47 protein-coding genes (1 of these 47 only partly in view) are annotated in these 57671 nt (G+C 71.9%); 25 read left to right on the top strand and 22 right to left on the bottom strand.

Features of this window, described 5'->3' with window-relative positions:
• Both ACH5A8_RS09005 and ACH5A8_RS09000 read left to right on the top strand, forming a co-directional pair.
• On the top strand, window positions 1-385 hold the final stretch of the coding sequence (locus ACH5A8_RS09005; RefSeq protein WP_398999534.1) for a ferrochelatase. 743 nt of this gene lie to the left of the window's left edge; 385 of the gene's 1128 nt are visible here — the last part of the coding sequence; the start codon falls outside the window, past its left edge; it ends in the stop codon at window positions 383-385.
• 7 nt (window positions 386-392) lie between these two features.
• A complete protein-coding gene (locus tag ACH5A8_RS09000) occupies window positions 393-1208 on the top strand; it encodes an inositol monophosphatase family protein (RefSeq protein WP_398999532.1) in 816 nt (271 codons plus the stop codon).
• A gap of 96 nt (window positions 1209-1304) precedes the next feature.
• On the opposite strand, the gene ACH5A8_RS08995 is transcribed toward ACH5A8_RS09000, so the two are convergent.
• Entirely contained in the window at window positions 1305-1478 is a 174-nt protein-coding gene (locus ACH5A8_RS08995; protein ID WP_019981855.1) for a hypothetical protein, read from the bottom strand.
• Between the two features lie 502 nt (window positions 1479-1980).
• Here ACH5A8_RS08995 and ACH5A8_RS08990 point away from each other — a divergent pair.
• The 4 genes from ACH5A8_RS08990 (at window position 1981) to ACH5A8_RS08975 (ending at window position 5599) form a co-directional block, all read left to right on the top strand.
• Window positions 1981-2634, top strand: coding sequence for a response regulator transcription factor (locus ACH5A8_RS08990; protein ID WP_009191109.1), 654 nt, complete (start codon window positions 1981-1983; stop codon window positions 2632-2634).
• 6 nt (window positions 2635-2640) lie between these two features.
• Complete coding sequence (locus tag ACH5A8_RS08985) at window positions 2641-3942, top strand: sensor histidine kinase (RefSeq protein ID WP_398999530.1); 1302 nt, start codon at window positions 2641-2643, stop codon at window positions 3940-3942.
• Window positions 3943-4335: 393 nt separating this feature from the next.
• On the top strand, window positions 4336-4632 hold the full coding sequence (locus ACH5A8_RS08980; RefSeq protein ID WP_005481602.1) for a DUF4193 domain-containing protein: 297 nt from the start codon (window positions 4336-4338) through the stop codon (window positions 4630-4632).
• 13 nt (window positions 4633-4645) lie between these two features.
• Window positions 4646-5599, top strand: coding sequence for a hypothetical protein (locus ACH5A8_RS08975; protein ID WP_398999528.1), 954 nt, complete (start codon window positions 4646-4648; stop codon window positions 5597-5599).
• Between the two features lie 234 nt (window positions 5600-5833).
• Here ACH5A8_RS08975 and ACH5A8_RS08970 read toward each other — a convergent pair whose 3' ends face one another.
• The gene (locus ACH5A8_RS08970; protein WP_398999526.1) at window positions 5834-6322 is read right to left on the bottom strand and encodes a DUF3093 domain-containing protein; all 489 of its coding nucleotides are present in this window, start codon (window positions 6320-6322) and stop codon (window positions 5834-5836) included.
• A 57-nt stretch (window positions 6323-6379) separates the two neighbouring features.
• Between ACH5A8_RS08970 and ACH5A8_RS08965 the strand changes: the two genes are divergently transcribed.
• The 8 genes from ACH5A8_RS08965 to ACH5A8_RS08930 all read left to right on the top strand — a co-directional run bounded on the left by ACH5A8_RS08965 (window position 6380) and on the right by ACH5A8_RS08930 (window position 14087).
• Window positions 6380-6964: a PaaI family thioesterase gene (locus tag ACH5A8_RS08965; RefSeq protein ID WP_398999524.1), complete on the top strand. Its 585-nt coding sequence runs from the start codon at window positions 6380-6382 to the stop codon at window positions 6962-6964.
• Window positions 6961-7521: a dUTP diphosphatase gene (gene dut / locus ACH5A8_RS08960; protein ID WP_398999522.1), complete on the top strand. Its 561-nt coding sequence runs from the start codon at window positions 6961-6963 to the stop codon at window positions 7519-7521. The genes ACH5A8_RS08965 and dut overlap by 4 nt, the downstream gene beginning before the upstream one ends.
• A gap of 1 nt (window position 7522) precedes the next feature.
• Entirely contained in the window at window positions 7523-8287 is a 765-nt protein-coding gene (locus ACH5A8_RS08955; RefSeq protein ID WP_398999520.1) for a DUF3710 domain-containing protein, read from the top strand.
• Window positions 8288-8532: 245 nt separating this feature from the next.
• Window positions 8533-9225: an ABC transporter ATP-binding protein gene (locus ACH5A8_RS08950; RefSeq protein ID WP_398999517.1), complete on the top strand. Its 693-nt coding sequence runs from the start codon at window positions 8533-8535 to the stop codon at window positions 9223-9225.
• A 278-nt stretch (window positions 9226-9503) separates the two neighbouring features.
• Window positions 9504-12155, top strand: coding sequence for an ATP-binding protein (locus ACH5A8_RS08945; RefSeq protein ID WP_398999515.1), 2652 nt, complete (start codon window positions 9504-9506; stop codon window positions 12153-12155).
• The gene (locus ACH5A8_RS08940) at window positions 12152-12838 is read left to right on the top strand and encodes a response regulator (RefSeq protein WP_398999512.1); all 687 of its coding nucleotides are present in this window, start codon (window positions 12152-12154) and stop codon (window positions 12836-12838) included. The genes ACH5A8_RS08945 and ACH5A8_RS08940 overlap by 4 nt, the downstream gene beginning before the upstream one ends.
• A 43-nt stretch (window positions 12839-12881) precedes the next feature.
• The gene (locus ACH5A8_RS08935) at window positions 12882-13280 is read left to right on the top strand and encodes an OB-fold nucleic acid binding domain-containing protein (RefSeq protein ID WP_398999510.1); all 399 of its coding nucleotides are present in this window, start codon (window positions 12882-12884) and stop codon (window positions 13278-13280) included.
• A 3-nt stretch (window positions 13281-13283) separates the two neighbouring features.
• Window positions 13284-14087 carry a DUF3159 domain-containing protein gene (locus ACH5A8_RS08930; RefSeq protein WP_398999508.1) on the top strand — a complete coding sequence of 268 codons (804 nt, stop codon included), beginning with the start codon at window positions 13284-13286 and terminating at the stop codon, window positions 14085-14087.
• Window positions 14088-14197: 110 nt separating this feature from the next.
• On the opposite strand, the gene ACH5A8_RS08925 is transcribed toward ACH5A8_RS08930, so the two are convergent.
• Both ACH5A8_RS08925 and ACH5A8_RS08920 read right to left on the bottom strand, forming a co-directional pair.
• The gene (locus ACH5A8_RS08925) at window positions 14198-14875 is read right to left on the bottom strand and encodes a potassium channel family protein (RefSeq protein WP_398999506.1); all 678 of its coding nucleotides are present in this window, start codon (window positions 14873-14875) and stop codon (window positions 14198-14200) included.
• Window positions 14875-15546, bottom strand: coding sequence for a potassium channel family protein (locus ACH5A8_RS08920; RefSeq protein WP_398999504.1), 672 nt, complete (start codon window positions 15544-15546; stop codon window positions 14875-14877). The genes ACH5A8_RS08925 and ACH5A8_RS08920 overlap by 1 nt, the downstream gene beginning before the upstream one ends.
• Before the next feature lie 703 nt (window positions 15547-16249).
• Here ACH5A8_RS08920 and ACH5A8_RS08915 point away from each other — a divergent pair.
• Together ACH5A8_RS08915 and ACH5A8_RS08910 are read left to right on the top strand one after the other, a co-directional pair.
• Window positions 16250-18301: an APC family permease gene (locus ACH5A8_RS08915; protein WP_398999502.1), complete on the top strand. Its 2052-nt coding sequence runs from the start codon at window positions 16250-16252 to the stop codon at window positions 18299-18301.
• Between the two features lie 264 nt (window positions 18302-18565).
• The gene (locus ACH5A8_RS08910) at window positions 18566-19921 is read left to right on the top strand and encodes a class I SAM-dependent RNA methyltransferase (protein ID WP_398999500.1); all 1356 of its coding nucleotides are present in this window, start codon (window positions 18566-18568) and stop codon (window positions 19919-19921) included.
• Between the two features lie 666 nt (window positions 19922-20587).
• Here ACH5A8_RS08910 and ACH5A8_RS08905 read toward each other — a convergent pair.
• The 9 genes from ACH5A8_RS08905 to ACH5A8_RS08865 all read right to left on the bottom strand — a co-directional run bounded on the left by ACH5A8_RS08905 (window position 20588) and on the right by ACH5A8_RS08865 (window position 34398).
• Complete coding sequence (locus ACH5A8_RS08905; protein ID WP_398999498.1) at window positions 20588-21826, bottom strand: serine hydrolase domain-containing protein; 1239 nt, start codon at window positions 21824-21826, stop codon at window positions 20588-20590.
• A gap of 270 nt (window positions 21827-22096) precedes the next feature.
• Window positions 22097-22768 carry a response regulator gene (locus ACH5A8_RS08900; protein WP_398999496.1) on the bottom strand — a complete coding sequence of 224 codons (672 nt, stop codon included), beginning with the start codon at window positions 22766-22768 and terminating at the stop codon, window positions 22097-22099.
• Entirely contained in the window at window positions 22755-23936 is a 1182-nt protein-coding gene (locus tag ACH5A8_RS08895) for a sensor histidine kinase (protein WP_398999816.1), read from the bottom strand. Before ACH5A8_RS08895 ends, ACH5A8_RS08900 begins: the two co-directional genes overlap by 14 nt.
• Window positions 23937-24066: 130 nt before the next feature.
• Window positions 24067-26475, bottom strand: a complete 2409-nt coding sequence (locus tag ACH5A8_RS08890; protein WP_398999494.1) for a ricin-type beta-trefoil lectin domain protein — start codon at window positions 26473-26475, stop codon at window positions 24067-24069.
• 103 nt (window positions 26476-26578) lie between these two features.
• Window positions 26579-28015, bottom strand: coding sequence for a lectin (locus ACH5A8_RS08885; RefSeq protein ID WP_398999814.1), 1437 nt, complete (start codon window positions 28013-28015; stop codon window positions 26579-26581).
• Between the two features lie 179 nt (window positions 28016-28194).
• Window positions 28195-28374, bottom strand: coding sequence for a ricin-type beta-trefoil lectin domain protein (locus ACH5A8_RS08880; protein WP_398999812.1), 180 nt, complete (start codon window positions 28372-28374; stop codon window positions 28195-28197).
• An 82-nt stretch (window positions 28375-28456) separates the two neighbouring features.
• On the bottom strand, window positions 28457-30058 hold the full coding sequence (locus tag ACH5A8_RS08875) for a glycoside hydrolase family 27 protein (protein WP_398999492.1): 1602 nt from the start codon (window positions 30056-30058) through the stop codon (window positions 28457-28459).
• Window positions 30059-30752: 694 nt separating this feature from the next.
• Window positions 30753-32249, bottom strand: coding sequence for a cryptochrome/photolyase family protein (locus tag ACH5A8_RS08870; RefSeq protein WP_398999490.1), 1497 nt, complete (start codon window positions 32247-32249; stop codon window positions 30753-30755).
• Between the two features lie 715 nt (window positions 32250-32964).
• On the bottom strand, window positions 32965-34398 hold the full coding sequence (locus ACH5A8_RS08865) for an endo-1,4-beta-xylanase (RefSeq protein ID WP_398999488.1): 1434 nt from the start codon (window positions 34396-34398) through the stop codon (window positions 32965-32967).
• A 997-nt stretch (window positions 34399-35395) separates the two neighbouring features.
• Here ACH5A8_RS08865 and ACH5A8_RS08860 point away from each other — a divergent pair.
• Window positions 35396-36820: a non-reducing end alpha-L-arabinofuranosidase family hydrolase gene (locus tag ACH5A8_RS08860; RefSeq protein WP_398999486.1), complete on the top strand. Its 1425-nt coding sequence runs from the start codon at window positions 35396-35398 to the stop codon at window positions 36818-36820.
• 249 nt (window positions 36821-37069) lie between these two features.
• Here the strand turns inward: ACH5A8_RS08860 and ACH5A8_RS08855 are convergent, their stop codons facing one another.
• From ACH5A8_RS08855 to ACH5A8_RS08835, 5 genes are all read right to left on the bottom strand, one after another.
• On the bottom strand, window positions 37070-38266 hold the full coding sequence (locus tag ACH5A8_RS08855) for a cysteine desulfurase family protein (protein WP_398999484.1): 1197 nt from the start codon (window positions 38264-38266) through the stop codon (window positions 37070-37072).
• A complete protein-coding gene (locus ACH5A8_RS08850) occupies window positions 38263-38952 on the bottom strand; it encodes a rhodanese-like domain-containing protein (RefSeq protein ID WP_398999482.1) in 690 nt (229 codons plus the stop codon). Before ACH5A8_RS08850 ends, ACH5A8_RS08855 begins: the two co-directional genes overlap by 4 nt.
• 245 nt (window positions 38953-39197) lie before the next feature.
• Window positions 39198-39428 carry a hypothetical protein gene (locus tag ACH5A8_RS08845; protein WP_398999480.1) on the bottom strand — a complete coding sequence of 77 codons (231 nt, stop codon included), beginning with the start codon at window positions 39426-39428 and terminating at the stop codon, window positions 39198-39200.
• A gap of 184 nt (window positions 39429-39612) precedes the next feature.
• Entirely contained in the window at window positions 39613-40908 is a 1296-nt protein-coding gene (locus ACH5A8_RS08840) for an amidohydrolase (RefSeq protein ID WP_398999479.1), read from the bottom strand.
• Complete coding sequence (locus ACH5A8_RS08835; RefSeq protein ID WP_398999477.1) at window positions 40880-42142, bottom strand: MFS transporter; 1263 nt, start codon at window positions 42140-42142, stop codon at window positions 40880-40882. The genes ACH5A8_RS08840 and ACH5A8_RS08835 overlap by 29 nt, the downstream gene beginning before the upstream one ends.
• Before the next feature lie 210 nt (window positions 42143-42352).
• On the opposite strand from ACH5A8_RS08835, the gene ACH5A8_RS08830 reads away from it, so the two are divergent.
• On the top strand, window positions 42353-43456 hold the full coding sequence (locus ACH5A8_RS08830) for an Lrp/AsnC family transcriptional regulator (RefSeq protein ID WP_398999475.1): 1104 nt from the start codon (window positions 42353-42355) through the stop codon (window positions 43454-43456).
• A gap of 333 nt (window positions 43457-43789) precedes the next feature.
• On the top strand, window positions 43790-44524 hold the full coding sequence (locus ACH5A8_RS08825; RefSeq protein ID WP_398999473.1) for a lytic polysaccharide monooxygenase: 735 nt from the start codon (window positions 43790-43792) through the stop codon (window positions 44522-44524).
• A 219-nt stretch (window positions 44525-44743) separates the two neighbouring features.
• On the opposite strand, the gene ACH5A8_RS08820 is transcribed toward ACH5A8_RS08825, so the two are convergent.
• The 4 genes from ACH5A8_RS08820 to ACH5A8_RS08805 all read right to left on the bottom strand — a co-directional run bounded on the left by ACH5A8_RS08820 (window position 44744) and on the right by ACH5A8_RS08805 (window position 49440).
• Window positions 44744-45712: a dihydrodipicolinate synthase family protein gene (locus ACH5A8_RS08820; RefSeq protein ID WP_398999471.1), complete on the bottom strand. Its 969-nt coding sequence runs from the start codon at window positions 45710-45712 to the stop codon at window positions 44744-44746.
• Between the two features lie 89 nt (window positions 45713-45801).
• On the bottom strand, window positions 45802-47262 hold the full coding sequence (locus ACH5A8_RS08815) for an exo-alpha-sialidase (protein ID WP_398999469.1): 1461 nt from the start codon (window positions 47260-47262) through the stop codon (window positions 45802-45804).
• A 26-nt stretch (window positions 47263-47288) separates the two neighbouring features.
• Window positions 47289-48305 (bottom strand): acetylxylan esterase, encoded by a 1017-nt coding sequence (locus tag ACH5A8_RS08810; RefSeq protein WP_398999467.1) that lies wholly within the window; start codon window positions 48303-48305, stop codon window positions 47289-47291.
• Between the two features lie 382 nt (window positions 48306-48687).
• On the bottom strand, window positions 48688-49440 hold the full coding sequence (locus ACH5A8_RS08805; RefSeq protein WP_398999810.1) for a FadR/GntR family transcriptional regulator: 753 nt from the start codon (window positions 49438-49440) through the stop codon (window positions 48688-48690).
• 146 nt (window positions 49441-49586) lie between these two features.
• Here ACH5A8_RS08805 and ACH5A8_RS08800 point away from each other — a divergent pair, with 146 nt between their 5' ends.
• From ACH5A8_RS08800 to ACH5A8_RS08775, 6 genes are all read left to right on the top strand, one after another.
• Window positions 49587-51182, top strand: a complete 1596-nt coding sequence (locus ACH5A8_RS08800) for an ABC transporter substrate-binding protein (RefSeq protein WP_398999464.1) — start codon at window positions 49587-49589, stop codon at window positions 51180-51182.
• A gap of 76 nt (window positions 51183-51258) precedes the next feature.
• A complete protein-coding gene (locus ACH5A8_RS08795; RefSeq protein WP_398999462.1) occupies window positions 51259-52209 on the top strand; it encodes an ABC transporter permease in 951 nt (316 codons plus the stop codon).
• Entirely contained in the window at window positions 52209-54182 is a 1974-nt protein-coding gene (locus tag ACH5A8_RS08790) for a dipeptide/oligopeptide/nickel ABC transporter permease/ATP-binding protein (RefSeq protein ID WP_398999460.1), read from the top strand. Before ACH5A8_RS08795 ends, ACH5A8_RS08790 begins: the two co-directional genes overlap by 1 nt.
• Window positions 54183-54265: 83 nt before the next feature.
• Window positions 54266-55270, top strand: a complete 1005-nt coding sequence (locus tag ACH5A8_RS08785; RefSeq protein WP_398999808.1) for an oligopeptide/dipeptide ABC transporter ATP-binding protein — start codon at window positions 54266-54268, stop codon at window positions 55268-55270.
• Between the two features lie 460 nt (window positions 55271-55730).
• Window positions 55731-56768, top strand: coding sequence for a glycoside hydrolase family 11 protein (locus ACH5A8_RS08780; protein ID WP_398999459.1), 1038 nt, complete (start codon window positions 55731-55733; stop codon window positions 56766-56768).
• A gap of 30 nt (window positions 56769-56798) precedes the next feature.
• The coding region (locus ACH5A8_RS08775; RefSeq protein ID WP_398999457.1) for a polysaccharide deacetylase family protein at window positions 56799-57671 on the top strand (873 nt) is incomplete at its 3' end.

Genomic DNA, 57671 nt, shown 5'->3' with positions numbered 1-57671 from the left:
CCCGCACATCCCGTGGCTGGAACCGGACATCTGCGACCACCTGGAGGAGCGGCACGCGGCCGGCGTCCCGGCCGTCGTCATGGCGCCCGTCGGCTTCGTCTCCGACCACATGGAGGTCCTCTACGACCTCGACACCGAGGCCACGGCCAAGGCCGCGGAACTGGGCCTTGCGGTGCGCCGCTCGGCCACCGTCGGCGCCGACCCGCGCTTCGCCGCGGGGATCCGCGACCTGATCCTGGAGCGCGCCGCCGCCGAGCGCGGACAGCGTGTCACGCCGTGCGCCCTGGGCCCGCTCGGCGCCAGTCACGACCTCTGCCCGGTGGGCTGCTGCCCGGCCCGCACCGCCCGGCCCGCCGCCGCGGGCGCCGACAGCCCCTACGCGTGAGGACACCGTGACCGACGCCCTGCACACGGAACTGCTCCAGCTCGCCCTCCAGGCCGCCGGCCGCGCCGGCGAACTGCTGCGCGACGGCCGCCCGGCCGACCTGGCGGTCGCCGCCACCAAGTCCAGCCCGATCGACGTCGTCACCGAGATGGACCTCGCGGCCGAGAAGCTGATCACCGACCTGATCGCCGACCGGAGGCCCGCCGACGGCATCCTCGGCGAGGAGGGCGCCGCCACCGAGGGCACCAGCGGCATCCGCTGGGTGATCGACCCCCTCGACGGCACGGTGAACTACCTCTACGGGCTGCCCACCTGGGCGGTCTCCGTCGCGGCCGAACAGGACGGCGAGAGCGTCGTCGCGGTCGTGACGGCCCCGATGCGGGGCGAGACGTTCCACGCCGTGCGCGGCCGCGGCGCCTGGGCCACCGGCGTCTGGGCCGGCGAGCGCAAGCTGGCCTGCCGCCCCGCGCCGCCGCTGGACCAGGCCCTCGTCTCCACCGGCTTCAACTACGTCGCAGAGGTCCGCGCCCACCAGGCCGCGGTCGCCCAGCGGCTGATCCCGCTGGTGCGCGACATCCGGCGCGGCGGCTCCGCCGCGATCGACCTGTGCGACGTGGCCGCGGGCCGCCTCGACGGCTACTACGAACGCGGTCTGCACGCGTGGGACTACGCCGCCGGGGACCTGATCGCCCGGGAGGCCGGCGCGGTGACCGGTGGCCGCCCCGGAGAGCGCCCCTCGGGCGGTCTGACGGTCGCCGCCTCTCCCGGCGTCTTCGAGCCCCTCCAGGGCCTTCTGGAGGACTTCGGCGCCTGGCACGACTGACCGGGCACGGACGGGCGAGAAGAAGAGCGGGACCCCGGCGCTGGATTCGCCGGGGTCCCGCTCGTGTTCTCGTGTCGCCGATCGGGTACAGGCTGGTCAGACGCCGGACACGCCGACCTCCACACCGTGTTCGGCGGCGAGGCGGCGCAGGTCGTCGAGTTCGGCCAGCTCCACCTCGACGAGGAAGTCGTCGCCCTCGTCGCGAGCCCGCGTCAGGTCGGACTCGGTCGCCTTTATGCGCTGCAGAAGTCCTGCGGTGAATGCGTCCATGCTGCGCCCCCTCGTCCTGGGTCGTGGGTCGGTGGCACGGGGGTGTGCCGTCGGGAAGGGACGATCACGTCTGCTGCGGGTGCCCGGCGCAGCCCTGCCGGGCGGCCACGGTGCCGGACACCCGCGCCCGCTCCGCGGAAGCGGATCGCCATGTACCGCATGGTGCTGCGGCACATGCAGAGCGTGATCGCGGGGTGTAAAGCCGTCCTCCCCCGCTCCCCTTGCGGCAAAACCTCGGCCGCACGAGAAAATTCCGGCGTTCCCGCCCGCTTCATCCGCCGTTCGACCCGTCCTCGAGGAGCCGTCGAGCAGTCTGCGGTGGGCGTCGAGGACACGGCGAGGGGCGTCGATGGCACGGCGGGCCGTCGCAGGGCCGACGTCCTCGGTTTACAGCCGACTTATGGCCGAAAAGGGCAGGATGGAGGCACACACCCATGAAGACCCCCTGCCCGCGCGTGCCCGGACCGGCGCCGCGCGGGCGGCCACAGGAAGGACAAGCGACGTGCGCGTACTCGTCGTCGAGGACGAGCAGCTGCTCGCCGATGCGGTGGCCACCGGACTGCGCCGGGAGGCCATGGCCGTCGACGTCGTGTACGACGGCGCGGCCGCCCTGGAGCGCATCGGCGTCAACGACTACGACGTGGTCGTCCTCGACCGCGACCTCCCCCTCGTGCACGGCGACGACGTCTGCCGCCGGATCGTGGAGCTCGGCATGCCCACCCGGGTGCTGATGCTCACCGCCTCAGGCGACGTCAGCGACCGCGTCGAGGGGCTGGAGATCGGCGCCGACGACTATCTGCCCAAGCCGTTCGCGTTCAGCGAGCTGACGGCACGCGTGCGGGCCCTGGGCCGGCGCACCAGCGTGCCCCTGCCGCCCGTCCTGGAGCGCGCCGGGATCAAGCTCGACCCCAACCGCCGCGAGGTCTTCCGCGACGGCAAGGAGGTCCAGCTCGCCCCGAAGGAGTTCGCCGTCCTGGAGGTCCTCATGCGCAGCGAGGGCGCGGTGGTCTCCGCCGAACAGCTCCTGGAGAAGGCCTGGGACGAGAACACGGACCCGTTCACCAACGTCGTGCGCGTCACCGTGATGACCCTGCGCCGCAAACTGGGCGAACCCCCCGTGATCGTGACGGTGCCCGGCTCCGGCTACCGGATCTGATCCGCCGTGGCCGCCACCCCCGCGCCGCCCCAGGCGCCGCCGAAGCCCACCTGGGACCCCAGGAGGCCGGACCCGCCCTTCCCGTGGCTGCGCCCGACCATCCGCATAAGGCTCACGCTGCTGTACGGCGGCATGTTCCTGATCGCCGGCATCCTGCTGCTGTCGATCATCTACCTGCTCGCCGCCCAGGCCCTGCGCACGGGCAACCAGCCGCTGTTCAAGATCGTCGACTTCAACAACCTCAAGGTCTCCAGCAGCGACTGCCCGGGCGTCAACAACGGCAACCTGTCGCTGTCGGAGTTCAACGCCGCGATCAGCGCGTGCACCGACCACCAGCGCCAGGTCGCCCTGGACAGCCTGCTCAGCCGCTCGCTCCTGGCCCTGCTGGGCCTCGCGGTCATCGCCTTCGCCTTCGGCTACGCGATGGCCGGCCGGGTGCTGGCGCCGCTGGGCCGCATCACCCGCACCGCGCGGGCGGTGGCCGGCTCCGACCTGTCCCGGCGGATCGAGCTGGACGGCCCGGACGACGAGCTCAAGGAGCTCGCGGACACCTTCGACGACATGCTGGAGCGGCTGCAGCGCGCCTTCACCGCCCAGCAGCGCTTCGTCGGCAACGCCTCCCACGAGCTGCGCACCCCGCTCGCGATCAACCGCACGCTGCTGGAGGTGCACCTGTCCGACCCGGAGGCGCCCGTGGAGCTGCAGCAGCTCGGCAAGACCCTGCTGGCCACCAACGAGCGCAGCGAGCAGCTCGTGGAGGGCCTGCTGCTGCTCGCCCGCAGCGACAACCAGATCGTCGAGCGCAAGCCGGTGGACCTCGCCGAGGTCGCCTCGCAGGCGATCGACCAGGTGCACGGCGAGGCGGAGGCCAAGGGCGTCGAGATCCGGGGCGAGCGCCGGCCGGCGGTCGTCCAGGGCAACGGCGTGCTGCTGGAGCGCATCGCGCTGAACCTGGTGCAGAACGCGGTGCGCTACAACGTCGCCGATGAGGGGGCGCAGCGCGAAGCGCTTCCGCAGAAGGGCGGTGGCGGGAGACGGGAGGGCGGCTGGGTGGAGGTCACCACGGACGTCCAGCGCGGGCAGGCGGTCCTGGTCGTCACGAACACCGGGCCGGTCGTACCGGCGTACGAGATCGACAACCTCTTCGAACCCTTCAGACGACTGCGCACCGAGCGCACCGGCAGCGACAAGGGCGTCGGCCTGGGCCTGTCCATCGTCCGCTCCGTGGCGCGGGCGCACGGCGGGCACATCGCCGCTCAGCCGCGTGAGGGAGGCGGGCTCGTGATGCGTGTCACCCTGCCCGTCTGAGAGCATGACCTCGACACTCGGGGATGTTCGCTTTGGGCTGAATTATCGGGTGCCCTCAGCAACCTCTTCATGTGCGATCGATCACATGGGCGGTTTTCCGGCCATCTACTCTGAGTGATCATGAAGGGGGTCGGAAAGCCGGGAAAATCCGGGTTTTCGAGGGCCCTGATCACGGGAAGTACACGGTGAGACCGCTTTGGACTGCGGCATTCGAACCGTGTACGGTCCCCATCGCCATCCAAGCCGATCACTCTTGGGGAGATCGGTTGGGTGTCGATTGAGTAACAGACCTTGATGTGAGGCAAAATCTCCGCCTCAGGTCGGGCACAAGTCCGGCCTCTCACGCGTTACGTGCGCTGGAGACACCGCAGACACCCAGAGGGGGAGAGCGACATGGCAACCGATTACGACACCCCACGCAAGACCGACGACGACGTCGACTCGGACAGTCTTGAAGAACTGAAGGCCAGGCGGAACGACAAGTCGACCTCCGCTGTGGACGTCGACGAGTTCGAGGCCGCCGAAGGCCTGGAACTGCCCGGCGCCGACCTCTCCAATGAGGAACTGGCCGTCCGGGTACTGCCCAAGCAGCAGGACGAGTTCACCTGCATGAGCTGCTTCCTGGTGCACCACCGCAGTCAGCTGGCCCGCGAGAAGAACGGCCAGCCGATCTGCCGCGACTGCGACTGAGGCAGGGTCGGCCGTGACCGGCTCGACCCCTCCTTGGAAGCGCCGCTTCCCCCGCGGGAAAGCGGACTCGGAGCCGTCCGACGGCTCCAACGGCGCGCGTGACCACGAGCGAGACCCATCCCGTCCGTCCATCCGGACAGATGCGACAGCATCGACGGGATCGGTCTCGCTCGCACGGGTGTCCAGGCGTGGTGACGCCGGCCCGGCGGAAGGACCCGCGCCCCTCGCCCGGCGGCGCATCGCGGCGATCGGCGGCAGAGCCGGTGGAGCCGCCGTGAGCGGCGTGCGCAAGAGCGGCAGCCTCGCCAGGGCGGCGCTGTCCCACCTCGCCGACCGGGTCATCGACATCGCCCCGCGCGTGCCCGTACGCGACCTCGCCACGCTCCGCGCGCAGTTCCCGGGCCTCGGCCCCGAGCAGCTGGCGGACAAGCTGGTGACGGGTGCCGCCAACGCCACGTCCACGGTCGGGGCGGGGATCGGCGCGGCGGCCATGCTGCCGGTGCCGCCCGCGATGCCGACCGAACTGGCCGCCGAGATCACCGGAGTCGCCGCGATCGAGCTCAAGCTGATCGCCGAGCTCCACGAGGTCTACGGAGTACGGCCGCCCGGGCCGCTCAAGGCCCGCAGCACCGCGTATCTGTCCTCCTGGTCGGGGGAGCGCGGGATCGACGTGCGCAAGCCCATGACGATCGACGCCGCCCTCGGCGGCCAGACCAAACGCCGGCTGCGCCAGCAGATCATGAAGCGCATGGTGCGCGATCTGCCGAACCTGATGCCGTTCCTGGTGGGAGCGGCCGTCGGCGCCGTGATCAACCGGCGCGACACCAAGAAGCTCGCGGGCCGCGTCCGCGCGGACCTGCGCAAGATCCAGGTCCCGTGGGACGAACTGCCGGCCCTGCCGCCCCTGGACACCCCCGAGGCCCCGCTGCCGATCACGGACGAGGACGTGACGGACGGCGAGCACTGAACCACCGCACGGCGCCCGGCCCCTCCGGACCCGGCCCGGCGCGTCCCGGATCCCCGGCCTCGGCTCGTCGCTGCCTGCGGCGCGTCCGGGATTCCGGCGTCGGCCGGCGTCGGCTGGTCCCCGGCGCCGCCCGGCCCCTGGCTCCGGCCCGTCCCTGCTTCGGGTGCGGCCCCGCCCCCGCCTTCCCCGTTCCGGCGCGGACCCGCGTCCGCGCCGGCCGACGCCGCTCGTGGCCTACGCCGCTTCCGGCTTCGCCTTCGCCTCCGCCGCCGCCCGGGCCTCGCGCAGGGCGTCCGCGAGCCGCTGCGGCTCGCGCGTCGACAGATACAGGTACGGCGTCGGGTCCTGCGGGTCGGTGACCTCCACCCGCAGCGCCGTGGGGATGTAGGCGCGCAGCAGCAGGAAGGCGCGGGTGTCGGCCTTGTGGGTGCGCCAGGCGCGCGCCTCCTCCGCGTCCAGGATCTCCGCCGTCCCCAGCGCCGTGACCGGCACCTTCGCCTCGCCCGCGATCAGGTTGCCCCCCACCACCCGGATGCGCATCGAGCCGTACGAGCTCGCCACGACCGCCGCGGCGGCGGTGCCGCCGACCAGGCCGCCGAGCATGGGCAGGGTGCCGAAGGGGAAGACGATCAGGGCGAACGAGACACCGACGAGGAAGCTGATCAGCCACCAGGAACGGGGCGCGGTGAGACGTTCTTCGTACGGCTGGGCGGAGAGCTGCATGAAGCTAGCTTGGCACGGTGCCCGCGACAGCCACAGGCGCGGGTAAGGTCTGCGCCTGTGAGTGGTAGTTCCGCAGCTCTTCAGCCCCCCGTCGACGCCGTGAAGCCGGTACGGCACCCCGACGCGCCCGCACCCGGCGAACTCCTCGGCGCGCACTACGGCGAGTGTTTCGGGTGCGGCGGCGACCAGCCGCACGGCCTGCACCTGCAGGCGCGCGCCGACGACGGCGTCCGCGTCACCGCCGAGTTCACCGTGCGGCCGGCGCACCAGGGAGCGCCCGGCCTGGCGCACGGAGGGATCCTCGCGACCGCCCTGGACGAGACCCTCGGCTCACTGAACTGGCTGCTGCGGACCATCGCCGTCACCGGCCGCCTGGAGACCGACTTCGTGCGCCCCGTCCCGGTCGGGACCGCGCTGCATCTGGAGGCCGAGGTCACCGCGGTGGCCGGCCGGAAGATCTACTCGACGGCCACCGGCCGCATCGGCGGCCCCGACGGGCCGGTCGCCGTCCGCGCCGAAGCCCTGTTCATCGAGGTCGAGGTCGACCACTTCGTGCGGCACGGCCGCGAGGAGGAGATCCGCGCCGCCATGGACGACCCGGACCAGCTCCGGCGCGCCCGCGCCTTCGAGGTGAACCCGTGAGCGACGAGGGCCGCGAGACCCTGAACGTGCTGATCCGGCGGGTCGACCCCGAGGTACCGCTTCCGGCGTACGAGCATCCCGGCGACGCGGGGGCCGATCTGCGCACCACCGTGGCCTGCGAACTCGCGCCCGGCGAGCGGGCCGTACTGCCCACGGGCGTGTCTGTCGCGCTCCCCGAGGGGTACGCGGCCTTCGTGCATCCCCGTTCCGGCCTCGCCGCCCGGTGCGGTGTCGCCCTCGTGAATGCCCCAGGGACGGTTGATGCCGGGTACCGTGGGGAGATCAAGGTGATCGTGGTGAATCTCGACCCGCGCGAGTCCGTGCGGTTCGAGCGCTTCGACCGGATCGCCCAACTGGTCGTCCAGCAGGTCGAGAGGGTCCGCTTCCAGGAGGTGGCGGAACTTCCCGACTCGGCGCGGGCCGAGGGGGGCTTCGGGTCCACCGGTGGCCACGCCGCGGTGGACGGCGTGAGCGGCACAAGCGGCCGGGCCGCCATGAGCGGCCCGGCGGGTGGGAATCGATACGCTTCGGTCGTATCCGACCGGGAAGGACAGTGACGTGTTCGGACGTCGCAAGACGAAGGGTGCCGCCGAGGACGCGGCCGGCGAGGCCGAGCAGGTCGTCGACAGCGTCGACACCGAGGCGGACGAAGAAGAGGGCGAGCGCGAGCGGGTGCGGCTGGAGCCGGAACCGCGGCCCGACGGGCCCTGGGACAGCTCCGAGGTGCGCGACCCGAACGAAGGCCGGGTGGACCTGGGCGGACTGTTCGTGCCCGGTGTCGACGGCATGGAGCTGCGGGTGGAGGTCGCGGGCGACGCGATCGTCGCGGCTACCGTCGTCCTGGGGGACAGCGCCGTACAGCTGCAGGCCTTCGCCGCGCCCAAGCGCGAGGGCATCTGGGGCGAGGTGCGCGAGGAGATCGGCACCGGCATCACCCAGCAGGGCGGCATCGTCGACGAGGTCGAGGGCCCGCTGGGCTGGGAGCTGCGCGCCCAGGTCCCGGTGCAGCTGCCGGACGGCACGGGCGGCTTCCAGGTCGTCCGGTTCGTCGGCGTGGACGGCCCCCGCTGGTTCCTGCGGGGAGTGATCTCCGGCCAGGGAGCGGTGCAGCCGCAGGCGGCCGGGCTGCTGGAGCAGATCTTCCGGGACACGGTGGTGGTCCGCGGCGAGGGCCCGATGGCGCCCCGCGACCCGATCGTCCTGAAGCTGCCGAACGACGCGCAGATGGTGCCCGAGGGCGTGCAGCAGGAGGAGGGCCAGTCCCGCTTCTCCGGCGGCATGGGCCAGCTGCAGCGCGGCCCGGAGATCACCGAGGTGCGCTGAGGTCTCTCGTCCGGACCCGGCGGCTCGCCCCGGCCGCGGCGGGCCGACGGGCCGGGCGGATCCGCTCGGCCGCAGAGCACATGGGCCGCCCCCGGGGGAGCGGCCCTTTCTGCTGCCTTGGGCGCCGGTCGTCCGCGGTGGGTCCGGGAACCCGGACGCGGTGCCGGGCGTTGGAGGATTGAAGGGACGGGCGCCGGTGGCGATACTGGCGCCCGGTCCACGGGGGAGCACAGCGGGGAGGGCACATGAGCCAGGTCGTCACCGAGACGATGGTGCGCGTCGAGAACGTCCACAAGTCCTACGGGCAGGGGGCCGGCGCCGTGCACGCGCTGCGCGGCGTCTCCTTCGAGGTGCCGTGCGGCGAACTGGTCGCCCTCAAGGGCCGCTCCGGCTCCGGGAAGACCACGCTGCTCAACATCGTCGGCGGGCTCGACGAGCCGGACGAGGGCCGGGTCGAGGTCGACGGGCACGACCTCTCCGGGCTCGGTGAGGACGGCCTGCTGGCGCTGCGCCGCGACCGCGTCGGGTTCGTCTTCCAGTCCTTCGGGCTCATCCCGATCCTCACGGCCGCCGAGAACATCGGGGTGCCGCTGCGGATGCGCCGCGTGGACCCGCGCGAGCGCGAGGAGCGCGTGGAGCTGCTGCTCTCCCTCGTCGGACTCGCCGACCACGCCCGGCAGCGGCCCGGCGAGCTCTCCGGCGGCCAGCAGCAGCGCGTGGCCATCGCCCGCGCGCTCGCCAACGACCCCGCGCTCCTGATAGCCGACGAGCCGACCGGCCAGCTCGACGCGGAGACCGGGCTCGCCGTGATGGAGCTGCTGCGCGCCGTCGTCCACAGCCGGCAGGTCACCGCGCTGGTCGCCACGCACGACCAGACCCTGCTCGGCCTCGCCGACCGCGTCCTGGAACTGCGCGACGGCGAGATAGTCGAACACTGACCGAACGCGCCGCACGGACCGGCGGTCCGGCCCACCGCGCCGCACGGACCGGCGGTCCGGCCCACCGCGCCGCACCGACCGGTGGTCCGGTCCACCGCGCCCATGGCCTCTCGGAACGACCGTTCCTCATGCCCGCCCGGCACGCCCGCCGCCTCCGAGCGGCCGACGTCAGAGATGCGTCAAAGACCGCCGCCCACCCCCACCCGGCCCCCTTTGTCGCGATTGCTGGCCGTAAGGTCGACGCAGCGTGCACACAGGTGACGGAAGACAATGAGGCCATGGGACGCGGCAAGCTCCGGATCTATCTCGGCGCGGCACCGGGCGTCGGCAAGACGTACGCGATGCTCTCCGAGGCGCACCGCCGGGTGGAGCGCGGCACCGACTGCGTCGTCGCGTTCGTCGAGCACCACGACCGTCCCCGCACCGAGGTGATGCTGCACGGCCTGGAACAGGTAGCCCGCGCCGAGCTGACCCACCGGGGGAGCGCCTTCACCGAGATGGACGTCGACGCCGTGCTGCGCCGCGCCCCGGCGGTCGCCCTCGTGGACGAACTCGCCCACACCAACGTCCCCGGCTCCCGCAACGCCAAGCGCTGGCAGGACGTGGAGGAACTGCTCGCCGCCGGCGTCGACGTCGTCTCCACCGTCAACATCCAGCACCTGGAGTCGCTCGGCGACGTCGTCGAGTCGATCACGGGCGTACGGCAGCGGGAGACCGTCCCCGACGAGGTCGTCCGCCGCGCCGACCAGATCGAACTGGTCGACATGTCGCCCGAGGCGCTGCGCCGCCGCATGGCGCACGGCAACATCTACCAGCCCGACAAGGTCAACGCGGCCCTGTCCAACTACTTCCGGCCCGGCAACCTCACGGCCCTGCGCGAACTGGCCCTGCTGTGGGTGGCCGACCGGGTCGACGAGTACCTCCAGCGCTACCGCAGCGAACACCAGGTGTCGCGGATCTGGGGCTCACGCGAGCGGATCGTGGTCGGCCTGACCGGCGGCCCCGAGGGCCGCACCCTGATCCGCCGGGCGGTCCGCCTCGCGGAGAAGGGCGCCGGCGGCGAGGTCATGGCCGTCTACGTCGCCCGCAGCGACGGCCTCACCTCCGCCTCCCCGAAGGAGCTCGCCCTTCAGCGCACCCTCGTGGAGGACATGGGCGGCACCTTCCACCACGTGGTCGGCGACGACATACCGGCCGCCCTGCTCGACTTCGCGCGCGGCGTCAACGCCACCCAGATCGTGCTCGGCTCCTCGCGCCGCAAGAGCTGGCAGTACGTCTTCGGACCCGGCGTCGGCGCCACGGTCGCCCGCGAGTCCGGCCCCGACCTCGACGTGCACATCGTCACCCACGGACAGATCGCCAAGGGGCGCGGACTGCCCGTGGCCCGGGGCGCGCGGCTCGGCCGGGCCCGGATCGTGTCGGGCTGGCTGATGGCCGTCGCGGGACCCGCCCTGCTCGGGCTCCTGCTGAGCACCGTGGACCTCGGCCTCGCCAACGACATGCTGCTCTTCCTCGCCCTGACGGTGGCGGCGGCCCTGCTCGGCGGACTGCTCCCGGCACTCGCCTCGGCGGCCGTCGGATCGTTCCTGCTCAACTACTTCTACACGCCCCCGCTGCACAGGCTCACCATCGCCGACCCCAAGAACATCGTCGCCATAGCGATCTTCGTCGGCGTCGCCGTGTCCGTCGCCTCCGTGGTGGACCTCGCCGCCCGCCGCACGCACCAGGCCGCCCGGCTGCGCGCCGAGGCGGAGATACTGTCCTTCCTCGCGGGCAGCGTCCTGCGCGGCGAGACCAGTCTCGAAGCACTGCTCGAACGGGTCCGCGAGACCTTCGGCATGGAGTCGGTGGCACTGCTGGAGCGGCAGAGCGACGTCGAACCCTGGACGTGCGCCGGCCGGGTCGGCGCCGACCGCCCCCTCCAGCGCCCCGAGGACGCCGACGTGGACATGCCGGTCGGCGACCACATGGCGCTCGCGCTCACCGGCCGGGTCCTGCCCGCCTCCGACCGCCGGGTGCTCGCCGCCTTCGCCGCCCAGGCCGCCGTCGTGCTGGACCGCCGCCGCCTCCAGGAGGAGGCCGACCGGGCCCGCGCCCTCGCCGAGGGCAACCGGATCCGCACCGCGCTGCTCGCCGCCGTCAGCCACGACCTGCGCACCCCGCTCGCCGGGATCAAGGCCGCCGTCTCCTCGCTCCGCTCCGAGGACGTCGAGTGGTCCGAGGAGGACCGGGCCGAGCTGCTGGAGGGCATCGAGGAGGGCGCCGACCGCCTCGACCACCTGGTGGGCAACCTGCTGGACATGTCCCGCCTGCAGACCGGCACCGTCACCCCGCTGATCCGCGAGATCGACCTCGACGAGGTGGTCCCGATGGCCCTCGGCGGCGTCCCCGAGGGCAGCGTCCACCTGGACGTCCCCGAGACCCTGCCCATGGTCGCCGTGGACGCCGGTCTCCTGGAACGCGCGATGGCCAACATCGTGGAGAACGCCGTCAAGTACAGCCCGGCCCGCGAACCGGTCCTGGTGTCCGCCAGCGCCATCGCCGACCGGGTCGAGGTGCGCGTCGTCGACCGGGGTCCCGGAGTGCCGGACGAGGCCAAGGAGCGCATCTTCGAGCCCTTCCAGCGGCACGGAGACGCCCCGCGCGGGGCGGGCGTCGGCCTCGGCCTCGCGGTGGCCCGCGGCTTCGCCGAGGCCATGAGCGGCACCCTCGGCGCCGAGGACACGCCCGGCGGCGGCCTCACCATGGTGCTCACCCTGCGAGCGGCCGGCCCGCGCCCGGAACCGTTGCGCCCCGAGCCGTCCGGTCCGGACCCGTCAAGCCCGGATCCGTCCGGCCCGGATCCGTCCGGCCCGGATCCGTCCCGCCCCGAGCCCTCCCGTCCCGGCGGGGCGCTCGGCCCCGTACATTCCGAAAGGCAGGTTTCATGACCAGGGTGCTGGTGGTCGACGACGAGCCGCAGATCGTGCGCGCCCTCGTGATCAACCTCAAGGCGCGCCAGTACGAGGTCGACGCCGCGGGCGACGGCCGTACCGCCCTCGACCTGGCCGCCTCCCGCCACCCCGACGTGGTCGTCCTCGACCTAGGCCTGCCCGACATGGACGGCGTGGAGGTGATCAGGGGCCTGCGCGGCTGGACCCGGGTGCCGATCCTCGTGCTGTCCGCCCGGCACTCCTCCGACGAGAAGGTCGAGGCCCTGGACGCCGGCGCCGACGACTACGTCACCAAGCCCTTCGGCATGGACGAACTGCTGGCCCGGCTGCGCGCCGCCGTGCGCCGCGCCGAGCCCGTCGGGGCCGGCGACGACGAGGTCACCACGGTGGAGACCGAGCATTTCACCGTCGACCTGGCCGCGAAGAAGGTCAACCGGGCCGGCAGGGACGTACGCCTCACCCCGACCGAGTGGCACCTGCTGGAGGTGCTGGTGCGCAACACCGGCCGCCTGGTCAGCCAGAAGCAGCTGCTGCAGGAGGTGTGGGGGCCGTCGTACGGCACCGAGACCAACTACCTGCGCGTCTACATGGCCCAGCTGCGCCGGAAGCTGGAGGCCGACCCCTCGCACCCCCGGCACTTCGTCACGGAGCCCGGGATGGGCTACCGCTTCGAGAGGTGAGCGCGATGACGGTGACCTCGGCGCACCCCGGTACGCTTCAGATATGAGTGCTGTTCCTCGTTCCGAAAAGCCGGTGGGCCGGTTCCGGCGCATGCTCGACCGGCTCTCCTCGTCCCAGGAGGACCTGGAGTCGGAGGAGCTGCGGGAGGACGCCCAGACCGCGGGCTGCACCCGGATCGGTGACTGCCACGACCGCCAGGTCGTCACCGTTACTGGTACCTTGCGCACGGTCACCCTGCGCCCGCGTGCCGGAGTCCCGGCCCTGGAGGCGGAGCTGTTCGACGGTTCTGCCGCCCTGGACGTGGTGTGGCTCGGCAGGCGCTCCATCGTCGGGATAGAACCGGGGCGCAAGCTGATCGCATCGGGCCGGATCTCCATGAGCCGGGGCCGCCGGGTGCTGTTCAACCCCAAGTACGAACTGCGACCCCTCGGACGGGAGTAGCCCGTGACGTCACTCGACAAGCCGACCGAAGACACGACCGCTGACGCAGAGGCCCGGGCGGTGACGGAGGCCGCGCTGTTCGAGGCGTTCGGCGGAGTGCGGGGCATGGTCGAGACGGTCCTGCCCGGCCTGCTCTTCGTCACCATCTTCACGATCAACAAGGACCTGCACTGGTCGGCGATCGCCGCGCTGGTGGTCTCCCTCGGACTGGTCGCGGTCCGGCTGGCGATGCGCGACACCGTCAAGCACGCCTTCAGCGGCGTCTTCGGCGTGGCCTTCGGCGTGGTCTTCGCGATGATGACCGGCAACGCCAAGGACTTCTACCTGCCCGGCATGCTCTACACCCTGGGGCTGAGCCTGGCGTACATCGTCACCGCGCTCGCCGGGGTGCCGCTGATCGGGCTGATCCTCGGCCCGGTCTTCAAGGAGAACCTCTCCTGGCGCACCCGCAACCCGGGCCGCAAGAAGGCGTACACCAAGGCCAGCTGGGCCTGGGGCCTGATCCTCCTCGCCAAGTGCGCGATCCTCTTCCCGCTGTACTGGTGGGCGGACACCACCCAGCTCGGCTGGGTCCTGGTCATCCTGAAGATCCCGCCGTTCCTGCTGGCGGTCTATCTGACCTGGGTCTTCCTGGCGAAGGCGCCCCCGCCCATCGACGTGTTCGCGGAGATGGAGGCGGAGGAGAAGGCCGAGGAGGAGCGCAAGGCGGCCCTCGCGGCCGAGCACGGCGAGACGCGGGGCGCGGCCGGCGCGGAGACCGGCCCGGACGGCTCGGCCGGCCCGGCCGCGGGCCGCCACCGCCGGTAGGCGGGGAACGACCCGCAGGACCCGCACGACCCGACACGTACGACGGCGGGGGCGCCCGGAGATCTCCGGGCGCCCCCGCCGTCGTACACGTGGCGAAAGCCTCGGCGGCCTCAGTCCTCCAGGTCCGCGCGCCGCACCGACAGCAGGTCCTCCAGCTGCTCCTCGCGGGCCTGCGCGGCCACGAACAGCAGTTCGTCACCCGGCTCCAGCGAGTCCTCCTGCGACGGGGTGAGCACCCGGGTGCCGCGGATGATGGTGACCAGCGAGGTGTCCTCGGGCCACTGGACGTCGCCGACCTGGGTCCCGGCGAGGGCCGACTCCTCCGGCAGCGTCAGCTCCACCAGATTGGCGTCGCCGTGGCTGAAGCGCAGCAGCCGGACCAGGTCGCCGACGCTCACCGCCTCCTCGACCAGCGCCGACATCAGACGCGGCGTGGACACGGCGACGTCCACGCCCCACGCCTCGTTGAACAACCACTCGTTCTTCGGGTTGTTCACCCGGGCGACGACCCGTGGGACGCCGTACTCCGTCTTCGCCAGCAGGGAGACGACCAGGTTCACCTTGTCGTCGCCGGTCGCGGCGATCACCACGTTGCAGCGCTGCAGCGCGGCCTCGTCCAGGGACGTGATCTCACAGGCGTCGGCCAGCAGCCATTCGGCCTGCGGCACGCGCTCGACCGAGATGGCGGTCGGCGCCTTGTCGACGAGAAGGACCTCGTGGCCGTTCTCCAGCAGCTCGGCCGCGATCGACCGACCGACCGCGCCGGCACCGGCAATGGCGACCCTCATCAGTGACCGCTCTCCTCTTCGGGGCCCTCGGCGAACGCCGCCTCGACCTTGTCCACGTCGTCCGTCCGCATCATCACGTGCACGAGGTCGCCCTCCTGCAGCACCGTCTGCGAGGAGGGAAGCATCGCCTCGCCGAGGCGGGTCAGGAACGCCACCCGGACGCCCGTCTCCTCCTGCAGCCTGCTGATCTTGTGCCCGACCCACTTCGGGGACGTGTGCACCTCGGCGAGCTGGACACCGCCGGTGGGGTCGCGCCACAGCGGCTCGGCGCCCGAGGGCAACAGCCGGCGCAGCATCTGGTCGGCCGTCCAGCGGACCGTGGCCACGGTAGGGATGCCCAGGCGCTGGTAGACCTCGGCGCGGCGGGGGTCGTAGATGCGGGCCGCGACGTTCTGCACGCCGAACATCTCGCGGGCCACCCGCGCGGAGATGATGTTCGAGTTGTCGCCGCTGGAGACGGCCGCGAAGGCGCCCGCCTCCTCGATGCCCGCCTCGCGCAGGGTGTCCTGGTCGAAGCCGATCCCGGTGACCCGGCGGCCACCGAACCCAGGGCCCAGCCGGCGGAAGGCGGTGGGGTCCTGGTCGATCACGGCGACCGTGTGCCCCTGTTGCTCCAGGGTCTGGGCGAGAGCGGACCCCACTCTCCCGCAGCCCATGATGACGATGTGCACGACCGTCCTTCCGGTGTCAATAGCTACTGCTCAGCCCCATCAGGGTCTCAGACAGAGGGACAAGCTACACATGCCCGGTACGGCGAGGGCACCCCCGTGCCGCATACCGGGACGCGTCCGGTGGCGCCGTGGCCACGGGCGGCCGCGGTGCACGGCGGCCTTGCGGGCCCGGCGGCACCCTCGGGGCACGGGTGGACACAGGCGGACACGGGCGGGCAGGACACGGGTGGACGTGGGCGGACGACTCGCCCGGGCTCCCGGCCGGCAGGCCGTCGAAGGCGGGGCCGGAGGGGCGATCGGAGGCGGGAATCGAAGGCGAGGGCGGACGGCGGGGGCCGAAGGCAAGGGCGGATGGCGGGGATCGAAGGCGGGGAGGCAAGGGGACCGAGGTCCGGAGGGGGCCGGCGAGCCGTCCTATTCCGCCTTGGAGACCCCTCGTCGAGTGATGCTGCGCACGCTGCGCAGGGTCAGGAATCCGAGGCCGAGCAGCGCTGCGACGGCGCCGATCAGCTCCGCGGGCGGGGGCATGGGACCTCCGGAGGTCGGCGAGGGGCAGAGGAATCGCCGGGAATTCAGCCATCTAGGCACGACAACCCCCTCGCCTGCGGAATCCGTCGCGCGCGCGGCCACCGATTTCACTCGTGAGGCAGATCTCGGGTGGCAGGTGGGCGAGCCCCTGTTCGAAGCCCTACGATCCTCTGTTGTGTCCAAACTGACCGACGTGCCCAAACGGATCCTGATCGGGCGCGCACTGCGCAGCGACCGGCTGGGCGAGACGCTTCTGCCGAAGCGCATCGCACTTCCCGTTTTCGCCTCCGACCCGCTGTCCTCCGTGGCGTACGCGCCCGGCGAGGTGCTGCTCGTCCTGTCCATCGCGGGCGTGTCGGCGTACCACTTCAGCCCCTGGATCGCGGTCGCGGTCGTCGTGCTGATGTTCACCGTGGTCGCCTCCTACCGGCAGAACGTGCACGCCTACCCGAGCGGCGGCGGCGACTACGAGGTGGCCACCACCAACCTCGGGCCCAAGGCGGGCCTGACGGTGGCGAGCGCGCTGCTCGTCGACTACGTGATGACCGTGGCCGTCTCCATCTCCTCAGGCATCGAGAACCTCGGCTCGGCCGTGCCCTTCGTCGTCCAGCACAAGGTGCTGTGCGCGGTCGCCGTGATCGTGCTGCTGACGCTGATGAACCTGCGCGGAGTGCGCGAGTCGGGCACCCTGTTCGCGATCCCGACGTACGTCTTCGTGGCCGGCGTCTTCATCATGATCGTGTGGGGCGCGTTCCGCGGCCTGGTCCTCGGCGACACCATGCGGGCGCCGACCGCCGACTTCCACATCAGGGCCGAACACCAGGGACTCGCCGGCTTCGCCCTCGTCTTCCTGCTGCTGCGCGCCTTCTCCTCCGGGTGCGCGGCGCTCACCGGCGTCGAGGCGATCTCCAACGGCGTCCCGGCCTTCCGCAAGCCCAAGTCCAAGAACGCCGCGACCACGCTGGCGGCCATGGGCCTGCTGGCCGTGACGATGTTCTGCGGCATCATCGGCCTGGCGATGACGACGAAGGTCCACATGGCCGAGAACCCGGCCACCGACCTGTTCCGCAACGGCGTCCCGCTCGGCGCCGGCTACGTCCAGAACCCGGTGATCTCGCAGGTCGCGGAGGCCGTCTTCGGCAAGGGCAGCTTCCTGTTCGTGATCCTCGCCGCGGCCACCGCGCTGGTCCTCTTCCTCGCCGCGAACACGGCGTACAACGGCTTCCCGCTGCTCGGCTCGATCCTCGCCCAGGACCGCTACCTGCCGCGCCAGCTGCACACCCGCGGCGACCGCCTCGCCTTCTCCAACGGCATCGTCCTGCTCGCGGGCACGGCGATGCTGCTGGTCGTCGTCTACGGCGCCGACTCCACCCGGCTGATCCAGCTGTACATCGTCGGCGTGTTCGTGTCCTTCACGCTCAGCCAGATCGGCATGGTCCGGCACTGGAACCGCCACCTGGCCGCCGAGCGGGACGACGCGAAGCGGCGGCACATGATCCGCTCGCGCGCCATCAACGCCTTCGGCGCCTTCCTCACCGGCCTGGTGCTGGTCGTCGTGCTGCTCACCAAGTTCACCCACGGCGCGTGGGTGGCCCTGCTCGGCATGTGCATCTTCTTCGCGACGATGACGGCGATCCGCAAGCACTACGACCGCGTCTCCGAGGAGATCGCCGCCCCCGAGGGCCCGAGCGACGACATGGTCCGCCCCTCCCGGGTGCACTCCGTCGTCCTCATCTCCAAGATCCACCGTCCCACGCTGCGCGCACTGGCGTACGCCAAGCTGATGCGCTCGGACACGCTGGAGGCGCTCACCGTCAACGTCGACCCGGCGGAGACCAAGGCGCTGCGCGAGGAATGGGAGCGGCGCGGCATCGACGTACCGCTCAAGGTGCTCGACTCGCCCTACCGCGAGGTCACCCGCCCGGTCATCGAGTACGTCAAGGGGCTGCGCAACGAGTCGCCGCGCGACGCGGTCTCCGTGATCATCCCCGAGTACGTCGTCGGCCACTGGTACGAGCACCTGCTCCACAACCAGAGCGCGCTGCGGCTCAAGGGCCGACTGCTGTTCACGCCGGGCGTCATGGTCACCTCGGTGCCCTACCAGCTCGCCTCCTCCGAGGCGGCGAAGATGCGGGCCCGCAGGCGCCAGGACTGGAGCGCGCCGGGCGCGGTGCGACGCGGACCGGCTCAGGAGCGGCCGAAGGAGTCCCCGGCGGCCAAGGGCTGAGACGGCGGCGCCCCGGCCGGGACGCGCGTCCCGGCCAGGGCGCACGCTCGGGCGGCCCGCGCCCCCGAGCGGTCGGCACGCCCGGGCGACTCGCACGCCCCGGGCGGCGGCCCGCGTTCGTGGCGGAAGCCAGGGGTCGGCGGCCCGAGTCCGTGATCTGTCCGGCCGGGAGCGGCCTCGTGGTGAACGACCGGACGACACCCACGTAGACTGGTGGGCTGTTGTCCGGCCGTTCACCGCTTCTCGATCTGGAGTCACCCCACCATGCAGGCAGAACCGAAGAACTCGCAGGTGGGGCCGGAGACGGACACGCTGGTGGGGCAGGAGTACGAGGTCGAGATCGGCCCCGTCGCCCACGGCGGCCACTGCATCGCCCGCACCGCCGAGGGCCAGGTGCTGTTCGTCCGGCACGCGCTGCCCGGCGAGCGGGTCGTGGCGAGGGTCACCGAGGGCGAGGAGGGCGCGCGGTTCCTGCGCGCCGACGCGGTACGCGTCCTGGAGGCCTCCAAGGACCGCATCGAGGCGCCCTGCCCCTACGCCGGCCCCGGCCGCTGCGGCGGCTGCGACTGGCAGCACGCCAAGCCGGGCGTCCAGCGCCGCCTGAAGGGCGAGGTGATCGCCGAGCAGCTGAAGCGGCTCGCGGGCCTCACGCCCGAGGAGGCCGGCTGGGACGGCACGGTGATGCCCGCCGAGGGCGACAAGCTGCCCGCGGGCGAGGTCCCGCAGTGGCGCACCCGCGTCCAGTACGCCGTCGACCCGGCCACCGGCAAGGCGGGCCTGCGCCGCCACCGCTCGCACGAGGTCGAGCCGATCGAGCACTGCATGATCGCGGCCGAGGGCGTCAGCGAACTGGGGATCGAGCAGCGGGACTGGTCCGGCATGGCCTCCGTCGACGCGATCGCCGCCACCGGGTCCCAGGACCGCATGGTCATCCTGGAGCCGCGACCCGGCGCCCGGCTGCCGCTCGTCGAACTCGACAAGCCGGTCTCCGTCATGCGCGTCGACGAGCACGACGGCGGGATCCACCGCGTCCACGGTCGCGCCTTCGTCCGTGAGCGCGCCGACGGCCGTACCTACCGCGTCGGTAGCGGCGGCTTCTGGCAGGTCCATCCGAAGGCGGCCGACACCCTGGTCAAGGCGGTCATGCAGGGCCTGCTGCCACGCAAGGGAGAGACGGCCCTCGACCTCTACTGCGGCGTCGGCCTCTTCGCCGGCGCGCTCGCCGACCGCCTCGGCGAGAAGGGCGCCGTCCTCGGTATCGAGTCCGGCAAGCGGGCGGTGGAGGACGCGCGGCACAACCTGGCCGGCTTCCCCCGGGTCCGCATCGAGCAGGGCAAGGTCGAGTCGGTCCTGCCGCGCACCGGCATCACGGAGACCGACCTGATCGTCCTCGACCCGCCGCGTGCGGGCGCCGGCCGCAGGACGGTCGAGCACCTCACGTCCCTGGGCGCCCGCCGCGTCGCCTACGTCGCCTGCGATCCCGCCGCGCTGGCCAGGGACCTGGCGTACTTCCGCGAGGGCGGGTACCGGGTGCGGACGCTGCGGGCGTTCGACCTGTTCCCGATGACGTCGCACGTGGAGTGCGTGGCGATCCTCGAACCTGCGAGCAAGGGGTCCTGACCCGCACTCTTGTTGTCCGGGCGGGCTGCTTGACCTGCTTGCCCGGTGCACCGTGTGGAGACGCACCGCAACCTCCTTGGCCGCCCCTGACCGTCCCGCCGATCACGGTGGTGAGGGGATCGGTGCGACGCAGAACCCACATGGTGAGTGCGGCTGCGGCGCTGAGGGTGAAGAAGACCATGCCGAGGGCCGCCCGCGGGGCGTTGGGATCACCAGGCGCACGAAGGCCGGCCCGAGGGAGGAGCAGAAGCCGCCCAATGTCCGGATCGCGACGATGGCGGTGCCGGTTGTCAGCAGGGCGCGACGCATCACGGGCGGTACACCCAGCCGCGGGCGCGGCGATCGGAGCGCGTCTGCCCGGCGGTTGACTGTCTCCGTGGTGAAGGGGACGGCGATCGCCTGGCCGCCGAACACTGCTGCCATCAGTGCGTAGACGGTGACCGCGGGGGCCGGGGCGAAGCGGACGAGGAGGGTGGAGACGAGAAGACCCGCGGCCATGCCGGCGACCGGGGCGATGGTGTCGGTCAGGGCGGCCCGACCGGGCCACCGCGGGTTCCCGTGCGGGCCGCCGGCGCGTCGGCATCGGCTGCTCCTCGGGGGAGGCGACCGCGTTTGCGCCTCCCTATGAGCCGCACCGCCCGTTCCAGGGCAGGGGACGGCGCCCTGTCATGCGGTCGTCCTGTTCGAGGGCTGCGGGTTGCCCAGCATCTGACAGGTGGCCGCGTCGACGAGGGCCTTGTTCGCGGTCGCGGCCTTCTTCTCCTTGATGCCGAAGTTCGTGAGGGTGAAGACCGCGACGCTACGGGTGCCGGTGGCGTCGGTGTAGATCTCGCTGGAGTAGCCGGGCAGGCCGCCGGTGTGACCCCAGACCGTGCCGCAGGGCGTGTCCACCTTCATCAGGCCCAGACCGTAAGCTCCGCCTTCCTCGGGGGCGTCCACGGTGGTGCGCATCTGCTTCATCTGGGCCTCGGGCAGCAACCGGCCGGACATGAGCGCGGTGAGGAAGCGCTGCCAGTCCTGCGCGGTGGAGACCATACCGCCTGCCGCCCACGACCAGCTCGGGTCGATGGTGGTGGTGTCGACGTTGTCCCCGGGGCGTTCGGACCCGGCGAATCCGACGCCCTCGGGCAGGTCCACGGTCCCGGAAAGGAGGGCCTTCAGTCGCTTGGCGTCCGGCTCGTAGCCGGTCGCGTGGCGTTTCCCGGCTGGCCAGGACGTGTCCGTGGCCAGGAACGAGTCCTTCATGCCGAGCGGCTTGGTGATCTTCTGCTCGATCAGCTCTGCCAGGCTGCTCCCGGTGGCCTTCTCCAAGATCAGCCCGAGAGCCTCGTAGTTGGCGTTGCTGTAAGAGTATTTCTCGCCCGGCTCGGTCGGCGGGTTCTGCTCGGGAGTGATGGCGAGAAGTTCCCCCGGCTTCCACGTGCGCTGCTCCTGACCGGTGAGCGAGGGCAGGAACTCGGGCGTCAGCAGGAAGTCTCCCAGGCCGCTGGTGTGGTTGAGCAGCATCCGTACGGTGATGTGCTCACCGCCCTCGACCAGTCCGGGCAGCCACTTCTCGACCGTGTCGTCAAGGCCGATCCTCTTCTCGGCGACCTGTTGCAGGACGAGCGTCGCGGTGAGCGTCTTGGTGTTGGACCCGACCCGGAACCGGTCGCCGACGGCGAGGCGATGGTCGTCCTTCGTCCAGGCAGCCTGGCGGGCGATCTCGGCAGGCTTCCCGTCGCCGCGGTCGATCCGGACGATGACGCCCAGGGAGCCGGTGTCGGCCGCTTTCTGCGCGAGGACGCTCAGGCGCCCGGCGGCTGACGTATTCGCCGTACCCCGCCCGGCTGCGAGTTCGGTCCCGTCCTGCCCTTCGTCCGCGCAGCCGACGAGCACCGCGCCCAGGCATGTGGCCAACGCCACGGTCAGCGCCCCTCGAAGGACTCGGTGACGGCGAGACGGCGTGTGTGTGGACATGGCAGTTCCCTTCGGCGCGTGACAGTTGCTCCGTGCGTGGAGAGATCCGGCGTTCACCCCGTTGAAGGCGTCGAGGGCTCCGCGCACAGCGACCATTCAGCCAGCGGCGCGCCCGTGGCACATCGCTCGATGGAGGGCTTCCGCCCGATACGGGGTCACTCCAAGGAATGAGCCCGCGGTGGACGACGCCTCGCCGTCCCGCCCACCGGGGACGGGTCAGGACAAGGTGTTCCTGGCCAGCACCGCAGCCTGCGCCCTGCTCTGACAGCCGGTCTTCGTGAGCACACGGCTGACGTGTGTCTTCACCGTGTGCAGGCTCAGCACGAGCCGGTCGGCGATCTCGGCGTTGCTCAGGCCGTCGCGGATCAGGCGCAGCACGTCGGTCTCGCGCTCGGTAAGGGTCCTCAACCGCGCCAGCTCATGGTCGCTGGGGCGCCGCCGGCCACGGAGATGGCCCTCGATGATCCGGTGGGTCACCGCGGGGCTCAGGGTGCTGTGCCCGGCCGCCGCGGCGCGTACAGCCCCGGTCAGCTCCTCGTACGAACTGTTCTTCAAGAGAAAGCCGGATGCCCCAGCGGCGAGCGCGTCGTCCACGTACTCATCCAGGTCGAACGTCGTCAGCATGAGCACCCGGCTGCGCCCCGGCCCGGTCAGTCCACGGCGCTGAAGCTCGGCCAGTGCCCACAGGCCGTCGCGGCGCGGCATGCGAATGTCCATCAGCAGCACATCCGGCCGTAGCCGTGCGCATGCCTCGACGGCGTTCTCGCCGTCGTCGGCGGTGCCCGCCACGGTGATGTCCGCCTGGCTGTCCAGGATGGCGCTCAGCCCGGCGCGGATGACCGGCTCGTCGTCCACGACGAGCACACTGATCTGCTCAGTCACCGTCACACTCCAACGGCATCGTGGCCACCACGCGAAAGCCGCCGTCGTCGGTCGGGCCCGCGGTGAGTTCGCCGCCCAGCGCACCTACGCGATGGTCCATGCTCACCAGACCGAGTCCGATGCCCGCATCGGCCGCGCCACGCCGCGCGGCGGGACCGTTCACCACCTCGCACCGCAACTGTCCCGCAACTGAGGCGACAGTCACCCGGACCGGCGCCCCGGGTGCGTGCCGACGCGCGTTGACCAGTGCCTCCTGCACGACACGATAACCCGCCAGCTGCACGGCTCCTGGCGCAGCCTCCGGCGCGAGATCCATCACCAACTCGACCCTTCCTCCCACGCCACGGTGGCCGTCCAGCAACACGTCCAGCTCAGCAAGGTCCGGCACCGGCCGGAGCGGGACCGCGTCCGCGGGGTCGCGCAGCATACGCAGCAGATCCCGCAGCTCACCGCTGCTCTGCCGGCCCGCCGCCGCCAGCCCGTCCACCTGGGCACGGGCCCAGTCGGGCAACTCGCCACCGCGGGCCCGCAAAGTCTCCGCGTGCACGACAAGCAGGGTCAGCGAGTGCGCGACCACATCGTGCATCTCGCCGGCGATCCGCGCCCGCTCCCGCTGCGCGGCCTGCGCCGCCTCCAGAGCCTGCGCCCGGCGTGCGTCGGCCGCCCGCTGCTCCGCCGCGGCCAGCAGCGCCTGCCGCGTCCGTGCGGCGAACCCCATCACCCAGGCCAGCGGCATCGGGGCCAGCGCAGCGAGGACGTCCAAACCGCCCCGGAAGTCACTGGAAGCGGTCGTCATCCGGTTCAGCCACAGACCAGCCACGCCCAGCACGGCGATGCCGAGCACGGCCGACACCGTCCGCCTCCAGTCGGCACAGCGATGGCCCAGGCTGTAGAGCAGCACCGCCAGCGGCAGGAAGACCAGCGGTGACAGCTTGGCCCCCTCGCCCGCACTCCCCACCAGTGCCGCCAGAAGAGCCCCGAAGCCCACGACGAAGGCGGTGGCCGGCAGCCGCCGCCGCAGCAGCAGGACCACCACGCCGACCGCCTCGTACAGCGTGAGCGACGTCCAAGCCGGTCCAGAGGCGTCCACGTACGGCTGGGACAGAAGCGCGGGCAGAAATGTCAGCACGAGCAACCCGGCATCGGCGCCCCACCCGTGCCACCTGCCGTCCAGCGCTCTCATCCGTTAGACACTACTGATCTTTTCGTGCGTTCTGTGGCGGTGGGGGGGGCCGGGATGGCTCATCGACCAGCTGTCGGCCCCTCCCTTCCTCAGGTGTCGCGGCCTCCGAGCGCCGCCCGCGTCAGTAGTGGATCCACTGCTGGTTGCTGCCGCCGTTGCAGGTCCACAGCTCCAGCAGGGTGCCGTTGGCGCTTCCGTTGCCGGTGGCGTCCAGGCACAGGCCGGACTGGTTGCCGGTGATCGTTCCGTCGGCGTTGAACGTCCACTTCTGGTTGCCGCCGCCGTCGCAGGTGTAGATGTCCACCTTGGTGCCGGGGCTGGTGCCCTGCCCTGCCGCGTCCAGGCAGTCGCCGCCGTAGACTCGCAGCTCACCGGCCGAGGTGGTGGTCCACTTCTGGTTGTCGCCACCGTTGCAGTCCCACAGTTGCACCTGGGTTCCGTTGGTCTGGGACTGATGGGGCACGTCCACACAGCGGCTGGAGCCGATGCCGGTGATCGGTCCGCTCCTGCCGTCGCCGGCCCCACCCTGGCCGGGGGTGATGGACAGGTTGTCGAACTCTGCCGTCTCACCCTGGCCGGTGGCGTAGCCGACTTGTCCGCCCGCGTAGCCGTAGTCGTGGGCCGAACCGGCCTTGGCGCCGTCGACGAAGGCGGTGATGGTGCTGCCGGAGAAGCCCAGGGACAGGGTGTGCCACTTGTCGGTGCCGATCGCCGCGGTCGTTCCGTGGGCCAGCGTGGTCGAATCGCCACCGGTGCCGGTGCGCAGGAGCGACCAGGCTCCGGTGTCGCCCACGCGCAGGTGGTAGGCGTTCAGGCCGGCCGCCCCGCTGTAGCTCTGCGTGTTCGCGCGGCCGAGGAGTTCGGCGTACCCGGACTTCTCGAGCAGTACGTCGGAGGAGACGGTGTAGTCGCTCCAGCCGAGGTCTCCGAGCATGCTGTGGGGATCGGTGAGCGGGTCCCAGGTGATCGGTGCCTGTGCGCTCATCTGCCGCACGCACTTGCCACCGCGTCCGCCGCCGCAGGCCGCGACCTCGAAGGCTCCCTGCCAGTCCATGAGGTACTTGGCTTCGGCACCGGTGGTGTAACCGTCGAAGTCGTCGCTGTAGGGCAGGCTCATCGAGCTCCGGGCCGTGCCGACGGCCGTCCCCTTGCCCTGGCCGGTGGTGGTGGTGATCGTGTAGACGCGGCCGGGCTGTACGGTCAGGCTGAAGCCGCCGTTCGAGGGCGTGACATTCGTGGAGTGGACGAAGTAGTCGGCGGCGTCACTGGAGTTGACGTCGGTCGACCATACGTGGACGGTACCGGTGGACAGGCCGCCGGTGACGCCGAAGTTCAGCGTCTGGGCGCTGGTCGCGTCCATGGTCTCGATGATCGTGGAGTAGTCGGACTTGTCGGTGGACTTCAGCGAGACGTAGCTGCCGTTGCCGCGGCTGCCGCCGATGTAACCGCTGGAGGAGTCGAGGTACTGCCAGCCGGGGGCGGTGAACTGGGTCGTCTGGGCCGTCACCCAGGCGTTCTTGCCGATCGCGTAGTAGCCGGACCACGGCTGAGGGGTGAGCGCGAGACCCATGGTGGGATACGGGAGGTTCGGCGTGAGCGCGGCCACCACGGGCCAGTTGAGGTACGCGGTCATCCTGCCGTCTATGTAGCCGCGGTTGATGCCCCGGGCCATCGCGTTGGCACCGGCGTTGTAGTCGTCGGAGCCGTTCTCGCTCGCCCACAGTCGCTTGCCGGACGAGGTGGCGGACGACGGAACACCGCAGTCGGTCTGCGCGGACCGGTAACCACAGGGGTAGTGGGTGCCGATGATGTCGACCGAGGAGGCGAAGGCCGGGTTGGAGTTCACGTCGCCCGCGATGGACCAGTCGGAGTCGGCTCCGACGATCTTGACGTTGCCGTAGCCGTTGTTGTCGAGCGCCGCGCGCAGTTGCTCGTACCAGGAGACTTGGTAGCCGCGTTCGTTCCATCCGCCGAGATAGTCGATGGCCAGCCGGTGCTGCTTGGCGCAACCCAGCCAGGAGACCAGGTAGGTGATCATGTCGGAGGACCAGAAGTTGCCGTTGCCGATCCAGCCGGGCGCTCCCCAGGCGAGGCCGTACAGTTTGATGTCCGGGTTGCGTGACTTGGCCTGTTCCATCAACCACCACTCGTAGCCCCGGTCGCAGTTCAGGTCTCCCCGCGTGTGCTCGTGGCTCGGCTCGGCTCCCGAGGTGGAGTTGGTGTCACCTCCGATCTCGGTCTTGAGGATCTGCAGGGAGGCGCCGTAACCGGGCCGGAAGAGGTAGTCCAGGATCTGACCCCGCTGCGGCTCGGGATAGTCGATCAACAGCCGGCTGTTTCCGCCGCCGCCACTGATCGCGCCCACTCCGTCGAACGTGCGGCCCGTGGAGGAGCCGTTGATCGTGATCGCGGTGGCCGCCTGGGCGGGTTCGGCGACGCCGGCGACCATGCCGCCGGCGGCCAGGACGAGGCCGACGAGCACGGCCGTCGAGGTGCGTAACCGCCGGAGCAACCGGCTGAACGCTGACATGGCGGGGTTTCCTTTCGCGGGGGGTGGGTGTCGTGCCGGCGGCGGGCGGTCCTTCGGGTCGGCCGGAGGACCGCCCGCCCTGTGTCGCGTGCGCGACGCGGCGTCAGCGGTAACCGGCCGCAGTGATGTCGGACTGCACCGCGTTGTCCGTGGCGTCGGAGGGGTATCCCGCGACGACCGCCCCTTCGTAGAAGGTGCCGGCGCTCTGGTTCGCGCCACCGCCGGGCTTGCAGCAGTCGCCGCCACTTCCCAGCACGATGGCACCCTGCTTCTTCATGGGGCTGTATCCGCTGGGCAGTCCGCCGTCCCACACCGTGGTGAGTCCGCCGGACTGCGCGTCACCGCCCTTGAGGGCGAATCTCGAGGTGCCGTTGTTCTTCAGCATCGCGGTGACGAACTTGCTGGTGAAGGCACGTTGGCGGGTGTTCCAGGACTGGCTGCCGCCGGAGTACAGGCCCCACTCGAGGTCCGCCTGGACCCACGGTCCGCTGCCCGAGCAGCCTCCGAACCAGCACTCGGTGCCGAAGTTGATCGCGTCCATGGCACCGGCGGCGTCGGCGCCGCGGGTCGTCTCGCTGTTGCCGTAGTCGAAGCAGCAGCCGTTGTTCACGTGGGTGCCGCTGGTGACCATGTAGGCGCCCTCGGGCGCGCTGCCGGTCGGTACACCCGTCAGGTGCCCGTCCCGCCAGTAGCTGTTGCCGGGATTGATGTACAGCGAGTAGGCCTTGGTGCCGCCGACTGCAAGGGATTCCGAGGTCGCCTTCGCCGGGCTGCTCTGACTCGACCCGGGAACCTGTGCCGAGCCCTGGTACCAGAGGTCGTTGCCGCGCCCCGACTGGTCGCGGACCATGGTGATCACGCAGGTGGTGCCCGAACAGAACGAGTCCTGCGCCGCCGCGTCGGCGTAGCCGCCGGGCGTCCGCACACCGATCTCCTTCGTCGCGTTGTCGGACGAGCGCCTGACCTGGTACAGGCTGCCGCTGTACGAGCCGTAGAGCGCGCGGACCGTACTGTGCGCGGCCACACAGGGTGTACCGCCCGCGGCGTAGATGTCGCAGGAGTGCGAGGCGCCTGTCGGCGGAGGCGTCGTCGACGACGTGCTCCACTTCTGGTTGCTCTGGCCGTTGCAGGTCCACAGGACGACGGCGGTCCCGTTGGCGGCGGAGGCGCCGTTGACGTCCAGGCACAGCCCCGACTGCGCCCCTGCGACGGTCCCGTCGGAGTTGTGCCGCCACTGCTGGTTGGCCTGGCCGTTGCAGGTCCAGATGATCACCTGGGTCCCCGACGTGGTGCCGGAGTGGGAGGCGTCCACGCAGCGGGTACCGCCCATGGTCCTCAGCTCGCCGGACGAGGTGAACTCGAACGCCTGGTTCGCCTGGCCGTTGCAGTCCCAGATCTCGAGGGTGGTGCCCGCCGTGTCGGCATCGCCCTTGACGTCGAGACACCGTCCTGAGGCCGAGCTGACGAGTGGTACTGCTGCCGCGGACGCCGGCGTCGGCCATGTCAGCGTGGTCGCGAGCATTGTGGCCAGCAGCGCCAGCACGCAGGTGACGGCAGCCGTCGGGAAGCGGCGTCTTCTCACCGCTTTCTTCCGGGGGGAGACGGGTAACGGATGCATTGTCCTCTTCCTCGGGGGTCGGGGGATGAAGGGAGGATGGAACAAGGAGCATCAGGAGGATGACGGGGGAGGCGCGGCCTTCCTGAGGACCCGGCCGGTGATCAGCCGCGGGTCCATTTCTGATGGGCGGCTCCGGTGCACTGCCACAGCTGGACCCTGGTGCCGTTGGCGGTGCCGTTGCCGTCCGCGTCCAGGCACAGGCCGGACCTGGCATGGGTGACACCTCCGTCGGGGTTGAGGTCCCACTGCTGGTCGCTGCCGCCGTTGCAGTCCCAGACGATCGGGGAAACGATGTGCCGCCGCCGGGCCGGGCTCCAGGGGTCGATGCCCGGTCCGGCGATCCCTACGAGCGTTCTGGAAGGCTCAACTCAGGCTCCATCGCTGGTTGCTCTGTCCGTTGCACGTCCACAGATCGGCCAGAGCCCCGTCGGCGGTGGAGGCTCCGGTGACGTCCAGGCAGAGTCCGGACTGGACTCCGGTGATGGTGCCGTCGGAGTTGATCCTCCACTGCTGGTTGGCCTGGCCGTTGCACTGCCAGATCTCCACCTTGGTGCCGGGCGCGGTCCGGTTGTCGTAGGCGTCCAGGCACATCCTGGAATTGCCCGAGTAGACGGTCAGTTGCTGGGACGAGGTGTGCGTCCAGAGTTGGTTGGCTCCGCCGCCGCAGGTCCAGATCTCGACCTGGGTGCCCGCGGTGGTGGTCGAGGCGGGTACGTCGAGGCACTTGCCGGCGCCCACCGCCTGGATCTCGCCCGTGGTGGCTCCGCCGCCGGTGCCGCTGCCCCCGGACATCCGGTACATGACGACCCCGTGTGCCGGGACCGACGCGCTGATCGTGCCCGAGGTGGTCGACGTCGCCCCGGACCACAGGTCGGTCAGCGTGTAGTCGGCGGCGCCGGTTTTGCCGACCGCGCTCGCGGTGGTGCTGATGGTCGCGGTCGATCCGGTCTCGTTGAACAGCGCGACCGACACGTCACCGTTCGCGAGCGGTTTGGCCAGGACGTCCAGGCCGTTCGACGAGGACACCATGGTTCCCTGCCTGCCCAGCGGGTCCTGGTCCACCGCGATCACACGGGAGTTGGTGTAGGTGGCCAACGTGGTGGGGGAGGCGGAGGCCAGGTTCGTGCCGGCGATGAGCGGGGCCGCCATCTCCGCCCACAGGCTGAACTCCGAGCGAGCCTCGGTGTCCGACAGGCCCTTGTTGCCGACCTCCAGCATGTCCGGGTCGTTCCAGTGGCCGGGGCCGGCGTGGGAGGCCAGACGCACGTTGGAGTGGAAGATCGAGAGCATGCTGGAGTAGCTGGCGGTGATGTCCCCGGTGGTGCGCCAGCTGTTGCCGACGTCCGCGCCCCAGGTCCACACGTTGTCCTGGCCCCAGTTGCACAGGCTGTACAGGATGGGCCGGCCGGTCGCGGCGAGGGCGTCGCGCATCGCGGTGTAACGGGACTGAGCGGCCACCCCGTTGTTGTTGCAGTTGTCGTACTTCAGGTAGTCGACGCCCCAGGAGGCGAAGGACTGGGCGTCGGTGGTCTCGTGACCGAGGCTGCCGGGGTAGCCGGCGCAGGTGGCGGTGCCGGCGTCCTCGTAGATGCCCAGCTTGAGGCCGAGCGAGTGGACGTAGTCGGCGGTCCCCTTGATGCCGTCCGGGAACTTGGCCGGATCGGGAACCAGCCGGCCCGAGGAGTCGCGGGAGTGCGTCATCCAGCAGTCGTCGATGTTGACGTACGTGTAGCCCGCCGCCTGCATGCCGTTGGTGTGCATCGCCTGTGCGGTGGACTTGATGAGCGACTCGGAGACGTCGCAGCCGTAGGCGTTCCAGTCGTTGAATCCCATCTGTGGCGTCAGTGCCAGGCCGTTGCCCAGCGCGGCCGCGGGCCGGGCCGTGCCGACGACGACCAGGGGCAGCGCGAGTGCGAGAAGGGCGCAGGCCGCCGTGAGCGCCAACGTCCTCGACCGGCGCGTCATATGACGCAGTTTTCGTCGTGCGGGGGGAATGTGTGCGGGCATCGTCCGTGGACCTCCGGGAACGGGCTGCTCGTGGGGGTGGAGCCTGTGAGGACGCAGGGGGTGGTTCACCCGGGGCACCCGCACCTGCGCGGGAGCCCGGGCTGGTTCACCATCGGAAGGCGTGGCGCGGTTGGCCGACTCCAGGAGACACCGGGGCGTCCGTTGCCCCCGGGGCCAAGTCGGCCTTCCTCGAGGTGGGAGCGCTCCAAAGGGTCACACCCTTGCGGTCAGCACTCACGATATCCCGGAGGACGTGATCACACTTGTCGCTCTCCGACGAAAAGTGTTCGAAATGCCAGACAAAATGTTTGCTGTTGTTGAAAAGGAGGCTGGCACACAGCGGGGGCGGACTCAAGGGTCTGGACGGCATTGCCGTGGACTCGTGCGAGGAGGTCTGGATTCGTCCCGGGTGCATGGCGCCCCTGGGGACCGCGGACCCGCGAGAGGCGGGTTGGGCGTGCGGGTCTCTTGGCCGCGGTGAGCGCGGGCACCACCGGCGGTCGGAGATCGCGGGAGCACTGCGCCGGGTGAGCAGCGCTCTGGCGCACCTGCTCTCCGGGATATCGGCCTGCTTGAACAGGTCGGGGACGCCGTTCCGACTCCGGCAGCCGACGCCGGCCGGGCTCACCTCAGCGGCACGACGGGTGGGAACTCATGGCGGTGCGTCACCCCGCGCGCGCTCCTGTTCGCGTACGTCCGCGAGGTCGGCGAGCCGGTCCAACTGCCGCACCGGCCGGGCGACGCGCTGGTTGCCGGCCAGCAGGTCCCGGTGCCGGTCGAGGAAGGCCCAGTAGCCGGAGGTGTACGGGCACGCGTGCTCGCCGGTGCGGTCGCCCGGCCGGTAGACGCACGGGGCGCACAGGTCGCTCATGCGGTTCACGTAGGCGCCGCCCGACGTGTAGGGCTTGGTCGTCATCCGGCCGCCGTCGGCGTACTGGGACATGCCGACGACGTTGGGGAGCATGACCCAGTCGTAGCCGTCCACGAAGCAGCGGTGGAACCAGTCCGTGACGGCGGCGGGGTCCCAGCCGCGCTGTAGTGCGTGGCTGCCGAGGATCATCAACCGGGGGATGTGGTGCGTCCAGCCCGTGTCGCGCACCTGGGTCAGGACGGTGCGCAGGCAGTTGGCTCGGACGGCGTCCGCGTCCAGGTCCTTCCACCAGTCGGGCAGCGGGGTGGTGTGGTGAAGCTCGTTGGAGCGCCGGTAGTCCTCGCCGAAGTACCAGTACAGCTGCCAGACGTACTCGCGCCAGCCGGCGACCTGACGCACGAAGCCCTCCACGCTGTTCAGCGGCGCCCGGCCCTGGCGCCACGCCTGCTCGGCCTGCTCGACGCACTCGGCGGGGTCGAGCAGGCCGAGGTTCAGGGACGAGGAGAGCAGGCTGTGGCTCATCACGGGGTCGGCGGCGAGCATGGCGTCCTCGTACGGGCCGAACGTGGCCAGCCGGTGCTCGACGAAGCGGCGCAGCGCCCGTCGCGCCTCCGCCCGGGTCGCGGGGAACAGACGTGGTCCGTCCCGTCCGACGAAGCGGACGTCCCCGTCGCGCTCCCACCGGTCGAGGTCGTGACGGACTTCGTCGTCGATGTCGTCCTCGCGGGGCCGGTAAGGGCGGTCGACCTGGAGGGAAGCGGCCGCGCGGGGCGGGGGCTCCCGGTTGTCGTGATCGAGGTTCCACCGTCCCGCCGATGGCTGTTCACCGTCCATGAGCAGATCGTGGCCGCGACGGACCCATCGGTAGAAGTCCTCCTGCCGCAGGCGCTTGCCGGCGTGTCCGTCCGCCCAGGCGGCGAAGTCGGGCATCGGCACCAGGAAGCCGCGCGCGGGTCCCACCGTCACCCGGCCGAGGGACCGCACGAGGCGGAGGGCCGCGTACGAGGTCGGGTGGTGGACGCCGACCGGACGCCCGCGCGTCGCTCGGTCCAGCCCCTCCCGGTAGGTGTCTGCTCGTACGTACGTGACACGGTCACCCAGCTCCGCCGCGCGGTGACGCATCGCGGACAGCACGAGGTGGGCCTTGGCCCGGTGGAAGCGACGCCTGCGGAGGACGGAGCGCGCCTCGATCATGAGCAGGGGAGTGTCGGGGCCGGGTCCCCCTTCGCCCGGGGTGAGGAAGTGGGGGCCGAGCTGGTCGCCGAAGAGCCAGTGCACGACGTGTCTCCTCAGCCGCGGACGCGGGCAGGCGGGGCCGGGCAGCCCCCGCGAAGGGAACAGGGCGCGCCGCCGATGGCGGGTACGGCCCTCCGCGTCCGTCCCGACGGACATCTCCGGTCGTGCCGGTCCCGGCAGCCGTGTCTCCGCCCGCAACCGTACCGGCTCGATCGCCTCGGCGGGCCTGAGGTCCAGCGAGTCGCCGGCCCGCGGGCGCCGCGCGCGGCGCCGTCCCCCACGCGGACCGACATCGCCGGGGAACCGGTCCAGCCGGCCGTGGAAGGCGCCTCCCGCAGCTCCGGCACCAGGAGTCCGCCGACGTACCGGGACGCGCCGGTGACGAGATGCGGCAGCCGCTCTCCGTCCCGCTCTCCGTTCACGGCCCGCTTCCTTCCGGCTCGTTCCACGACGCCCTGCCCCGTCGACCGATCATCGGCCCCACGGCGTCACCGCGCCCGGCGGGGTGAGGCAAACGGCGGTCATGACCATGGCGGTCATGACCGGGGGCCGGGATCGGACGGTGCTGCCGTGGCCGCCGAGCCGGCGAGCGGGCGAGCCGCACGGTGCACCGCCCGACGGGCTCGCCTGCGCGCCGACACTCCGCCGCGCCCCGGTGGGCGACCGGCAGGCGGGCCTCGGTCACCAGGTCGGTCGCCCTCACCCGCACGCTGACGTCGGGTGGCGCCGCCGCGACCCGCTCCGCAGGGGCCGTCGCTCAGGTGCGGCTCCAGCGCTGGTTGCTGCCGTTGGAGCAGGAGTAGAGCTGGATCAGGGTGCCGTTGGCGGTGCCTTGCGCGACGGCGTCGAGGCAGAGGCCGGACTGGACGCCGACGATGGACCCGTCGGAGCCGAGGCGCCATTTCTGGTTGTCGCCGCCCCAGCAGCTGTAGATCTGGACCTTGGCGCCGTTGCCGGTGCCGCCGGCGTCCAGGCACTTGTCGCCGTAGACCCTGAGCTCACCGGCGTCGGTGTACGTCCACTGCTGGTTGGTGCCGTCGTGGCAGTCCCACAGCTGGAGTTGGGTGCCGTCAGCGGTGGTGGCGTCGGGTACGTCCAGGCAACGGCCCGAACCGACGCCCTTGACCTGTCCGGAACCCGCGGGGGGCGTGGAGGAGGAGCCGCCGTTGAGTGCGTTGAGGACGGCGGTGTAGGCGGGCTTCTTGCTGCCGTCGCCGTTGAACAGCAGCGGGGTGTCCCCCGATCGCCATGAGTCGGTGTCGCGCACACCCCAGACGGTGATGCCGAGGCAGCGCGGGACGGCCAGGCAGTCGTTGGTCACGCTGGCGTAGGTCGAGGCCGAGGCGCCCTGGATGTCGAGTTCGGTGATGGCCACGTCGACGCCGAGGGCGGCGAAGTTCTGCAGCGTGGTGCGGAAGTTGCTGTTGTAGGGGCTGCCGCTGTTGAAGTGCGACTGGAAGCCGACGCAGTCGATCGGCACGCCGCGCTGCTTGAAGTCGCGCACCATGGAGTACACGGCCTGGGTCTTGGCCCAGGTCCAGTTCTCGATGTTGTAGTCGTTGTAGCAGAGCTTGGCCGCCGGGTCGGCGGCGCGTGCGGTGCGGAAGGCGACCTCGATCCAGTCGTTGCCCGTGCGCTGCAGGTTGGAGTCGCGCCGGGCTCCCGAACCGCCGTCGGCGAAGGCCTCGTTGACGACGTCCCACTGTGCGATCTTGCCCTTGTAGTGGGCCATCACGCCGTTGATGTGGTCGATCATCGCCTGCCGCAGTGCGCTGCCGCTGAGGCTCTGCATCCAGCCGGGTTGCTGGGAGTACCAGGCCAGGGTGTGGCCGCGCACCTGCTTGCCGTTCTGCACCGCCCAGTTGTAGACGCGGTCGGCGGCGGTGAAGTTGAACTGGCCCCGCTGCGGTTCGGTGGCGTCGATCTTCATTTCGTTCTCGGCCGTCACCATGTTGAACTCACGGCCCGCGATCGCCGTGTACGTCGAGTCGCTCAGCCTGCCCGAGGCGATGGCGGTGCCGAAGTAGCGGCCGCTCTGCGCCGCCGCGGCCCCGAGTGTGCTCTCGGCGGCGTGTGCGCTCGGCGGCGCGACCAGGGCGGCGGCCGCACCGAGGACGCCGGCGATCAGCGTCAACAGCAGGCCGCGGATCTTGCGGCGGACAACGGGTCTGGGAAGGGCGTACGAGCCCATGACTGTGCCTCCTGGGGAGAGAACACGGAAGGGTTGAAGCGCGGGCGTTCGTGTCGTCCGCTCCCATACGGCAGACGGACGGACGAGGTGGGCCGGAGCCCGGGCGGTACGGAATCACCGGACACCGCCGTCATCAGGCGGGACGGTCTTCGGGACAGGCACGTGGGAAACCCACCGGCTCAGCCGGGGGAACCGTGGTGTCACGTACCTGTCCCACCGCGGGTGGAGCCAGGCGTGCGTCGGTGCGAGCCGCACCGGACGAAACGGGGCGGCCCGGGTGATGTGGTGCGTGGAACCTTGCTGCGGTTGTGGTGGATCTGCCGTGCGTCACGGATTGCCCGCGCCCGGCGCAGTTCGAGATGTCGAACCGCGTCCGGTGTCTCAGAGAGGAATGATTGAGGTACCGCGATGCACCGTCAATACCGGATCCCCAAAAAATTTCTGATATATGTCCGAAACTTTCGGTGCGGCTCGCCGGGCGGATGGTGGACCGCGTCGCCGCCGGGCGGGGGCCGCTGGGCAGTGGTGGACCTCGGGATGAGTGCGCGAACCCTTCTTCTCGCTCCGGTGTCGAGTGGGTGAGACTGGATCGTTCTGTCGGTTGACGTGCAGCGTCTCACTTACCAGAACTCCGAAATATTTCGGTGTGAACAGCGGTACATGCGGGGGGAGTTGACGCCGCCTATCGGTTCCCTATCATTCAGCGTGCTCGACACTTCGACCTTCGTTCGATATCACGGACAAGTCGAGTCGCTCCCTCGCACAGCAAGGCGATTTCCGGGTCGCGTGGCCCGAACCCGGAGCCGCAAGAAATCGCCGGCGCTCATGCCGCCCGCAGACGCCGGGGTGCCACCGGGCCTCGAGGAGGCCGCGAAGGGCCGACAGGTCACGAACGGTCCGCCGTGGCGTTCAGGGGCCGTGACGCACCGCACCGACCGTCCGGTCGGCCTCTGACGGGGCCGGCGGGAACCGCCCACTCAAGGCTGAGGAAGTCCCCATGCACAGAGGAAGTTTCAGCCGCGGACACACGTCCGCGGTGCTCGCCGCCGCGGTCGCGGTCCTGGCCGCGTTGGCGGCGATGCTCGCCGTCACCCCGGCCCAGGCGGCGACCAGCGGCACCCTGCGCGGTGTCGGATCGAACAGGTGTCTAGATGTGATCGGCGGCAGCCAGGACGACGGCGCGAACCTGCAGATCTACGACTGCTGGGGTGGGGCCAACCAGCAGTGGACGCTGACGGACGACCATCAGTTGACCGTGTACGGCGACAAGTGTCTGGACGTCCCCGGCCACGCCACCTCGGCCGGTACCCGGGTACAGATCTGGGCCTGTTCCGGCGGTGCGAACCAGCAGTGGCGGGTGAACTCCGACGGCACCGTCGTCGGCGTGGAGTCCGGGCTGTGCCTGGAGGCCTCGGGCGCCGGCACGGCCAACGGGACGGCGGTGCAGATCGGGACGTGCAACGGCGGCAGCAACCAGAAGTGGACCGGCCTGACCGGGACGCCGCCGACGGACGGCACGTGCTCCCTTCCGTCGACGTACCGGTGGACGTCGACGGGCGCGTTGGCGCAGCCGGCGAACGGGTGGGCCGCGCTGAAGGACTTCACCACCGTGACGTACAACGGCAAGCACCTGGTCTACGGGTCGAACGTGTCGGGATCGTCGTACGGCTCGATGGCGTTCGCCCCGTTCACGAACTGGTCGGACATGGCTTCGGCACGTCAGACCGGGATGAGTCAGGCCGCGGTGGCGCCCACGCTGTTCTACTTCGCGCCCAAGAACATCTGGGTGCTGGCCTACCAGTGGGGTGCGTGGCCCTTCATCTACCGCACGTCGAGCGACCCGACCAACCCCAACGGGTGGTCCGCGCCGCAGCCGCTGTTCACCGGAAGCATCTCCGGCTCCGGCACCGGCCCGATCGACCAGACCCTGATCGCCGACGGTCAGAACATGTACCTGTTCTTCGCCGGTGACAACGGCAAGATCTACCGGGCGAGCATGCCGATCGGGAACTTCCCGGGCAACTTCGGCTCGTCGTACACGACGGTCATGAGCGACACGACGAACAACCTGTTCGAGGCGCCGCAGGTCTACAAGGTCCAGGGCCAGAACCAGTACCTCATGATCGTCGAGGCGATGGGGGCGAACGGGCGCTACTTCCGCTCCTTCACGGCCTCCAGCCTGAACGGCTCGTGGACCCCACAGGCCGCCAGTGAGAGCAACCCCTTCGCGGGCAAGGCCAACAGCGGCGCCACCTGGACCAACGACATCAGCCACGGTGACCTGGTCCGCGACAACCCCGACCAGACCATGACCGTCGACCCCTGCAACCTGCAGCTCCTCTACCAGGGCAAGTCACCCACCGCGAGCGGCCCCTACGACCAGCTGCCGTGGCGGCCGGGCGTCCTGACCCTGCGGCGCTGACCGGCCCGGTCCACGGTCACCGTGGTGGGGTGCGGTCCGTGGGCATGTGGGGGAGAGCGGTCCGCCACCCGGGCCGTCCCGCCCGCTGACCGGCGCTCCGTCCCGAGGGACCCAGGCCGCATGGAGGCCGGGGTCCCTCTCGCCCCAGCCGCGCACGAGCGCCCCGGGACCCGGAACTGACGCGCCCCGACCCCCATCGCGTCGGAGGCTCGGCTTGCGCCCTCGGGTCGGGGCCAGGGGGTGGCGCGGTCAGGGGCGGGGGTTCGGGTTGAGGGTCGCTCGGGCCAGGGACTGGGCCGCCGTCTCGATGTCCTTCGCGGTGGTCCAGCGGCCGAGCGACAGCCGTACCGCCGACAGGGCCCGGTCGGCGGGCAGGCCCATGGCGGTCAGCACCGGGGAGGGCGTGTGGACGCCGCTGTGGCAGGCCGATCCGGTGGAGGCCGCGATCTCGCTCGCGCGGGCGAGGAGTTCATGGCCGGAGACGCCCTCGACGCTGACGTTGAGGGTGTTGGGCAGGCGGCGTTCCTCGGGGCCGTTGAGATGGACGCGGCCGGGGAGCGCGGCGGTGAGCCCTTGGTGGAGGTCGTCGCGCAGGGCCGCGGTGCGGGCCGGGGCTTCGCCGTCGGCGAGTTCGGCGGCCGCGATGGCGGCGGCGGTGCCGAGTCCGACGGCCAGGGCGACGTTCTCCGTGCCGGCGCGCAGCCCGCGTTCCTGGCCGCCTCCCTGGACGACCGGCTCCAACCGTACGCCGTCGCGCACGTACAGCGCCGCGGCGCCCTTCGGTGCGTACATCTTGTGCCCCACGACCGTGAGCAGGTCGACGTCGAGGGTCCGTACGTCGAGGGGGATCTTCCCGGCCGCCTGGGCGGCGTCGCAGTGGAAGAGCGCCCCGTTCCGGCCGGCGAGCGCGGCCAGTTCGGCGACCGGCTGGAGGGCGCCGGTCTCGTTGTTGGCGGCCATCACCGACACCAGCACCGTGTCCTCGGTGAGCGCGGCGGCCAGGGCGTCGGGGGAGACGAGTCCGTCGCCGTCGACGGGCAGCACCGTCACCCGCGCGCCGTGCAGCCGCTCCAGGGCGCGGCAGGTCTCCAGCACGGCCGGGTGCTCGGTCACCTGCGTGATCACATGGGGGCGCGGCCGGCCGGAGGCGAGGACGGAGCCGCGCAGCGCCAGCAGGTCGGCCTCGGAGCCGGAGGCGGTGAAGACGATCTCCCGCGGCTCGGCGCCGATCAGCGCGGCGACCTGCGCCCGGGCCGTCCCGAGCGCCCGCCGGGGCTCGGCGCCGAACGGATGGCTGCTGGAGGGGTTGCCGAAGAAGCAGGTCAGATACGGCAGCATCGCCTCGGTGACCCGGGGGTCGACCGGGGTGGTCGCGTTGTGGTCGAGGTAGACCGGTCCGCCGGCGAGTCCGGGGTACGGCGGGAGGCCCTCGGGTACGTTCCTCACGCCGCCTCCCCGGTGTGTACGGGCAGGTCGGCCGGGCGCCGTGCGAGCACGCCGTCGCTGAGGCGGGCCGCCCGCCGCCCGAGGCCGGCCGGCAGTCGTACGGCGTCGTGGGCGAGCGGGCGGTACGCGCCGCGGCAGGAGACCACGACCCCCGTCCGCCCGGGCAACTCGGCGATGCGGTCGGCCAGTCGGGTCACGGGGATGGAGATCGCTCCGGGGATGTGTCCGGCGAGGTACTCCTCGGCCGGTCGAACGTCGAGCACCACCACCTCGCCGGCCTCGGCCCGGGCCCGCAGTTCCTCGGAGGTGACCTCCACGGCGCCGTCCTCGCCCAGGTAGGCGCTGCGGGCGGCGGGGACGGAGGCCCGGTGGCGGTCGGCGACCTCGTGCGGCAGGGTGAGAAACCGGGCGACGTCGTCGCCGGCGAGCCGGTAGTGGTTCCGGACGCCTTCGCGCCGGGTGGCGACGAACCCGGCCCGCCTGAGCGTCTGCGGATGGGCCGACACGGTCGTCAGGTTCGGCCCGGCGGCCCTCGCCAGGGAGTCCACGGTGCGCTCGCCCCGCGCGAGCGGATCGAGCGGCTTCAGCCGCGTTCCGCCGGCCGGCGCCTTGCCGCCGGCCGCGGACACGTCGTAGAGGGCGGCCTCGGCGTCGGCCTCGGCGTCGCCCGGGGTGGCGTCTCGCAACAGATCCTCCCGGTATCCATGGAGGACCGTAGAGGACGGGGGCGCCCTTGATCCGCCGAATCGCGCGGACGATCGCGGTTCTTCCGTCGAATCCGCGGGCGATCGCGCTTCTTCCGCCGGGAGCGGCGCACCGCGGTGGGGCGGAGACGCCGCCGCCCGGGGGGTGACGGCGGCGCGGCGGAGGTCCGTCCACAGTGGTCCGTTCAGGCGGCCGCGGCGACGCCGACGCCGATCGCGATGGGCAGTCACTCCGTCGTGAGTTCCCGGCGCCGGCGGACCTTCGGGCGGGCGAGGAGCGCCCGCAGTCGTGCCGCCGCGGCGACCAGGGCGAACCAGTGGGCGACGCCGGTCGCTGCGGTCGCTGCGGGCGCTGCGGGCGCTGCGGGCGCCGGGGCGCCGGTCTGCGCGGCGGCCGCGGGCGTGGCCGTCGACACGGCCAGGGCGGTGGCGAGCAGGAGAGATCTCCAGTTCCTCATCGTCCTGTCCTTTCCGGCACCGGCCGGCCACGGCCGACTCGGCCGCGACCGGTGGAGGTGCCTGTGGGTGTGAGAGCGAGCAGTGGGTGTGAGAGGGAGCGATGGGCGGGGGCGGGGCCGCGGGTGTGCCCGCCCCGGGGTCCCGTGTGACCGGGCCGGGGGGGCGGACACGCGCGGGAGCGGCTCAGGCCGGGGGCGGGGCCGGTTCGGCCGTGGTGGCGTCGTCGGTCAGCCATGACCCGGCGGCGGCGAGGAAGTGACGCACTCCGGCGGCGACGGCGTGCCGGTCGGAGGGCGCGTAGCGGGGGGAGTGGTTCATCACCGTGCCCGGCGGGAGCGTGCCGCGCTCCAGGGCGGCCACGGCCTCGGCGCCGAAGTCCGCGGGGTCGGCGCCGCCGAAGTGGAACATGACCGACGGGCAGCCGGCCGCCGCCCCGAACCGGCCGAAGTCCTCGCTGGCCGAGAGCGGCACGGGCAGCACACGGCCCAGGGTTCCGCCGGCCCCGAGGGCCGCGAGGACGCGCTCGGTGGCGTCCGCGTCGTTGACGGTCAGCGGGAAGGAGTCGTACGTCCCGATGTCCGGTGCGCGGGTGGCGCCCTGGGCCTCGGCCTCCGCGCGGACGATCCGCCGCAGGTCGGTCAGCACCTGCTCGCGGGTCTGCTCGTCGAACGTCCGCAGACTGCACAGCAGTTCGGCGGTGTGCGGGATGACGTTCGGCACGGTCCCGGAGTGGATGGCGCCGACCGTGAGGAGCGGGGACGGTGACAGCGGCGCGAGCCGGGCCGAGAGCGTCTGCAGCCGCAGGACCACGGACGCCGCCATCACGACGGGATCGACGGCCACATGGGGGGCGGAGGCGTGCGCGCCCGCCCCGTGCAGGGTGACGCGGACGCTGTCCGCGGCGGCCATGACGGCGCCCGGCCTGGTGATCACCACGCCGGCCGGGAGCGGACCCACGTGCTGGCCCAGCACCACGTCGGGACGCGGGAAGCGGTCGAGGACGCCGTCGTCCAGCATGGCCCGCGCGCCGGCGCCGACCTCCTCCGCGGGCTGGAAGACGGCCACCGCGGTCCCCCGCCACGCGTCGGGACGCGCGGCGAGCTGCCGGCAGACCCCCAGCAGCGCGGCCACGTGCACGTCGTGACCGCAGGCGTGCATGAGGCCCGCCGTACCGGAGGCGTAGGCGAGACCGGTCTCCTCGCGGACGGGCAGGGCGTCCATGTCCGCCCTGAGCCATACGACGGGACCGGCGCCGTTGCGCAGCACCGCCACCACGCCGGTGCCGCCGATCCCCTCCGTGACCTCCCAGCCCGTGGCGCCGGCCAGTTCGGAGGCGACCGTCGCCGCGGTGCGGTGTTCGGCGAAGGCGAGCTCGGGGTGGGCGTGCAGGTCGCGGTAGACCTCCTCCCAGTGCGGAAGATGGGCCGCGAGGCCGGTGGTCAGGCCGGTCTCAGGCGGAGTGGGGGACTGTGGACGCATCGCTGTCGTCCTCCTTCACGAGGGTGTCGTCGGTGACGGCGCCGAGGCGCGCCAGGAAACGCCGGGATGTCTGGGGGACGCGGAGCACGGCCGCGACGGCCAGGGCGGGGCCGAGCGCCAGCGACCAGAAGGCCACGCGGTAGGAGAAGGCGTCGACCACCTGGCCGAACAGGGTCGGCACCACGATCCCGGACAGCTGCCCGCCGAACAGGATGACGCCGGAGGCGACCCCCGTCAGGCCCGGCGGAAGACTGCGCAGGGGCACGGAGAAGCAGGGCATGTAGCACAGGCCGATCGCCCCGCTGATGAGGGTGGCCACCACCACGAACCCGGTCAGCGAGCCGGTCAGCGGGAGGACGGCGAGCAGGACGGCCGCGGCGGACATGGCCGGCACGACGATGCGCCGTGGCCGCCCCTCGAACCGGTCGGACAGGCGTCCGCCGACGATCGCGGTGACCGCCGCGAGGAGCGTCGGCCCCAGGGAGACCAGGCCCGCGTCCGCCACCTTCAGGGCGCGCTCCTCCATCAGGTACGAGGCGCTCCAGCTGTTGAGCCCCCAGACCACGGTGTCGTAGGCGAAGAACATCACCGCGAAGCCCCAGATCACCGGGGACCTCAGCAGGGCGGCCGCGCTCCCGCCGGTGCGCTCCGGCGGGGGGCCGGTCTGCTCGGCGGGGAGGGCGCCGGGCATCCGTCGCCGGACGGCGACCACCACCAGGAGGCCCAGCACGGAGACGGCGGCGAACATCACGCGCCAGTCCCAGTGCGCCAGCAGCAGTCCGCCCAGCACGGCGGCCAGCAGGCCGCCGACCGCGTTGGAGCTCTGGATCCAGCCGTTGGCGGTGAGCCGCTGCGCCGGGACGCTGCGGCGGCTGAGCGTGTCGACGGCCGCCGCGGGGAACAGGCCCTGGGCCACGCCGAAGAGGCAGCGGAACACCAGCAGCGCGGCGAAGGACCAGGCGACCGCGGTGAGACCGGTGAAGAGCGACCACAGCACGAGGGCCACGCACATCACCCGGACACCGCCGAAGCGCCCGGCGATCAGGCCGGCGGGAATCTGCGTGAGCGCGTAGGTGACGAAGAACGCGGAGACGACCAGGCCCCGTTCGCCGTGGGTCAGACCGAAGGTGTGACCGATGGACGGCAGGGCCAGGTTGACGACCTGCCGGTCGATGTAGTCGACGGCCCAGGCGACGAAGAGCAGGACAGCGGTGGTCCGGGTTGTTCTGTGCACGGGGAGTCCTCCCGCCCGGCGACGTGATGCTTGGCGCACACCCTGCACCGCGCGCCGGTCGGCGCCGTCGCATCGCAGGATTCCGGCGCCCGCACACCTGTTGCGCCGGAATCCGCCGGTACGGTGCGCACCCGCGCGGCGGAACGCGGCCGCCCGCCCCGGTCCTCCGGGGGCTTCAGTTCCTCCGCCGGCGCTGACAGGATGAGGCGCGTGCCGCCCACCGTCCCCGTCGCCGCCCTCCAGCCCGCGCCGGAACTCCGCGTCCCCGACGGTCCGGTCACCGAGCTGGGCGAGACCGACCTGGCGCTGATCGAGGCCCTCCAGTTGCGGCCCCGGGCGCCCTGGTCGCAGATCGCCGCGGTCATCGGCATCGACGCCACCACCGCGGCGCGCCGCTGGCGGCGCCTCACCGAGAGCGGCACGGCCTGGATGACGGCCTACCCGACGCACTACGTCACGGTGGTCGGCTATGTGGACCTCGCCTGCGAGGCGGGCGCGGTGGACCGCGTCACGGCGCGTATACGCCGATGGGGCCCGGTGTTCAGCCTGGAACGCACCACCGGGGAGCACCAGCTGTTCCTGTCGGTGGCCGCGCGCGATCTGACCGCGCTGGACGATCTCGTCACCCGGCGGCTGGGCGGCCTGGCCGGGGTGCGCTCGGTGCGGCTGAGCGTCTGCACCGAAGTCCACCGGGAGGGCAGCGGGTGGCTGGTGCACACCCTCAACGAACGGCAGCGCTCGGACCTGACGGTCGGACAGCGGCGCGCCCGGCCGCGACCGGGCATCGGGCCGTACGAGCGCGATCGCCGGCTGCTGGAGGCGCTCGGCGTCGACGCCCGGCGCGGCCATGCCGAGCTGGCGCGGCAGTGCGGGCTGAGCGAGACGACGGTGCGCCGGAGGCTGCGGCGGATGATCGGCAACGGCGAGGTGTACTTCCGCTGCGACCTCACCCAGCGGCTGGCAGGCTGGCCGGTCGTCGCCACCTTCCGTATCGCGGTGCCCGGCCCCGGCGCGGGCGCCGCGGCACGGGCGCTGGCGGCCCTGCCCGAGACCCGGGTGTGCTCCACGGTCACCGGGGCGGACAACCTGCTGCTGTCGGTGTGGCTGCGCTCCCCCGCCGACTGCCCGGCGCTGGAGGAGCGGATCCTGCGGTGCCATCCCGAACTGAGGATCAGCGCCCGCGACTTCACGCTCCACACCGACAAGCGCATGGGCCGCCTGCTCGACCGGTGGGGCCGCGCCCGCGCGCATGTGCCGATGACCGCGGCGCCCGAGGGGCTGTTGGAGGGGGACGGCGGGGCCGAAGGCCTCTGAGCCTCCAGGCGTTCGCACACCGACGGTATGTCATGACGGCGGTGCCGCCAGGTCGTCGCGCGCGCAGTGGGACACGTGTGCCCTTCTCGCTCGCGCGGAGCCGGGGGATCACCCGGGCCGGCGGGCCGGCGCCCGGTGCGGGAACCCGCTCGACGGCAGAAGCCCGCCCCCTGACGGCAGTTCGCCTTGCGCAATCCCTTGACCGGATCCCGTCCGCGAGTATGGTCTAGACCAAGTCCCTTTAGGTCTAGACCTGTGTCCCTTCGTTCGCGTCGCCGGGCGCCGTGCCCCCTTTCGGCGCCGGAATCGGCACATCGAGGAGAGTGGTATGGCATGAACACGAAAAGACGGGTGGCTGTCGCGCTCGGCGCGCTGGCCGCACCCCTGATCGCCGTCAGCCTTCCCGCGAGCGCGGCCAGCGCCCACGGCTGGGTCACGCTGCCCACGAGCCGGCAGGAGCAGTGCGCCGAGGGTGTCGTCGACTGCGGTCAGATCAAGTACGAGCCGCAGAGCGTCGAGGGCCCCAAGGGCCTGTTCAGCTGCAGCGGCGGTCACGCGGAGTACGCCGAACTGGACGACGACAGCAAGCCGTGGCAGGTCACGACGGTCGGTTCCACCGCGACGTTCACCTGGCACAACACGGCGCGGCACTCCACCAGCAACTGGCAGTACTTCATCGGCGGCCGGAAGATCGCCGAATTCGACGGCCACAACGCGCAGCCGCCCGCGGACGTCAGCCAGCAGGTGAACTTCGGCGGCTTCACCGGCCGGCAGAAGGTGCTCGCCGTCTGGAACATCGCGGACACCGCGAACGCCTTCTACTCCTGCGTCGACGTCAACATCGGCGGCACCGGTGGCGGTGGCGGCACCGGTGGCGGTGGCGGCGGTGGCGGCGGTGGCGGCACCTGCACCGCGCCGGCCTGGGACGCCGCACACGTCTACAACGGCGGTGACACCGTCTCCTACGGCGGTCACACCTGGCGTGCCAAGTGGTGGGTGTCCGGGGACAAGCCCGGTACCACCGGCGAGTGGGGGGTCTGGGAGGACCTCGGCGCCTGCCCCGCCTGATCCCTGACGCGCCGGCGCGCGCCCCGGCGAGCGCGCGCCGGCCCGGCAGCGGCCGGCACGGGCCCGATCCGCTGCCCGGGGTCCACTGTCCTTAGACCGCCGCCCCGGGATCCACCGCCCCAAGACCGTCGTGCCGCCGGCCGGTCCGTGAGCCGCTCCTGAGCCGCTCCGTGACCCGGTACGGGGGGCGGCACGACGTGGGGCGCGGCCGGCCGCGGGTCAGTTGCGGGGCCCGGCCGGGAGCAGCCCGGCGGCGGCGAGGCGCTGCTCGACGAGCGCGACGGACGCGTCGCTCAGCGGGATCTGCGGGGCGGCGGTCCGGGCGTCGGCCAGCACGCCGAGCAGACGCAGCGCGTGCTTGAACGCGCCGAGGGCGGAGGAGTTGCGGCCCATCTCGTCCTCCGGGCCGGCGTCGACCATGCCGAACAGCTCCACCAGCCGTTCCTGCTCCACGAGCGCGGTGTCGAGGTCGCCGGCGCGCACCGCGTCGTACAGACGGACGTAACCGGCCGGATCGACGTTGCCGAGGCCGGGCACGACGCCGTCGACTCCCGCCAGCAGAGCGGCGTCCACGGTCAGTTCGGAGCCGGTGAGGATGCTGAAGCCGGGGGCGGGGCCGGTGGCGCGGCCGTGGCGTCCGCCGAGGGCGACGATGAGCCGGCGCAGGGAGCCCTCGTCGCCGCTGCTGTCCTTGAGCCCGGCGAGGGTGCCGTCCTCGGCGAGCTCGCGCACCAGGGCGGGGGAGAGCTTGCTGTGGACGGAGACCGGGAGGTCGTAGGCGTACAGCGGCAGGCCGGCCTCCTCGCGCACGGTGCGGAAGTGGCTCGCGATCTCCCTGGGGTGCGTGCGGGCGTAGAAGGGCGCGGTGGCCACCAGGGCGTCGGCGCCCGCCGCGCGGGCGGCGTGGGCGTGCTCCAGCACGCGGGGGGTGGTCATGTCGATGACGCCCGCGAGGACGGGCACCCGGCCGGCGGCGGTCTCGACGACGGTGGCCAGCGCCACGGCCCGCTGCCGGGCGGTGAGGAAGGCGACCTCGCTGCTGGAGCCCAGTGCGAACAGCCCGTGCACTCCGCCGTCGACGAGGTGGTCGACGAGCCGGGCGAGGGAGGCGGTGTCGACCTCGCCCGACGCGTCCATGGGGGTGCAGACGGGCGGTACGACGCCGCTCAGGGGCTGGGACGAGGCCATGGGGACTCCTGGGTCGTGCGGTGGCGCGCTCGACGAGCGCGGAACGGGGGGCGGGGCCGCCCGCGGGCAGCGGGCGGCCCGGACGGACCCTACGGCGCGGTGACGGTGAGCGTCGCGTCGCCGTAGGAGTGCTGGGCGCCGCGGACCTCGTAGGTCGCGGTCGTCGACACGCTGCCCGCGGCGGCGGTCGCGGGGACGGTGACGGGGACCTTGACGTCGGCGCCCTGGCCGGGGTCGAGGGCGGGCACGGTGACGGCCGGGGCGCTCCAGCCGCTCGGCAACTTGAGGGAGACCGTTCCGGAGGGCAGCGGGACGTCGTTCTGGCTGACGACGCGGACGGTGACCTCGGTGGTCGTCCCGGCGGGCAGGGAGGCGGGCGGGGTGACGGTGACGGGCGCGCAGACTCCGCCGAGCCACTTGAGGTCGAAGGACGAGTAGGTGATGTGCTGGTAGTCGTCGCGCTCCCACAGCAGGCCCACCCGGGGGTCGGAGCCGGTGCCGGCACTGAGCGGGGTGAGCGTCGAGTAGGCGGACGAGCCGGCCTCGACGGTCTTGCGCACCGGCCAGTTCTGCCCGTTGTCGCAGGAGAGGCGGACGGTGAGGTTGCTGCGGCTGCCGGTGGTGGCGGTGTTGCTGAACATGAGCCAGGAGGCGCGCGGGTGGGTGGCGGCCACGTCCGGTGCGAAGCGGGCGATGGAGCCGTTGTTGCCGGGGTCCGGCAGTTCGGTGTCCTGCCGGAACGCGGTGTAGGTGACGCCGCCGTCGCTGGAGTAGGCCACCTTGCGGTACGGCGCGGAGCGGGTGTTGAGCATGATCCGGCCGTCGGAGAGCTCGACGGTCTTGTTCTCGTCGCCGCCGGGCCCGACCGGGTCGCCCGTCCTCCAGGTCGCGCCGTGGTCGTCGCTGTAGGCGCTGACCGCGTAGTTCGCCCCGTCGTGGCGGATGGCGTACTGCTGGACGAGCCGGCCCTTGTACGCGCCCCGGCGTACCTGGATGCCTTCGCCGGAGGCGGCGAACATGCCGCCCCAGGCCGGGTCCTTGATCTGGGCGGTGATCCGCTCGTGCTGCCAGGTCACGCCGTCGTCGTCGGAGTAGCTGTAGTCGGCCTGCAGGACGTTCGGGTCGCTCTCGTCGTTGCCGGTCGCCGAGCCGAGGAAGCCCTGGTTCACGGCGGCCGCGTAGAAGAGGAAGATCCGTCCGGTCTCGCGGTCCACGAGGAGGCTGGGGTCGCCGTAGCCGTTGGGCGCCGCGTCCTTGCGGACGACCTGCTGGGCCTGCCAGGTGGTCCCGCCGTCGGTGCTGCGCCGCAGCATGATGCCGATGTCGCTGGGCAGGTCGCCGAGGGTGGGCCGGGCGTCGTAGGCGGCGAGCAGGGTGCCCTCGGTGGTGGTCGTCAGCGCGGGGATGCGGTAGTAGGGCGAGCCGGCGCCCGCGGTGGCCAGGTCCTGTGAGGTGAGCGTGCCGGCGGTGGCCGCCTCGGCGCTCGTCGTGGTGGCGGCCACGAAGGCGAACGCCACGGCGGCGGTGGCCAGGGAGATTCTGCGCTGCATGGACGGACCTCTTCCCGGTTGGATGATCAGACGAGTCGGTGGTCGTGCGGTGCCGGGGCTCCGGCGGGCGCCGTGGCGGCGCCGAGCGTCTCCCGGACCCAGGCGAGCTGTTCGCGCTGGTGGTGGCCGCCGCCGCCCTCGTGGCCGTTGAACTCGTAGACGCGTACGTCCTTGGGGCCGCCGTAGCGGTGGTAGGCGGCGAAGCAGGTGGAGGGCGGGCAGACCTCGTCCATCATGGCGATGGAGAACAGCGCGGGGGCCGTGGCCCGCGAGGCGAGCAGCGCGGCGTCCACGTAGGACAGCGTGCGGAAGACGGTCTCCACGCGGTCGCGGTGCAGGCGCAGGTACTCCGCGACCTCGGTGTACGGGGCCATGGAGCCGATCCGGGCGCCGCGCGCGATGTCGCACAGGAACGGGACGTCGGGCATCACGCCGGCGAGGCCCGGGACGAGGGAGGCCACCGCTAGGGCGAGGCCGCCGCCCTGGCTCACACCGGTGACGACGATCTTCTCGGGGTCCACGGCCGGGTGGGTGCGCACGGCGTCGACCGCGCGCACCGCGTCGGTGATGAGCCGCCGGTAGTAGTGGTCGTGGGGGCTCTCCACGCCGCGGGTCAGGAAGCCGGGCACCTCGCCGTTCAGGGCGGCGCCGTCGGCGGTGTCGCCGCCCGCGGTGGACCAGCCCTGGCCGCGGGTGTCCATGATGAAGTGGGCGTGACCGGCGTCGGCCCACAGCAGTTGCTCGTGCGGCAGGCCGCGTCCGCGCCCGTAACCGAGGAACTCCACGACGCAGCCGAGCGGTCGGCGTGCGCCGGCGGGCAGGTGCAGCCAGCCCCGGACGGGCTGGCCGGCGAAGCCCGGCACGGTCGCGTCGTAGGTCGTCACCTGGGTCAGTCCGGTGTCGACCGGCGTGAACCGCGGGCGGTCGCCGGCCGAACGGGCCTCGCGCAGGGTCTGGTTCCAGAACGCGTCGAGGTCGGCCGGCTCGTCGGGGTCGGGCCGCAGTGCCAGGCACTGGGCGAGCGTGAGGTCCGTCAGTGGCATGAGGGGGCCCCGGTGGGTGAGGTGTGCGCGCGGCGCAACGGAGAGCGGAGACAGGGGGATCCGGGAGGGGCCGTCCGTCGGGGGGCCTCCCGCACAGCTGAACGACGCAGCTGAACAAGGCATCTGAACAGCAGACGTCTGATGTCTGTCGTCCTGGGACCCTAGGGATCTAGGGAACGCGCGTCAAGTGCCCCGCGGGCCGGGCGATGCGGGCGTCCGGGCATGCGGCGGCCCCGGGCGGCCGCATCGCCGTCCGGGGCCGGAAGTCCGGAGCCGTGTGAGGTCCGGGGTCGCGGGGCCCGGGGCCGTGTGAGGTCCGGGGTCGCGGGGCCCGGGGCCGCGGCGGCCCTCTGCCCGAGGGAGGGTGTGCGGGACGGGCCGGTCAGCGCCGGGCGCGGGCCTCCGCGATCCTGTGGCGCACGGGCGCGTAGTGGTCCTCGAGGGCCGCCGCGAACGCGGCGGCGTCCCGCTCGCGCACCGCGTCCACGATGCGCTGGTGGGTGGCGATGGTGGCCGCCTCGTGCTCGTGCGTGAACACGTCGAGGTGCGGCGCGACGATGACGTAGACGTCCCAGAAGGCCGTGGACAGCTGCCCGATGAGATCGTTCCCGAGGGGGCTGACGAGCAGGGTGTGGAAGGTGCGGTCCGCGTCGACGAAGCCGTGCCCCGCTCCGCCGCCGGCCTCGCGCATGGCGTCGACCAGCAGTTGCAGCCGTTCGATCCGGCCGGCGTCCAGGGAGTTCACCAGCCGTTCCGCCATGCCGCGTTCGAACAGCTCACGCACCTCGACGAGGTCGCTCATCACCTGGAAGTCGTCGTCCGGGCTGAGCAGTCCGCGGAACGCCAGGCTCTCCACCAGGGCGGACAGGCTCAGGCGCCCGACATAGGTGCCGTGACCGTGACGCACCTCGACGATGTCGAGCGCGGTGAGGATCCGGATCGCCTCGCGGACGCTGGAGCGGCTCGCGCCGAGGGCCTCGCACAGCGCGGGCTCGGCCGGCAACGGGTCGCCGGGACGGAGCTGGTTGCGCAGGATGTACGACTTTATGCCGTCGACGACCTCCTGCCGCAGCGGTTGCCGCGCGGTTCTGGGCGCCGCCGCGACAGGCCGCACCGCCCCCTGTTCCACCGCCACCTCTTGACCCCTCTCCATCGCCGGGCTACTTTCCCACGCTATCAAGGCATCAGACGTCAGACGTCTTATGCACTCCTGGTGAGGTGCGGACCGCGATCGTCTCCTCCCAGCTCACGCACATCCCGTCTCCCCGCTTGGAGGACCCCTTGTCCGCGCGCACCGCGACCGGCGTCGACCGCCGCTCCTTCCTCAGATACACCAGCGCCATCGGCGTGGCGACCGCGGTCACCGCAGGACTGTCGGCCTGCAGCGGCCCGGCCTCCAGCGGCAGCGGCGCGAGCGGCTCCGGCGCCGCCGCGGACACCATCGAGGCGGGGCTCTCCTACCCGCTGTCCACCGGCTTCGACCCGATGCTCACCTCCGGCGCCACCCCCTACGCCGCGAACATGCACCTCTTCGAAGGCCTCGTCGACCTCGACCCGGCCACGCTCGCCGCGCGCCCCGCCCTCGCCACCGCCATGCCGACGAGGATCAACGCGACCACCTACCGGGCCACGCTGCGCAAGGGCGCCACCTTCCACGACGGCTCCCCGGTCACCGCCGACGACGTCGTCTTCAGCTTCGAGCGGGTCCTCGACGAGAAGAACGCCTCGCTGATGGCCCAGTTCGTCCCGTTCATCGACGAGGTCACCGCCGTCGACACGGCGACCGTCGAGTTCAAGCTGAAGTACCCCTTCGCGCTCTTCCCCTCCCGCGTCTCCGTGGTCCGCGTCGTCCCGAAGAAGATCGCCGGAGCCGACGCCAAGGCGTTCGACGCCGAGCCCGTCGGATCGGGCCCCTACCGCTTCGTCGAGGCGGTGCGGGAGAACCGCATCGTCATGGAGGCGTACGACAAGTACAACGGCCCGCACCCCGCCAAGGCCAAGAAGATGGTCTGGAACCTCATCTCCGACCCGTCCGCCCGGGTCAGCGCGCTGGCGTCGGGGCGCGTCCAGGCCATCGAGGACGTGCCCTACATCGACATCAAGAGCCTCGGCGGCAAGAACAAGGTCGAGTCCGTCCAGTCCTTCGGCCTGCTGTTCCTCATGTTCAACTGCGCGGACAAGCGCTTCGCGGACAAGCGCGTGCGCCAGGCACTGCACTACGCCCTGGACACCGAGAAGATCATCTCCACCGCGCTGCTCGGCAACGCCGCAGCCGCCACCGGCTACGTCCCGGCGACCCATCCCGACTACCACAAGGCCGCGACCGTCTACGGCCACGACGTGGCCAAGGCCAAGCAGCTCCTCGCCGACGCCGGCGTCGGCAAGCTCTCCTTCACCCTGCTGGTCACCGACACCGGCTGGGTCAAGGACATCGCCCCGCTGATCAAGGAGAGCTGGGCGGCGGCCGGCATCGACGCCAAGCTCGACATCGCCCAGTCGCCCGCCCAGTACGCCAAGGTCGACAAGGGCTCCTTCGACGTCCTGGCCGCCCCCGGCGACCCCTCCGTCTTCGGCAACGACGCCGACCTGCTGCTGCGCTGGTTCTACTACGGCTTCTGGCCCGAGAAGCGCTACGCCTGGAGCGGCAGCGCCGCCTACGGGAAGACCCGGTCGCTGCTCGACAAGGCCGCGCGGGAGCCCGACGAGGCCAAGCGCAGGGCGCTGTGGGGACAGGTCACCGACCTGGTCGCCGAGGAGGCCGCGCTCTACCCGGTCCTGCACCGCAAGCTGCCCACCGCCTGGCGCGAGGGCGAGCTCAAGGGCTTCGAGCCGCTGCCCACCACCGGCCTGTCCTTCGTCGACGTCGCCCGCGCCTGACGCCGGACCCCAGGCCGCCGGGCCCCTCCCGCCCCACTGCGCGAGGGGCCCGGCCCCGACCGCTAGGAACCTCACGATGGTTGCATTCCTCCGGCTCGCGCTGCGCCGCGTCGCGATGATGCCGGTGATGATCCTCGGCATCGCGCTGCTGGTCTTCGTGGTCCTGCAGTTCTCGCCGGCCGATCCCGCCTACAACGCGCTCGGCGACAGCGCGACCCCCGAGGCACGTGCCGCGTTCGCCGCCGCGCACGGGCTCGACGACCCGCTGCCGGTGCGGTACTTCACCTTCCTCGGGCAGCTGATCCGCGGCGACCTCGGCGTCACCGTGCCGCCGAGCCGGCCCGTCGCGGACCGGATCGCCATGGCCTTCCCGCTCACGCTCCAGCTCACCCTGCTCGGACTCGCGCTCGCCGTCGTGCTCGCGCTGCTGTTCGGCGTCACCGGCGCCATGTACCGCGACCGCTGGCCCGACCAGGTCTTCCGGGTCCTGTCGATGGCCGGGATCGCCCTGCCGTCCTTCTGGCTCGGCGTCCTGCTCATCCAGCAGTTCGCCCTGAACACGCCCCTCTTCCCCACCGGCGGCTACGTCAACCCGGCCGACTCCCTCACCGGCTGGCTGCGTTCGCTCGCACTGCCCGCGTTCTCGCTGGCGCTGCCCGTCGCGGCGTCCCTGGCCCGCCTCATCCGCACCTCGATGGTGAGCGAACTCGACCGCGACTACATCCGCACCGCCCGCGGCAGCGGCCTGCCGCCGTTCCTGATCGTCCGCTCCGCGCTGCGCAACGCACTGGTCACCCCGCTCACCGTGCTCGGTGTGAAGGTCGGCTACATGCTCAGCGGCGCCGTCGTCATCGAGGCGATCTTCGACCTGCCCGGCATGGGCAAGCTGATCCTGGAGGGCGTCACCGGCGGTGACGTGGCCCTCGTCCAGGGCACCGTGCTCACCATCGCCGTCGCCTTCCTCGTGGTCAACGTCATCGTCGACCTGCTCTATCTGCTCGTCAACCCGCGCATCAGGACGGTGTGATGTTCGCCCCCCGCTCCCTCGCCGAGCGCCTCGCCCGGCCCGCCACCCGGCTGCGCCGGCTTCCCGCCACCTCCCGGATCGCGCTGGGCGTCCTCCTCGTCGTCGTGCTCGCCGCGGTGTTCGCCCCGCTGCTCACCCAGGACCCCCTGGCCACCGGCACACCCGCCACGGGCCCCTCCGCCGACCACTGGTTCGGCACCGACCGGGCCGGCCGCGACGTGTTCGCCCGCGTCGTGCACGGCGCGCGCTACTCACTGACCATCGGCTTCGGCGCCACCCTGCTCGCCCTCGTCATCGGCTCACTGCTCGGCGCCCTGGCCGCCACCTCGCGCCGGTTCGCCGACGAGGCCGTGATGCGCACCCTCGACATCGTCATGTCGTTCCCGCCGATCGCCCTGGCTGCCGTGCTGGTCGCGGTGTTCGGCCCGAGCGTCCCGGTCATCGTCTTCACCATCGCGTTCGTCTACGCCCCCTCGCTGGCCCGCGTGGTGCGCGCCAACGTGCTGGAGCAGTACGGCGAGGACTACGTCGCCGCCGAACAGGTCATCGGCGCCCACCGCGGCTACATCGTGGCCCGGCACGTCGCCGTCAACTGCGCCGCCCCCGTGCTGGTGTTCGCCACCGTCATGGTGGCCGACTCGATCATCTTCGAGGCCGGTCTGTCCTTCATCGGCGCCGGCGTGCAGGACCCCGACCCCAGCTGGGGCAGCGTCCTCGCCTACGGCCGGCAGATCCTGCTGTCCGGTGGCTGGTGGGCCACCTTCTTCCCCGGTCTGTGCCTCCTGGTCACCGTGCTCGCCCTGAACATCCTGTCCGAGGGCATGACGGACGCCGCGGCCTCCCCGGACCGGTCGCGCACCGGGGGCACCGACGGCGACGAGAACACCGCCGCCGCGAGCACCGTCGACACCGCCGAGGTGGACGCCGCCCTCGCCGAACTCGCCACCCGGCTCACGGCCACCGAGCCCGCCGTCCCGCCGCTGCCCGCCGACGCCCCCGAACTGCTCGCCGTGCGCGACCTCACGATCCGGTTCCCCGACCGGTACGGCGACACCCGCGTCGTCGACGGCATCTCCTTCACCGTCCGCGAGGGCGAGACCCTGGGTCTGGTCGGCGAGTCGGGCTGCGGCAAGTCCGTCACCAGCCTCGCCGTCATGGGCCTGCTGGCCCGCGACGCGCAGGTGGACGGCGAGATCCGCTACCGGGGCCGCGACCTGCTGACCCTGACCCCTCGGGAGCGCCGGGCCCTCATGGGCCCGGAGATCGCCATGGTCTACCAGGACGCCATGTCGTCCCTGAACCCGTCCGTGCTGATCGGCACCCAGCTGAGGCGCCTCACCTCCCGCGGCGGCACCCGCACCCCCGCCGAACTCCTCGAACTGGTCGGCCTGTCGCCCGAGCGCACCCTGCGCAGCTACCCGCACGAGCTGTCCGGCGGCCAGCGCCAGCGTGTCCTGATCGCCATGGCGCTCTCCCGCAGCCCGCGGCTGCTCATCGCGGACGAGCCGACCACCGCCCTCGACGTCACCGTCCAGGCCCAGGTCGTGGAGCTGCTCGTCGAGCTGCGCGACGAACTCGGCTTCGCCATGGTCCTCGTCTCCCACGACCTCGCCCTCGTCGGCGACCTCGCCCACCGCGTCGCGGTGATGTACGCGGGCCAGGTCGCCGAGGTCGGCGCGACCCGCGCGCTGCTCACCGACCCCGCCCACCACTACAGCCGCGGCCTGCTCGGCTCCGTCGTCTCGCTGGAGGCGGGCGCCGACCGGCTCCACCAGATCCGCGGCGTGGTACCGGCGCCGAGGGCGTTCGGGGCCGGCTGCCGGTTCGCGTCCCGCTGTGCGGCGGCCACCGACCTGTGCGCCGCCGCCCCGCCGCCCGCCACCGGCCGTGACACCGCCGACGACCACCAGTTCGCCTGCCACCACCCCGCCCCGGCGAAGCGGCCGGCGCAGCCACTCGGGAGTACCCGATGACCTCCGCGCAGCACACCCGCGACACACCCACGACAACCGGCACCATCAACTCCGCTGCGGCCACGGTGGTTCCGGCCGACCCGTTGATCCGCCTCGACGGCGTCCACGTGCGGCACAAGGCGCGCAGCGGCGGCATCCTGCACCGCGACTCCGTGTACGCCCTCACCGACGTCTCGCTGGAGGTCCGGCGCGGCGAGATCCTCGGACTCGTCGGCGAGTCGGGCTGCGGCAAGTCCACGCTCGCCCGGGTGGTGACCGGACTGCAGCGTCCCACGGAGGGCGAAGTGCGCTTCCGCGGACGGAACCTGTGGGAGATGACGGCCGCCGAGCGCCGCACCGGCTTCGGTCCCGCCGTAGGCGTGGTCTTCCAGGACCCGTCGACCGCCCTGAACCCGCGCCTGCCCGTACGCCGGATCCTGCGCGACCCCCTCGACGTCCACGGCCGTGGCGCCCGCGCCGGGCGGGAGGCCCGGGTGGCCGAACTCCTCGACCTGGTCGGCCTGCCCGGGCACACCCTGGACGCGATGCCCGGGCAGCTCTCCGGCGGCCAGCGCCAGCGCGTCGCGATCGCCCGCGCGCTCGCCCTGGACCCGGAGCTGATCGTGGCCGACGAGCCGACCAGCGCCCTGGACGTGTCCGTGCGTGCGCAGATCCTCAACCTCCTCGTCGACCTGCGCGAACGCCTGGGCCTGGGCATGGTGTTCATCTCCCACGACGTGCAGACCGTGCGCTACCTGGCGGACCGGGTCGCCGTCCTCTACCTCGGCCGCGTGGTCGAGGAGGGCGGGGCCGCCGAGGTCACGGGCGCCTCCAGGCATCCGTACACCGAGGCCCTGCTGTCGGCCACGCCGAGCCTGCTGGAGCGGCCCGAGCGGATCGTCCTGCACGGCCCGGTGCCGTCGGCCACCAACCCGCCCACCGGCTGCCCCTTCCGCACCCGCTGTTGGAAGGCGGACGACGCCTGCGCCACCGCGTTCCCGGCCCGCGGTGAGGGGCCGGACGGACACCGCTGGCACTGCGTGCATCCCCAGCCGGGCGGCGAGACGGCCGTGCTGACCGAGGCCGGGTCCGGCCCCGGCCGGGAGTGAGAGACACCGGCACATAGGCGCGTCCGCACACAGGCGCGCAGGCGCGCAGGCGCGCAGGCGCGCAGGCGCACAGGCACCAGGCACGCAGGCACCAGGCAACCGGCCCCGGCCGGCCCCCTTCTCGGGGGTCGACCGGGGCCGGTCCGCTTTCCGCGGCTGACCATGTCGAGCGTCCGAAACATTCGGGATCCGCCCGACGGTCACATGATCCAGGTGTGAGCCGACCCGGCGAAAGATTTCTTCACAGCTGTCTCGGCAGGCGAGGTGAACTGCGTCTATGCGGCTTCTCGGCCAACTCCTGGCTGCCGAAGCTTTCGAAATAATTACCGAAACCGTTGACAGTCCTCAGGGGCGGCCCAACACTCGGTCGTCGTCACCTCCTGGCCGCCGGCGCAGCCCCCCGACCGGGGCCCGTCGCGCTGCCCGCCCCCACCTGCCCGCACGAGGAGGAAGCACGGACATGAACGTACTCGCACGCCCCGACCGGCCGAGAAACGGCTGGTTCAGACTGCTCGTCAGAAGTGCCTGGGCCATCGCGCTGGTCGCCCTGGCCGCGATGGCGATGCCGGGCACGGCCGCCGCCGACACGGTCGTCACCTCGAACCAGACCGGCACCAACAACGGTTACTACTACTCGTTCTGGACCGACGGCGGCGGTTCGACCTCCATGAACCTCGGCTCCGGCGGCAACTACAGCACCTCCTGGACCAACAGCGGCAACTTCGTCGCCGGCAAGGGCTGGAGCACCGGCGGACGCAAGACCGTCAACTACTCCGGCAGCTTCAACCCGTCCGGCAACGCCTACTTGTCGCTGTACGGCTGGACGACCAATCCGCTGGTCGAGTACTACATCGTCGACAACTGGGGCACCTACCGGCCCACCGGCACCTACAAGGGCACGGTCACCAGCGACGGCGGCACGTACGACATCTACGAGACGACCCGGGTCAACGCCCCCTCCATCGAAGGCACCAGGACCTTCAACCAGTACTGGAGCGTGCGGCAGTCCAAGCGGACCGGCGGCACCATCACCACCGGCAACCACTTCGACGCCTGGGCCGGCCACGGCATGAACCTCGGCAACCACAACTACATGATCATGGCCACCGAGGGCTACCAGAGCAGCGGCAACTCCAACATCACGGTGAGTGAGGGCGGATCGGGCGGCGGCACCGGCGGTGGCGGTGGCGGCACCGGCGGCGGTGGTGGAACCGGTGGCGGCGGTACGGGGGGCGGCTGCTCGGCGACGTTGTCGGCGGGTCAGCAGTGGGGCGACCGGTACAACCTGAACGTGTCGGTGAGCGGGTCGAGCAATTGGACGGTGACGATGAACGTGCCGTCGCCGGAGAAGGTGCTCTCGACCTGGAACGTGAGCGCGAGCTACCCGAGCGCGCAGGTGCTGCAGGCGAAGCCGAACGGCAACGGCGACAACTGGGGCGTGACCATCCAGACCAATGGCTCCTGGACCTGGCCCACGGTCACCTGCACCGCGAACTGACCGCCCCGAACCCACGAAGGAGCATGTCCCATGCGCGCTACCGCACACCCGAGACCGCGTGCGCGGACCCTGGGAGCGGCCGTCGCGGCGCTCACCGTGACCGGCGCCGCCGCCGCCGTCGCGACGCCCAGCCAGGCCGCCCCCGCACCGCGGGCCGCCGCTGCCCAGGCCGCCGCCTGCACCGGATACGTCGGGCTGACCTTCGACGACGGCCCCTCCAACGACCACACCCCGGCCTTGCTGAACGCGCTCAAGCAGAACGGCCTGCGGGCCACGATGTTCAACGAGGGCCAGTACGCCGCCGCGTACCCGGCCCAGGTCAAGGCCCAGGTGGACGCCGGCATGTGGGTCGGCAACCACAGCTACACCCACCCGCACCTCACCCAGCAGAGCCAGTCACAGATCGACTCGGAGGTCTCCCGGACCCAGCAGGCCATCGCGAACGCGGGCGGCGGCACGCCGAAACTGTTCCGCCCGCCGTACGGGGAGACCAACGCGACCCTCAAGGCGGTCGAGGCAAAGTACGGCCTGACCGAGATCATCTGGGACGTCGACTCGCAGGACTGGAACGGCGCGAGCACCGACGCGATCGTGCAGGCCGTCAGCCGGCTCGGCAACGGCCAGATCATCCTGATGCACGAGTGGCCCTCCAACACCCTGGCGGCCATCCCGCGCATCGCGCAGACACTGGCGAGCAAGGGGCTGTGCGCGGGCATGATCTCCCCGCAGACCGGCCGCGCGGTCGCCCCCACCGACGGCGGCACCGGCGGTGGCGGTGGCGGTGGAACCGGTGGCGGCGGTACGGGTGGCGGCTGCTCGGCGACGTTGTCGGCGGGTCAGCAGTGGGGCGACCGGTACAACCTGAACGTGTCGGTGAGCGGGTCGAGCAATTGGACGGTGACG

This window comes from Streptomyces sp. NPDC018610 (assembly GCF_044391765.1).
Classification (GTDB): domain Bacteria; phylum Actinomycetota; class Actinomycetes; order Streptomycetales; family Streptomycetaceae; genus Streptomyces.
The sequence above is the reverse complement of the archived record's forward strand: the minus strand, read 5'-3'. Positions and strand labels throughout refer to the sequence as shown.

Coding starts and splice junctions, on each gene's coding strand:
- ACH5A8_RS08820 (WP_398999471.1), bottom strand. CDS start 45,712: ATGGCCTCGTCCCAGCCCCTGAGCGGCGTCGTACCGCCCGTCTGCACC.
- ACH5A8_RS08945 (WP_398999515.1), top strand. CDS start 9,504: ATGGGACGCGGCAAGCTCCGGATCTATCTCGGCGCGGCACCGGGCGTC.
- ACH5A8_RS08980 (WP_005481602.1), top strand. CDS start 4,336: ATGGCAACCGATTACGACACCCCACGCAAGACCGACGACGACGTCGAC.
- ACH5A8_RS08795 (WP_398999462.1), top strand. CDS start 51,259: ATGGTTGCATTCCTCCGGCTCGCGCTGCGCCGCGTCGCGATGATGCCG.
- ACH5A8_RS08950 (WP_398999517.1), top strand. CDS start 8,533: ATGAGCCAGGTCGTCACCGAGACGATGGTGCGCGTCGAGAACGTCCAC.
- ACH5A8_RS08865 (WP_398999488.1), bottom strand. CDS start 34,398: ATGGGCTCGTACGCCCTTCCCAGACCCGTTGTCCGCCGCAAGATCCGC.
- ACH5A8_RS08925 (WP_398999506.1), bottom strand. CDS start 14,875: ATGAGGGTCGCCATTGCCGGTGCCGGCGCGGTCGGTCGGTCGATCGCG.
- ACH5A8_RS08860 (WP_398999486.1), top strand. CDS start 35,396: ATGCACAGAGGAAGTTTCAGCCGCGGACACACGTCCGCGGTGCTCGCC.
- ACH5A8_RS08935 (WP_398999510.1), top strand. CDS start 12,882: ATGAGTGCTGTTCCTCGTTCCGAAAAGCCGGTGGGCCGGTTCCGGCGC.
- ACH5A8_RS08845 (WP_398999480.1), bottom strand. CDS start 39,428: ATGAGGAACTGGAGATCTCTCCTGCTCGCCACCGCCCTGGCCGTGTCG.
- ACH5A8_RS08940 (WP_398999512.1), top strand. CDS start 12,152: ATGACCAGGGTGCTGGTGGTCGACGACGAGCCGCAGATCGTGCGCGCC.
- ACH5A8_RS08790 (WP_398999460.1), top strand. CDS start 52,209: ATGTTCGCCCCCCGCTCCCTCGCCGAGCGCCTCGCCCGGCCCGCCACC.
- ACH5A8_RS08825 (WP_398999473.1), top strand. CDS start 43,790: ATGAACACGAAAAGACGGGTGGCTGTCGCGCTCGGCGCGCTGGCCGCA.
- ACH5A8_RS08840 (WP_398999479.1), bottom strand. CDS start 40,908: ATGCGTCCACAGTCCCCCACTCCGCCTGAGACCGGCCTGACCACCGGC.
- ACH5A8_RS08875 (WP_398999492.1), bottom strand. CDS start 30,058: ATGACGCGCCGGTCGAGGACGTTGGCGCTCACGGCGGCCTGCGCCCTT.
- ACH5A8_RS08995 (WP_019981855.1), bottom strand. CDS start 1,478: ATGGACGCATTCACCGCAGGACTTCTGCAGCGCATAAAGGCGACCGAG.
- ACH5A8_RS08815 (WP_398999469.1), bottom strand. CDS start 47,262: ATGCAGCGCAGAATCTCCCTGGCCACCGCCGCCGTGGCGTTCGCCTTC.
- ACH5A8_RS08970 (WP_398999526.1), bottom strand. CDS start 6,322: ATGCAGCTCTCCGCCCAGCCGTACGAAGAACGTCTCACCGCGCCCCGT.
- ACH5A8_RS08890 (WP_398999494.1), bottom strand. CDS start 26,475: ATGTCAGCGTTCAGCCGGTTGCTCCGGCGGTTACGCACCTCGACGGCC.
- ACH5A8_RS08910 (WP_398999500.1), top strand. CDS start 18,566: ATGCAGGCAGAACCGAAGAACTCGCAGGTGGGGCCGGAGACGGACACG.
- ACH5A8_RS08810 (WP_398999467.1), bottom strand. CDS start 48,305: ATGCCACTGACGGACCTCACGCTCGCCCAGTGCCTGGCACTGCGGCCC.
- ACH5A8_RS08780 (WP_398999459.1), top strand. CDS start 55,731: ATGAACGTACTCGCACGCCCCGACCGGCCGAGAAACGGCTGGTTCAGA.